We start from the raw sequence: 44,295 nt of genomic DNA, 5'->3' as shown, positions 1-44,295 counted from the left end.
GGCGCCGATCTCACGGAGGAGGATGTTGATCGTGAAGCTCACCAGCACCGTGAACGGGATGGCCACCAGCACGGTGGGCACCATCGAGACCCGGGCGACGAACCACGCCTGGTCGACGAACTCGCGACGCTGGAAGGGCCTCGAAAAGACTGCCCTCAACGTTTCGCCCGACATCGAGAAGAACCCGCCGACCGCACGCAACGGCACCTCGAGGAGGTCTACCATCCGTCCTCCTCGTCCATGATCTCGCCCAGCACCGACTGTCAGTTCGAGCCCAGCCCCCCGGACGGTCTGTGACTCAGGTCATATTAACTAGAACGTGTTCACCTGTCAAAGGTGGTCCCTCATCAGCATGAATCGTCCCACATTCAGCACGCCCCGAGGGCCGAATTCAACCGAAAAGCCGGGCGTGTCTCCGTCCGATCGGACTCGGCAATTTGCGCCGAGCGGGAATCCGAGTGGCGGACCTAAGATGTTATAGCACAAGCACTTTGAGCGACATCTACGGAGTGCCGACGAACGCCGGAATCGTTGCCGGCCCCAGTTCTCCACGACCGTGCACGGAGGTCGGCACCGGGAGCTTCCGGGCCGGATAGGCAGGCTCGATCGAACTGCTCGACGGCAGCAGAACTAGAACACGATCTAGTCAAATCCGGCACACCTCTCGAACACCCCACCACGGGCACCCGGCCCCCGTTCCGCCGCTCTTCAGTTGCCTTCAGTATCGCCCATCGCGGGCGCATTACCTGCGGAAACGATACGGAAACAACCTTCGTGTCGGTTCTTCGGCCCCAGAGACGCAGATCAGCCCAGTTCGCGTAGCGCCGCGGAGGCCGAGAACATGGCGGCAGGATCCCGATCCCCGAAGTAGTTCCCGAGTTCCGCCGCGAGCGCACCGGGTGTCCACCGACCGTCCACGGCGTCGAAGCGCCGCTCCACGACCGGTGCCGCCATCAATGCCACCATCGGGCCGTAGACGACGAAGACCTGGCCGTTCACGGAGTCGGCGGCGGGCGATGCGAGGTAGGCGACCAGCGCGGCCACGTGCTCGGGCGACAACGGGTCGGAACCCTCGGCCGGTGCTTCTCCGAAGACGTTCTCCGTCATCGACGTGCGGGCGCGAGGGCAGATCGCGTTGGCTCGGACGCCGTACCGGGACAGCCCACGGGCCGCCGACAGCGTGAGCGCCGTGATTCCTGCTTTGGCCGCGCCGTAGTTCGCCTGCCCCTCGGGGCCGAGCAGTCCTGCCTCGGACGAGGTGTTGACGATGCGCCCGTACACCGGCGCACCAGCCTCCTTCGATTTGCCCCGCCAGTACGCCGCGGCTGCGCGGCACAGCAGGAAGTGGCCGCGCAGATGAACCTTCAGCACCAGGTCCCAGTCCTCGTCGGACATGTTGAACAGCATGCGATCCCGCGTGATGCCCGCATTGTTCACCAGGATGTCGAGGCTGCCGAGCCGGCCCTGCGCCGCCTCCATGATCGCGTCGGCGGTGGACCGTTCCCCGATGTCGCCTGCCACGAACTCGACCTTCGCGCCCAGGCCCCGGATCTCCTCGAGCGTCGCCTCCACGGCGTCGTTCCCGACCAGGTCGTTGACGACGACGGACGCACCCGCGCGGGCCAGCGCGATCGCCTCGTACTTCCCGAGGCCGGATCCGGCGCCGGTCACGACGGCGACCTTGCCGTCCACGTTCACATCGCGGTCAGCCACAGCATTCATGAACACGCTCTCCTGGTTCTGTGCACTCGCCGCAGGTCGCGAACCACGACACGGCGGTAGGTCGACGTCACTGTAGAACGTGTTCTCATTCCGGGCAACAATCCTCAGGGATGCTCGGAGAGCGCGGCCCTCGGACACTGGGCGATCGCCGTACGCACGTCCTCCTCCCGGTCAGCGGGAGGAACTGCACTCGAAATGTGCAGCTGATCGTCGTCGTCGAGCTCGAAGATGTCGGGTGCGATCCCCACGCACACACCATTGGCCTCGCAACGGTCGAAATCGACTCTGACCTCCATGGCAACCCTCACTTCTCCTCGTCTCGTCACTCGCGGATCCGGGTGCCGCCGGGCTGCGGCGCACTCCGTTCCTGCGATAACACTAGAACCTGTTCCAGTCGTGTGCAATGATTCGTTCCACGACTGCGAGCACGCCTACCGGGCACGCTCCGGGGTCGGCCGGGGCCGACTCCGCGAATGCACCGCAGAGACTGGAACCTGTGCCAGATTTCAGCTGATTCCGCTCTCGGACTGGAGAGGTACTTCGATGCACATCACCTACACACCGCAGCAGCAACAGCTGCGGGAAGAGCTGCGCGCGTACTTCGCGAAGCTGATGACGCCGGAGCGTCGAGAGGCACTGGCCGCCACCACCGGCGAATACGGCGAGGGCAACGTCTACCGTGACGTCGTCGCCCAGATGGGCAAGGACGGCTGGCTGACACTCGGGTGGCCCAAGGAGTACGGCGGCCAGGAACGGTCGGCCATGGAGCAGCTGATCTTCACGGACGAGGCCGCCATCGCCGGCGCCCCGGTCCCCTTCCTCACCATCAACTCGGTGGCGCCGACGATCATGCACTTCGGCACCCCCGAGCAGAAGGCGTTCTTCCTGCCCAAGATCTCGGCCGGCGAACTCCACTTCTCCATCGGCTACTCCGAGCCCGAAGCGGGCACCGACCTCGCCAGCCTCCGGACCACCGCCGTCAAGGACGGCGACGACTACGTCATCAACGGCCAGAAGATGTGGACGAGCCTGATCGCGTACGCCGATTACGTGTGGCTGGCGTGCCGCACCGATCCCGAAGCCAAGAAGCACAAGGGCATCAGCATGCTGATCGTCCCGACCACCGCCGAAGGCTTCTCGTACACCCCCGTCCACACGATGGCGGGTCCGGACACGAGCGCCACCTACTACCAGGACGTGCGGGTTCCGTCGTCCGCGCTGGTCGGCCCCGAACACGGCGGCTGGGCACTGATCACCAATCAGCTCAACCACGAGCGCGTCGCCCTGACATCCGCCGGGCCGGTCCTCACCGCCCAGCGTGAAGTGCGCGAATGGGCGCAGAACACCAAGTTGCCGGACGGCCGCCGCGTCATCGACCAGGAATGGGTGCAGATCAATCTGGCCCGGGTCCACGCCAAAGCCGAGTACCTCAAGTTGATGAACTGGGAGATCGCCTCGTCCACCGACCACGCGCCGGGCCCGGAGGCGGCGTCCGCCAACAAGGTCTACGGCACGGAGTTCGCCACGGAGGCGTACCGGCTGCTGATGGAGATCCTCGGACCTTCCGCCACCCTGCGGCAGAACTCCCCCGGGGTCCTGCTGCGCGGGCGACTCGAACGGATGCACCGGTCGTCGCTGATCCTCACGTTCGGCGGCGGAACCAACGAGGTGCAGCGCGACATCATCGCCATGACCGCCCTCGGCCTGCCCCCAGCGAAGCGTTAGGACTACGACAATGGACTTCACCCCCACCGAGGCCCAGCAGGACCTGGCCGGGCTCACCCGAGGAATCGTCTCGGACCTCGTCACCAACGACCGGCTGCGCGAACTCGACAACGCGGAGGACCGCCTCGATCGCCGGCTGTGGTCCGCACTCGCGTCGTCCGGCGTCCTGAGCGCCGCGCTGCCGGAGTCGGTGGGCGGCGACGGATTCGGCGTCCTCGAGCAGTGCAGCATCCTCATCGAACTGGGCCGCGCCGTCGCGCCGGTGCCCTATCTGTCGTCGATCGTGATTGCGGCGGGGGCGATCGCGAAGTTCGGAACCGAACGGCAGCGTTCCGACTGGGGCACTCCCGCAGCGAGTGGAGAGAAGATCCTCACCGCCGCCCTCGACGAGGAACTCAACGACACTGCGGGTGCGCCCGTCACGCGTGCCGAACGCGGCGCGGGCGGCTGGACCCTCGACGGCACCAAGATCGTGGTCGACGCGGCGCCGTCCGCCGACCTCTTCCTGGTCCCGGCAACTACCCCGGACGGTGTGGCCGTCTTCCTCGTCCGCCCCGACGACGCCGGAGTGACCGTCACCCGCCAGCAGACCGTCGACCTGGCCAGCACCGGAGAGGTGACCCTCCACGGAGTGTCGCTGACCGAGGACCGCGTGCTCGGTGCCCTCGACCAGGGCGGCGAAATCGTGGACTGGCTCGTCGAGCGCGGCTCGCTCGGCGCCTGCGCGTACCAGTACGGCGTCCTCGACGAAGCCCTGAAACTCACTGCGGCCTACGCCCGCGAGCGGGTGCAGTTCGGTCGGCCCATCGGCAGTTTCCAGGCCGTGGCCCAGCGACTCGCCGACGGCTACATCGACGTGAAGGGCGTCCGGCTCACGCTGTGGCAGGCGGCGTGGCGGCTCAGCGAAGGCCTGCCCAGCGAGGGCGACATCCAGACCGCCAACTTCTGGGCGTCCGACGCCGGACACCGGGTGGCCCATACCCTCGTCCACGTCCACGGTGGCGTCGGACTCGACGAGGACCACCCCGTGCATCGGTACTTCCTCGCCGCCAAGGCACTCGAGTTCCGGCTCGGCTCGGCCACCCAGCAGCTGCGGATCCTCGGCGCCGAACTGGCCACCGTCCCGGCATGACCGCCACGCTCGCGCGCACGGTATCGGACCTGCTCCTGGGCGTCTCGACGTCGGGCGCCCAGGGCCTGTACTTCGAGGACCGGTTCCTGTCGTGGTCCGAACACGTGCGGGCGAGCCTGCGGCGCGCCGCGATCCTCGAAGATCTGCTCGATGCACAGCGTCCCCGGCACTTCGGTGTCCTGATAGACAACGTCCCCGAGTTCTCGCTCATCGCCGGGGCGGCCGCGCTGTCCGGCGCCGTGCTCGTGGGGCTCAACACCACTCGACGCGGGGCGGCGCTGGCCCGCGACATCGCGCTGGCCGACTGCCAGGTGGTCTTCACCGACTCCGGGCAGTCCGCGCTGCTGGACGGTCTCGACCCTCGCGTTCCCGTCGTCGACGTGGATTCACCGGCATGGTCCGCGCTGCTCGCCGAGGAGCGCCCCGAATTCACACCCAGGCCGGCCGCAGCCGACGACCTGTTCATGCTCATCTTCACGTCGGGCACGAGCGGCGATCCGAAGGCGGTGCGCTGCACCCACGCGAAGATCACCGGACCCGGAATCATGCTCGCCGAACGCTTCGGGCTGACGCCGGACGACGTCGTCTACATGTCGATGCCCATGTTCCATTCCAACGCCATGATGGCGGCATGGTCCGTGGCGCTCGCGGGACACAGCTCGATTGCGCTGCGGCGCAAGTTCTCCGCGTCGAATTTCCTGTCCGATGTGCGGAAGTTCGGCGTCACGTACGCCAACTACGTCGGAAAGCCGCTGTCGTATGTGCTGGCTACCCCCGAGATGCCCGACGACGCCGACAACACGTTGAGGGTGATGTACGGCAACGAGGGGTCCGCGCCCGCGGTCGCAGCCTTCGCGCGCCGCTTCGGCACCGCGGTGGTCGACGGATTCGGCTCCACCGAGGGCGGTGTCGCCATCTCCACCAGCCCCGGGACGCCGGCAGGCTCCCTGGGCAAGCTCCCCGAGGGCATCGCGATCCTCGACCCCGAGACCGGCGATCTTTGTCCCCCGGCCGAATTCGATTACGCCGGCCGGGTGCTCAATGCCGAGGCCGCGACCGGTGAACTCGTCAACGTCGCGGGGTCGGGTGCGTTCGCGGGCTACTACAACAATCCCGAGGCCGACGCCGAGCGGATCCGCGACGGCAAGTACTGGAGCGGCGACCTCGCATACCGGGACGCCGACGGGTTCGTGTACTTCGCGGGGCGCAGTTCCGGATGGTTGCGCGTCGACGGCGAGAACATCGGTTCGGCGCCCATCGAACGCATCCTGATGCGGTACGACGGCTTCGCCCAGGTGTCGGTGTACGCGGCGCCCGATCCCGAAGTCGGGGATCGGGTGATGGCGGCCGTCGTCCCGACGCGCGACTTCGATCCCGCGGCCTTCACGAGCTTCCTCGACGCGCAGTCCGATCTGGGTCCGAAGCAGCGCCCGAGCCTGATCCGGGTGTGTGCCGAGTTCCCGCGGACCGCCACGTTCAAGGTCCTCACCCGTGTGTTGAGCGCCGAGGCCGCCGAGTGCACCGACCCGGTGTGGGTCCGCGAAGGTTCCGGCTACTCCCCCAGGTGAGTGGCAAAGTGTGCTGACGCATACTTTGCCACTCACATCGGCTAGCGGAAGCTGTCGAGGCGGGACACCGCCGAATCGAAGCCCTTGACGAGTTCGTCCATCACCTCGGCCACCGGACGGATCTCGTTCATCCGGCCGACGATCTGTCCCACCGGCATCGCGACGACATCCGGGTTCTCCGACGCGGCGATCCGCTGATGCGCCTCGCTGACCAGCAGATTCTGCAGCGGCATCGGTAGCGGCGCCGGCGCGTCCGGCTTCGACCAGGCGTCGGTCCACTTGGTCTTGAGCAGGCGCGCGGGCTTGCCCGAGTAGATCCGGGACCGCACGGTGTCGGCGGACGTTGCACCGAGCAGGGCGCGCTGGATCGCGGACGGTCCCTCGGACGACGCGCTGCCGAGTTTGTACTCGGAGGTGGTGAGCCAGTACGACCCCATCCACACCCCCGCCGCCCCCAGCGACAGCGCAGCGGCGACCTGACGTCCGCTGCCGATACCACCGGCCGCGAGGACTGCGGCGGAATCACCGATGGCATCGACGATCTCGGGAACCAGCACCATCGACGCGATCTCACCGGTGTGCCCACCGGCCTCGTACCCCTGCGCGATGACGATGTCGACACCGTTCGCGACGTGTCTGCGCGCGTGCTCGACGGCGCCGGCCAGCGCGGCCACCGGAACGCCCTTCTCGTGGGCCTGGTCGATGACATCCTTCGGCGGTGAACCGAGGGCGTTGGCGATCAACGCAATTCGATGATTCAGGGCCACGTCCACATGCGAGCGCGCCACCGAGTGCAGCCAGCCGAGCACGCCGGTCGCGTGTTCGGCGCCCGAATCCAATGGCGGCACCCCCAGCTCGGCCAGGGTCCGGTCGACGAACGCGCGGTGTTCCGCGGGGATCAGCGACTCGAGGTCCACCGACGTGCCCTCGGTGGGAATCTTGGCGGGCATCACGATGTCGACGCCGTACGGCTTGCCGTCGGTGTTCTCGTCCATCCACGACAGGACGGCCTCGAGTTCCTCGGGGTCGTTGAACCGGACGCAGCCGAGCACACCCAGACCGCCGGCCCGGGAGATCGCCGCGGCCACGTGTTCGGAGGGAGTGAACCCGAAGACCGGGTACTCGATGCCGAACTTCTCGCTCAAACTCGTGTGCATTTACGCGCCTTTGCTTTCGGGCGAACCGTTGCCGTTGTGGTCGTCGGCCGGACGGGTCTCGGTCTGTTCCTTGGCCCAGCGGTAGTCGGGCTTTCCTGCCGGCGAGCGCTTGATCTCGTCGACGAACCAGAGGCTGCGCGGAACCTTGTATCCCGCAATCTCCTTGCGTGCCGCGTCGGCGATCTCGTGCAGACCCGGACGCGCCCCACCCCGGGTCTGGATGACGGCGGCGACGCGCTGGCCGAAGCGTTCGTCGGGAATTCCGACCACGAGGGCGTCGAAGACGTCGGGATGCGACTTGAGTGCGCCCTCGACCTCCTCGGGGAAGATCTTCTCGCCGCCGCTGTTGATGGACACCGAGCCGCGGCCGAGCATCGTCACCGTGCCGTCCGCCTCGACCTGCGCGAAATCGCCGGGGATGGAGTAGCGGATGCCGTTGATCTCCTTGAACGTGGCCTTGGTCTTCTCTTCGTCCTTGTAGTAGCCGATCGGGATGTGCCCCTTGCGCGCCAGGATGCCGACCACGCCGGAGCCGGGCTCCACCGGGTTGCCGTCCTCGCCGAGGACGGAGGTGGACGCGTCGATCTTCACCGTCGGGCCGCCGCCGTGCGAGTCGCCCTTCGCGACCACGCTCAGGCCGCCGAAACCGGTCTCGGACGAACCGATCGAATCGGTGATCATCCGGTTGGGCAGCAGTTCGAGGTACTTCTCCTTGATGCTGGGCGAGAACAGCGCCGCCGAACTCGCCATCAGGAACAGCGACGACAGGTCGTAGGGTTCGCCGCTCGCCTTGTCGCCCTCCACCAGCGCGTCGAGCATCGGTCGCGCCATCGCGTCACCGGTGATGAAGATGAGGTTGACCTTGTGCTGATCGACGATCCGCCACACGTCGTGGCCGTCGAATTCGGGGTGCATCACGCACTTTCCGCCGCCGAACAGACTCTGGAACACCGCCCACTGGCTGCCGCCGTGGATCATCGGCGGGATCGGGAAGCGGGTCATGCCGGGGCTCTCGGCGCCCAGCTTCGCGAGGTCCCACTCGTCCTCGACGTATTCACCGGTCATGAAATTGATGCCACCGCCGAGAACCCGCCAGACGTCCTCGTGACGCCACATGACGCCCTTGGGTTTGCCGGTGGTGCCACCGGTGTAGAGCATGTACAGGTCGTCGCCAGTGCGCTCGCCGAAGTCGCGGTCGGGGGAACCCTGCGCCAGTGCGGCCTCGTATTCGGTGCCCTCGTAGTCGAGATCGGTGCCGTCCTCGACCACGACGGTGGTCTTCAGGAGCGGCGTCTCGGGGAGCACGTTCGCCACCTTGTCGGAGTAGCGGCGCTCGTGAACGAGCGCGACCATGTCCGAATTGTCGAAGATGTATTGCAACTCGTTCTCGATGTACCGGTAGTTGACGTTCACCATCACGGCACGGATCTTGAAGACCGCCACCATGGCCTCGATGGCCTCGATGGTGTTCCGGCAGTAGATGCCCACTTTGTCGCCGGGCTGGACACCCTGTTCGCGCAGGTAGTGGCCGAGGCGATTGGCCCTCTCCTCCATCTGCGCGTACGTCACTTCCCGGTCGTCGGACACCAACGCGACGCGGTCCGGAACGAGGTCGATTGCGTGCTCTACGAGGTCTGCGATATTAAGGGCCACGTCAACAAAGTAGAACGTGTTACCGTTTCTGGCAAGACCCAATTTGAGAGCCAGCTCACACACCCTTCGGGAGACTTCAGTGTCCTCTACAACGACCGAGAAATCCGACATTTCGGCACAGTCGCCGCACTGCCTCGTGGAGAAGCGCGGACACGTCCTGATCGTGACGATGAACCGCCCCGAGGCGAAGAACGCGCTGTCCGGCGAAATGATGGCGATCATGCGGGACGCGTGGGATCAGGTCGACTCCGACCCGGACATCCGGGTCGCCATCCTCACCGGCGCAGGCGGCGCATTCTGCGCGGGCGCCGACCTCAAGGCCATGACGTCACAGCACCCCGGCGACTCGTTCTCCGGTGGCGGCTGGGACCTGTCCAAGATCGAGGCACTCCTGAAGGGACGGCGCCTCACCAAGCCCCTCATCGCCGCAGTCGAGGGTCCCGCCATCGCCGGCGGCACCGAGATCCTCCAGGGCACCGACATCCGCGTCGCCGGAGAGAGTGCCAAATTCGGTGTCTCCGAAGCCAAATGGGGACTCTTCCCCCTCGGCGGCTCCGCCGTGCGCCTCGTCCGGCAGATTCCGTACACCGTCGCCGCCGACATCCTGCTGACCGGACGTCATATCAAGGCCCCCGAGGCCAAGGAGATCGGTCTCATCGGGCACATCGTCCCCGACGGTCAGGCACTCGACAAGGCCCTCGAACTCGCGGACCTCATCTCCGCCAACGGCCCCCTCGCCGTCCAGGCGATCCTGAAGACCATCCGCGACACCGAAGGCATGCACGAGGAAGAGGCATTCCAGATCGACGCCGCCCTCGGCACCGAGGTCTTCAAGAGCGCCGACGCGAAGGAAGGCCCCCGCGCCTTCTCCGAAAAGCGCGCGCCGAAATTCGAGGGCCGCTGACCCCGGGTGCACTAATCCCGGGCGAATGTACCTTTCGGCGCATCTGAGGCGGCGAGAGGTACATTCGCCCAGGATGTGAGGGTTATCCACAGCCCCAAGTTATCCACAGACCTCACCAAATCGCCTGGCGACCACACCTGCCGCCGACAGCGAGTGCGTCATCATCGACTCCATGCGACGGGGAGAGTGGGGCATCGCCTCGAAGACCTGTACGGAGTGAGCCGATCCGGAATCATCCGCACCGCCGAGTTGAGGCAGTGGGGGGTATCGAATTCGGCGATCGACGCTCGATGCCGTCCGGGCGGGCCGTGGCAACGCATCCTTCCGGGTGTCGTGATGCTCGGCAACGGCCACCCGACCGCGCGTCAGCGTGCCGTGGCCGCGATCGTGCTCAGCGGCGAGAACGCAGTCCTCACCGGGCGAGCAGCGCTGCACGAATACGGCTACGGAACGTCGTACTCCGGCGACGCCCACGTTCTGATCGCCACGCACCGGCGCGTGCAGTCCACGGGCTTCGTCCTCGTCGAACGTACGACGCGGTTGCCCGTGCCGGTGACACGCAACGGGCTTCCCTGCGCCCCGCTTCCACGCGCGTTGCTCGACGCGGCACGACGGTGCCGCACCCTGGACAGCACTCGATCCCTCGTCGCCGAGGTGATCCAGCGAGGCGAGGTGAGCGTTGCCGAGCTGATCGCGGAGTTGGACTCGGGTAGCGGCCGGGGTGCAGCACTCCCTCGGACAGTGCTGCGCGAAGTGAGTGCCGACGTCCACTCGGTGTCCGAGGCCGAAGCGCGCAGACTATGGCTGCGCAGCGGACTGCCCCGAATGGTTTTCAACCGCAAGATCGTCGACGCCGACGGACAGTTCATCGCCATGCCGGACGGATGGATCGACGACGTCGCATTCGCCTGGGACATCGACTCCCTCGACTGGCATCTGGCACCGAAGGCGTACAAATCGACAGTCGAGCGCCGCACCCGGATGCAGAACCACGGCATCATCGTGCTGCCGACGCTGCCGAGCGCCGTCCGCGACGACCCCGACCGCGTGATCGCCGACCTCCGGTCGCACTACCAGCTGGCGTCGTCCCGCCCCCCGGCCGGAGGTCCGGATGCTCAGAGCGCCCGGGTAAATGCGCCGTTCAACGCCTCAGGTGCGCCGAAAGGTACATTCGCCCGGCCGGGAGGTCAGCCGAGGACCGCCGCGGACAGTTCGCGGACGTGGTCGGCGTCGCGGCAGGAGACGAGGAGCATGGTGACGCCGGCGTCGGCCCAGCGTTTGACGTCGGCGCGGACTTCGTCGACGTTGCCGATGATCATGGTCTCGGTGACCATCTCGTCGGGGACGACGGCGGCGGCTTCGTCCTTGCGGCCTGCGCGGAAGAGGCGCCCGATTTCCTCGACCTGTTCGCCGTAGCCCATGCGGGTGTAAACCTGGGCGTGGAAGTTGAGTTCGGGTGCGCCCATGCCGCCGACGTACAGGGCGGTGATCGGTTTGAGGCCGGCGATGGCGGCGGCGCGGTCGTCGGTGACGATCACCTGACAGGTGGCCGCGACCTCGAAGTCTTCGCGGCTGCGATGGGCGCCGGGGCGGGCGAAGCCCTCGTCGAGCCATTCGTTGTACATGGGTGCGAGGCGGGGCGAGTAGTAGATGGCGAGCCAGCCGTCGGCGATCTCGGCGGTGAGCGCGACGTTCTTCGGACCTTCCGCGCCGAGCCAGATGGGGATGTCGGCACGCAACGGGTGGGTGATGGGCTTGAGCGGTTTCCCGAGACCGGTGCTGCCGGGCCCGGTGTAGGGCAGCGGGAAGTGCGGGCCGTCGCTCGTGACGTGTTCCTCCCGCGACAGGACTTTCCGGATGATGGAGACGTATTCGCGGGTGCGGGCGAGCGGCTTCGTGAACGGCTGCCCGTACCACCCCTCGACGACCTGCGGCCCGGACACGCCGAGCCCGAGGATCGCCCGGCCGCCGCTGAGGTGGTCGAGGGTGAGTGCGTGCATGGCGGTGCTGGTGGGTGTGCGCGCGGAGATCTGTACGACGGACGTGCCCAGGCGGACGCGTTCGGTGCTCGAACCCCACCAGGCGAGGGGGGTGAAGGCGTCGGAACCCCACGATTCGGCGGCGAAGACGGCGTCGAATCCCTCGGCTTCGGCCGCGGCGATCAACTCCGGGACATTCGCCGGCGGCTGTGCGCCCCAGTATCCCAGTTGCAACCCGAGCTTCATCGTGTGCCTCCGCATCGACCGTCGTCAGAAGTGACCCTTGCCACAAACACTAGAACCTGTTCTACTCGAAGTTGTGAGCATGGGAAAGAGCGCGGTGGCCGAAAAATTCTCGAACGAACCGTTGAGCGCCCCGCTGAAACTTCAATTCGACTACACCCGATCGGTGGGTCCGACCATCGGAGCCTTCGTGACCGCACTGCGCGACCGCAAGGTCATCGGCGCCCGCGGCTCGGACGGACGCGTCTACGTGCCACCGCCCGAATTCGATCCGAACACCGCCGAACCTCTCACCGACTTCGTCGGAGTCTCGGACGCCGGGACCGTGGTGAGCTGGACGTGGATGCCGGAACCGATTGCCGGACAGCCACTCACCACCCCCTTCGCGTGGGCGCTGATCAAGCTGGACGGCGCCGACACGTCACTGGTGCACGCCGTGGACGTCGGCTCCCCCGCCGGAATGAGCACCGGTATGCGGGTCCGGGCACGGTGGGCGCAGGAGCGGGTCGGGCGCATCCAGGACATCGTGTGCTTCGAGCCCGGGGAGTCGACCGGCGAACCCGGCCCGTCCGCGGAGTCCGAACCGGTCACGATGGTCACGACGCCGATCGATCTCGACTACATGCACTCCGCCTCCGCCGAGGAGAGCTACTACCTCCGAGGGTTGAAGGCGGGCAAGCTGATCGGTGGTCGCACCGGACCGGACGGCAAGGTGTACATCCCGCCGCGCAGCGCCAACCCCACCGACGGCATCCCGACGAAGGAGCAGGTGGAACTGCCGGACAGGGGCATCGTCACCACCTTCTGCATCGTGAACGTCCCCTTCCTCGGACAGCGGATCAAGCCTCCGTACGTCGCCGCCTACGTGCTGCTCGACGGCGCGGACATCGCGTTCCTGCACCTGATCCTCGACTGCGACGCCGCCGACGTGCGGATGGGCATGCGCGTGGAGGCCAAATGGAAGCCGCGCGAGGAGTGGGGCTACACCCTCGAGAACATCGAGTACTTCAGGCCGACGGGTGAGCCCGACGCCGAGTACGACACCTACAAACACCACCTGTAAGGGCGCGGCACAATGACAGATATCGCAGTCGTCGGGTTCGCGCACGCACCTCACGTGCGCGAGACCACCGGCACCACCAACGGCGTCGAGATGCTCGTTCCCTGCTTCCAGCAGCTGTACGAGGAACTCGGAATCACCAAGTCCGACATCGGTTTCTGGTGTTCGGGGTCGTCTGACTACCTGGCCGGCCGTTCGTTCTCCTTCATCTCCGCGGTCGACTCGATCGGCGCGGTGCCGCCGATCAACGAGTCGCACGTCGAGATGGATGCGGCGTGGGCGTTCTACGAGGCCTGGATCAAGATCATGACCGGCGAGGTCGACACCGCCCTCGTCTACGGCTTCGGGAAGTCGTCGGCGGGCAACCTCCGCAAGATCCTGTCGATGCAACTAGACCCTTACCTCGTCACCCCGCTCGCGCTCGACTCCGTGTCGCTCGCCGGACTGCAGGCCCGCCTCGGACTCGACGCCGGCAAGTGGACGGCCGAGGAGATGGCGGCCGTGGCCGCGCGCAGCCGGGCCGCCGCCGAGAGCAATCCGAACACCCAGCTGTCGGGGCACGTCGACATCAACACGCTGCTCGCCAGCCCGTTCGTCGCGGACCCGTTGCGCGCCCACGACTGCGCACCGATCACGGACGGCGCGGCCGCTGTCGTGCTCGCCGCCGGCGATCGTGCCCGTGAGCTGTGCGAGCGGCCTGCGTGGATCACCGGAATCGAGCATCGGATCGATTCCCCGAACTTCGGCGCCCGCGACCTGACGGTCTCGCCGTCGACGACGGCTTCCGCCCGCGCCGCCACCGGAGGGGACCTCGGCGGAATCGACGTGGCCGAACTGCACGGACCGTTCACCCATCAGGAACTGATCCTCCGCGAGGCCATCGGACTGTCCGATGCGACGGCGATCAACCCGTCGGGCGGCCCGCTGAGCGGGAACCCGATGTTCGCGGCGGGTCTGGAACGGATAGGTTACGCAGCCAAGGCCATCATGGACGGCAACGCCGGGCGCACGCTGGCGCACGCCACGAGTGGCGCTGTGCTGCAACAGAATCTGGTCGCAGTCTTGGAGGGACGCAACTGATGGCGAATCAATTGGCCGCGGTGCTCGGCACCGGTCAGACGCATTACGTCGCGAAGCGGCACGACGTGTCCATGGCGGGGCTGGTTCGCGAGGCGATCGACCGCGCGATGGACGACGCCCGGGTGGGCTGGGACGACATCGACGCGGTCGTGATCGGGAAGGCCCCCGACCTCTTCGAGGGGTCGATGATGCCGGAGCTCGCGATGTCGGACGCGCTGGGCGCCAACGGCAAACCACTCCTGCGTGTGCACACCGCAGGCTCGGTCGGCGGTTCGACCGCGGTGGTGGCGTCGAGCCTCGTGAAGTCGGGGGTGCACAAGCGGGTGCTGACGGTGGCGTGGGAGAAGCAGTCCGAGTCGAACGCCATGTGGGCGCTGTCCACCCCCATTCCGTTCCACATGCCGGTCGGCGCGGGCGCGGGCGGCTACTTCGCCCCGCACGTCCGCTCGTACATCCGGCGGTCGGGCGCACCCGATCACATCGGCGCGATGGTGGCGGTGAAGGACCGGCTGAACGGCAGCCTCAACCCGTACGCCCACCTCAAGCAACCCGACATCACGCTCGAATCCGTGCAGGCCTCGCAGATGCTGTGGGATCCCATCCGCTACGACGAGACGTGTCCGTCCTCGGACGGCGCCTGCGCGATGGTGATCGGCAACGAGGAGGCGGCCGAGCAGGTCACGGCGGACGGTCGTGAGGTGGCCTGGATCCACGCCACCGCGATGCGCACCGAGCCCACCACGTTCGCGGGACGCGACCAGGTGAATCCGCAGGCCGGCCGGGACGCCGCGGCGGCACTGTGGAAGGCCGCGGGCATCAAGGATCCGCTCGACGAGATCGACGTGGCGGAAATCTACGTCCCCTTCTCCTGGTTCGAACCGATGTGGCTCGAGAATCTGGGGTTCGTCTCCGAGGGCGAGGGCTGGAAGCTGACCGAGGCCGGCGAGACGGCCATCGGCGGCCGGCTTCCGCTCAACGCGTCCGGCGGCGTCCTGTCGTCCAATCCCATCGGCGCCTCGGGCATGATCCGGTTCGCCGAGTCGGCGATGCAGGTGATGCACCGCGCCGGCGACCATCAGGTGAAGGACGCACGCAAGGCACTCGGCCACGCCTACGGCGGCGGTTCGCAGTACTTCTCGATGTGGGTGGTCGGTTCCGACCGGCCGAACAATTAGGAGCGGGCATCACCATGAAGTTCACCGTCGGCATCGCCATGAATCCCCTCGACCAACTGCCTGCTCTCGCGAAAACAGCCGAGGAGTGTGGGTTCGCGTCCATCGCACTTCCCGACTCACTGTTCTTCATGGAGAAGCAGAGCGCCGACTACCCGTACACCCCGGACGGCTCGCGGATGTGGAACGAGGAAACCCCGTGGGTGGATCCGCTGATCGCGGCGGCCGCCATGGGCGCGGTGACGTCGAAGATCGAGTTCTACACCCAGGTCCTCAAGCTGGGCTCCCGCAACCCGGTACTCCTCGCCCGCCAGGTGGGTTCGGTCGCCAACCTCATCGGCAACCGTTTCGGGTTCGGCGTCGGGATCGGCTGGGCACCCGAGGAATTCGAATGGTGCGGCGTGCCGTACAAGAAGCGCGGTGCGCGCGTCGACGAGATGATCGATGTCATCAAGCTGATCCTCGGCGGCGGCATGGTCGAGTACCACGGCGAGTTCTTCGACTTCGACCGCCTGCAGATGAGCCCGGCGCCGACGAAGCCGGTGCCGTTCTACGTCGGCGGACACACCGACGTCGCGCTACGACGCGCCGCCCGGGTGGGCGACGGCTGGACGTCCGCGATGATCAAGTTCGACGATCTCGTCCAGGTCATCGCGCGATTGCGGGAACTCCGGGAGGAGTACGGCCGATCCGATCTGCCCTATGAGATCCAGACCGTGTGCATCGACCGTTTCGGCAAGGACGGCTACGCCGAATTGGCGGATGCCGGAGTGACCGACACGATCGTCGTCCCGTGGGTTTTCGACGGCATCGGTTTCGACGGACCACTCGAGGCCAAGCAGGAATCGTTGCGCAAGTTCGCCGACCAGTACATCGGATAGGGGTGTGGACATGACGACGACCGACCATCCCGCCCGCCTCGCCGGGCAGGCTTCCCGCGAGGCGGCCAGCGGTAGGCGCAAGGACGAGTGGCTGGCCCTGTTCGCCGAGGACGCGTGTGTCGAAGACCCGGTCGGCCCTTCGGGTTTCGACCCCGAAGGCAAGGGTCACCGCGGCCTCGACGCGATCTCGCGGTTCTACGACATGACGATCGCGACCACCGAATCGCTCGAGTTCCTCATCACCGATTCACTGGTGTGCGGGAACGAGAACGTGAACATCGGGACCATCCGGTCCACGGTGGCGGGATCTCGGATCGACGCCGAGGGCGTGTTCATCTACCGCGTGAACGAGGACGGCAAGATCACGTCCCTGCGGGCCTTCTGGGAGGTAGAGCGGGCGATGAAGACACTGCGGAAGGCCTGAAGGCCCCAATTACGTGTCGGCGTCGTCGAGGTGCCGGACGAAGAGGATCGCGTCGAGTTCGCCGAGGCCGGCGGGGTCCAGCGGGAAGTACGTGGAGTTGCCCGACGGATCGGCACGCTTCTCCACGTCTCCGATCCTGCGGACCACCGGCGCGGCAGGTACGAGACAGCTTTCCCCCACGGCGAAGAGCCGGCCCTCGACGGTGTCGGGTGGCGGCGTCCCGATGCCGTGGCCGGGCGCCTCCCCGACGGCCCCACCGATGACCGTGTACGCATCGCCGAGCCGCAGGCCCAGGTGGGCACCGGCGCACCACCAGTGCAGATGCAGTCCGGCGAGATCCCAGTGGGTTTCGCCTTTCGACAGATGGCCGTTGTGAGCGAAGACGAACGTCGGGCCTCGATCGGCTTCCCTCTGCACGAGCGCGGACAGGTTGTCCGCCATGAGGGTGTCGCGGATTCCCAGCAGCCTCGTGATGCGGCGTGGAGAGTTCTCTGCCATTCCTGCGTGATAGCTGAGCAGGCGGGCGGCGACGCGACCGTGAAGCTCGGCCTCCCACAATTCGTCTCGCGTGCCTTCGGCCACGAGGCGAGGCGCCTGTGACGCCAGCAGCGTCATCAGGTCGTCGGCGATGAGACGCAACTCGACGGCCCCGGGCGTGGCACCGACGGCCTGGGTCGGGTCCATGGCGACGGCCGGATTGCTCCAGCGGTCGTCGTCGCCGATCAGTGCGGAGACCCTGTCCGGAGTGCACGGCAGATCCTGATCGTCGAGGTGGGTCCGCAGGTAGGTGTCGAGGAAGGTCAGGGCCTGCCTCGGGCTGTCCGCGGACGTCATCTCGATGGGGCCGTCGAATCCGAAGAATCGGAGTTGCTCGTCCGGTTCGCGTCGACGGTTGTATTCGGCCATCCACAGGATCAGATCGCGGTTCGCCCGGGACTCACCGAAGCCGTGGCTGAAGCCGTGCTCCATGACGTCGTCGAGCGGCAGGCGGACCCCACCCCTCACGAACGAGTCGACGAGTATCCCCTTCAGGCAACTGCTTTCGATCGCAATGGATCGATAGCCCTCGTGTTCGACGAGGAACCGGAACATCTGGTTGCGGAGCCGCAGAAAACTCTCCTCCCCGTGCATGGGCTCGCCGAACCCGAGGAGGCGAGGCGCGGAGTCCAGGCGACGGAGGAATGCGCCGAGGGCAGCGGTGACGGTCGGGTCTCCCGGCGCCGAGAAGACGGCACCCAGGTCGTGGATGGTGGACTGCACAGTCATGGCCTGCTCCCACCCTTCCTCGGACCGAAAGAGAACAGCGGCGTCGGAGAGGATGAGGGTGCCCTCCGACGCCGCTGAATCAGGGGGGTCAGTGTCTGACCGGGCAACCGCCTGACGCAGTCTTGTAATCGACCTGAAACTCCTTGATACCGTTGAGCCAGCCCGAGCGCAACCGCCGCGGATCTCCCAGCTTGGTGATATCGGGCAGGTGATCCGCAATCGCGTTGAAGATCAGGTCGATCTCGAGTCGCGCCAGGTTGGCGCCGAGGCAGAAGTGGGCGCCCGTTCCACCGAATCCGACGTGCGGGTTGTTCTCCCGCATGATGTCGAACTTCTCCGGGTTCTCGAACGCGTCCTCGTCGAAATTCGCAGAGCCGTAGAGCATTACGACTCGCTGCCCCTTCTTGATCTGCACTCCGCCGAGTTCGGTGTCTTCCAGTGCGGTGCGCTGGAACGAGTTGACCGGGGTCGCCCACCGGACGATCTCGTCCGCCGCCGTCTTGGGGCGCTCCTTCTTGTAGAGTTCCCACTGATCGGGATGGTCCAGGAACGCCATCATGCCGTGTGTGATGGCATTGCGCGTGGTCTCGTTGCCGGCAACCGCCAGCAGGATCACGAAGAAACCGAATTCCTCGGGAGAAAGCTCATTTCCATCGATGTCCGCTTCGATCAGCGTCGTGACGATGTCGTCGGCGGGGCACTTCTTGCGCTCGTCCGCCATCTGGTACGCGTAGCCGAGGATCTCCATCGACGCGGCCTGCGGGTCGATGTCCAGTTCGGGGTCGTCGTAGCCCGTCATCTGGTTCGACCAGTCGAACACCTTCAGGCGATCCTCCTGCGGCACGCCGAGCAGTTCGGCGATCGCCTGCAGCGGAAGCTCACACGCCACCTGGGTGACGAAGTCGCCGGCCCCCGATTCGGCGGCCTCCTTCACGATCTTCTCGGCGCGCTCGGTGAGTTCTTCGCGCAGGCTGTTGATCGCGCGGGGCGTGAATCCGCGGGAGACGAGTTTGCGGAGCTTGGTGTGCTCGGGAGCATCCTTGTTGATGAGGATGAAACGCTGCATCTCGATGTTCTCGCGCGGAATGTCGTCGGCGAACCGCACGATCGCGGTGTTCTCGTGTGTGGAGAAGACGTCGCTGCGCCGCGACACCTCCTTGACGTCCTCGAGCTTGCTGACGACCCAGTAGCCGTCGTCGTGGAAGCCACCGATCTCCGGCGGCTGCGGGTTCCACCAGATCGGGGCAGTCTTCCGCAGTTCGGCGAACTCCTGGTACGGGATGCGCTCTGCGTAGATGTCCGGGTCGGTGAAGTCGAAACCCTCTGGAAGATTGGGCTGCGCCACTGCTGTCTCCTGCCCTAAGCCATACACCACTCCGTGATGTGGAACACGTTCTACTAGCATTGAAGCACAAGCCGGGCGACTAGCAAAGGAAAGCTCATTCAGACCTTGCCCGGACAGCAGAACCTGTTCTATTTTCTGAGGACAAGGAAAGGAGCCCACCGTGGGCACACCAGTAATCGTCGAGGCAGTACGCACCCCGATCGGAAAGCGCGGTGGCTGGCTGTCCGGATTGCATGCCGCCGAGATCCTCGGCGCCGCTCAGCGGGGCATCCTCGACCGCTCCGGCATCGACCCCGAACTGGTGGAGCAGGTGATCGGTGGTTGCGTCACCCAGGCCGGGGCGCAGTCGAACAACATCACCCGGACCGCGTGGCTGCATGCCGGACTGCCCTGGCAGGTCGGCGCCACCACGATCGACTGCCAGTGCGGCTCCGCGCAACAGGCCAACCACCTGATCGCAGGCCTGATCGCCACCGACGCGATCGACGTCGGAATCGCCTGCGGCATCGAAGCAATGAGCCAGGTGCCGCTCGGGGCGAACGTCGGCGAGAACGCCGGGCCGCGCAGGCCCGCCGACTGGGACATCGACATGCCCAACCAGTTCGAGGCCGCCGAGCGCATCGCCCGTCGCCGCGGAATCACCCGCGCGGACGTCGAGGCCCTCGGAGTCCGTTCGCAGGCACGCGCCAAGCAGGCGTGGGACGAAGGGCGATTCGACCGGGAAGTGTTGCACGTGACCGCACCCGTGGTGGACAAGGAAGGCAACCTCACCGGGGAAACCCGGGTCGTGACGCGCGATCAGGGTCTGCGCGATACCACCGCGGAGTCGCTCGCCAAGCTGAAGCCCGTTCTCGAGGGCGGCATCCACACGGCGGGCACGTCCTCGCAGATCTCCGACGGCGCCGCCGCCGTCATGCTGATGGACGAATCCAGGGCGCGCGCCCTCGGTCTGAAGCCCCGGGCCCGCATCATCTCCCAGGCGCTCGTCGGCTCCGAACCCGAATTCCACCTCGACGGACCCGTCCAGGCCACGGCGCGCGTCCTCGAACGCAGCGGCATGAAGATCGGCGACCTCGACCTGTTCGAGGTGAACGAGGCCTTCGCGTCGGTACTGCTGTCGTGGGCGTCGGTGCACGAGCCCGACATGGATCGGGTCAACGTCAACGGCGGTGCGCTCGCACTCGGCCATCCCGTGGGCAGCACCGGGTCTCGTCTCATCACCACCGCGCTGCACGAACTCGAACGCGCCGACGGGTCGACGGCACTGATCACGATGTGTGCCGGCGGCGCGCTCGCCACCGGCACCATCATCGAGCGGATCTAGGATCTGCCGATGAATGCACCCGCCCCCGCCCGACCGCCCGGCCTCGACTCGAAGTGGACGGTCTCCTTCATCAAGTGGATGTCGAAGATCAACGTGGTGCTGTACCGGCGGACGGGCGGGCGCTTGGGCAGCAAGTGGCGGGTGGGCAGCGCCTTTCCCCGCGGGTTGCCCGTCTGCCTGCTCACCACCACCGGACGGAAGAGCGGCGAGCCGAGAATCAGCCCGCTGCTGTTCCTCCAGGACGGCGACCGCATCATCCTCGTCGCCTCGCAGGGTGGCCTCCCGAAGCACCCGATGTGGTACCTCAACCTGCGCGCCAACCCGGGGGTGACCGTCCAGGTGAAGTCGCGGGTGCGGCCGATGACCGCCCACGTGGCGGATCCCGAGGAACGCGCGCGCCTGTGGCCGCGGCTCGTCGACATGTATCCGGATTTCGACAATTACCAGGCCTGGACGGACCGCACGATCCCCGTCGTGGTCTGCAACCCCCGATAGCACGTGTATGTACCGCCGGGTAACGGGTGCCATGTCGGAGGACTTCTTGCAGTATTGACGCGTACGGACTTGTACGACGGCCGAGGGCGAGGAATTGCAGACATGAGTACACAGGTTCAAGATCGGATACACGACCGTCGAGAGCTCACCGCGGTCCTGCTGCGCGCACTCGAGCAGCGCCACGAGGTTCTCGACGCCATCGTCGACAGCGAGGATCACGCCGAGGCCCTCACCACCGTCGCCGGACTCCTCGACACGTCCGAGGCGTACGCGGAAGCCGTCCTCAACCTGACATTCCGCCGCCTCACCAAGGTCGAACGGCTCCGCATCCAGACGGAACTGAAGGACCTCGACGCCACTCTCGAGTGGACGTCTACGGACCGGCCGGCGAGCACCGGGCGGAACTTCCGCCTCCGGCCGTTCACCGAAACCGAGGAAGACGCCGAACTGTTCCGGCGCCGCTGCGGCGAGCAGGTCGACGACGCGGGCACGCAGTGGTCCGAGGAGCGGGTCGAGAAGGAACGCACGGAAGGCCTGAGCCGTGTCGACGACGAGTCCGCAGCGTGGTTCGTGTGTGAGGACACCGCGGAGAACACGGCCGTCGGCATGGTGTTCGGCGAACTGTCGGGACGCGAGGTCGACGTCGCCATCTGGATCGCCCCCGACGCCCGGAAGAAGGGCTACGGCACCGCGGCCGTGAAGCACAGCCGTCAGGAACTCGCCGCGGAGTTCCCGGGAACGGTCCTGGTCGTCCGCGCTCCCGCCTGACCCGTACGTGAGTGGCGAAGCGTGCGGGAGCACGCTTCGCCACTCACGTGCGGTGGTCGGGGTCGCGCTGTTTGGTGACGCCCTGGGCCCAGCGGTAGTCGGGCTTGCCGCTCGGGGTGCGCTGGACGGTGTCTTCCACCCACACCAGGCGCGGAATCTTGTAGCCGGCCAGGCTCTGCCGCACGTGTTCCTCGAGTCCGGCGAAGTCGACGCCCCGCCCGTCGCGCGCCTGCACGACCGCGGAGACCCGGTGCCCCCACCGTTCGTCGGGGACGCCGACGACGATGGCGTCGTAGACGTCGCGGTACGCCTTCACCGCGCTCTCGACCTCTTCGGCGAACACCTTCTCGCCGCCGGTGTTGATCACCATGTTGCCGCGGCCGAGCAGGGTGATCGATCCGTCGGCCTCGATCCGCGCGCGGTCGCCGGTGACGACGACGGGTCGCCCGTCGACCTCCCGGAAGATCTCCCGTGTCTTGTCCGGGTCGTTGTAGTAACCCACCGGGACGTACCCGCCCTTCGCGAACCAGCCGTCCTTCCCCGACCCCGGTTCGACGGGAACGTCGTCCTCGTCGATCACCAGGGCGTACCGTCCGGCAGGCACCCGGGGCCCACCCACCTGCTTCTCCCCCTTGGTCGCGAAACCGATTCCGCCGAAACCTGTCTCCGACGCGCCGATGGAATCGGAGACCAGCAGTCCCGGGAACGCGTCGAGGAAGGCGTCCTTGATCACCGGCGAGAACAGCGCGGCCCCGGATGCCACCACACCCACGCTCGACGTGTCGGTGCGCGAGGACTGATGCGCCTCGATCAGCGGCCGTCCCATCGCGTCGCCGGTGATGATCAGGATCTGCACCCTGTGCCGTTCGACCAACTCCCACGTCCGGTCGGCGTCGAACTTCGATTCCAGCAGCACGGTGTTCCCGCTGAACAGCGCGGTGAACGTCGGCATCATCGCGGCCGCGTGGATCAACGGCGGCAACGCGAACCACAGGGTCGGCTCCCCCTGCGACCCGAACCGTGACTGCTGGTACTCGTTCTCGATCGCGTCACCGGTGTAGAAGTCGAGACCGCCCGCGAGGACACGCCAGATCGCCTCGTGCGTCCACACCACACCCTTGGGACGTCCGGTGGTGCCGCCGGTGTACATGATGAACAGGTCCTCGGAGCTGCGCTCGCCGAAGTCCCGGTCGCCACTACCGGACAGTGCCTCCTCGTACGGCACCGAGTCGCTGGGCACACCGGCGCCGCCGAGATCGTCCTCGACGACGACGGTATGCCGGATCCGCGGCAGCGAGGGCAGGACTTCCGCGATGCGCGGCGAGTAGATCCGATGGTGGACCACGGCGTCGAGTTCCGCGTTGCCGTACACATAGGCGAGTTCGTCGCTGGTGTAGCGGTAGTTGATGTTGACCGGAACCGCACGAATCTTGTACGCCGCCAGCAACGTCTCCATGGTCTCGATGGAGTTGTGCAGGTGCACGCCGATGTGCGAATCGACGGTCAGCCCGACGTCCAGGAAGTGGTGGGCCAGCCTGTTGGCGCGGTCCTCCAGTTCGCGGTAGGTGACGCGACGGGCGCCGCAGATCAACGCCACCCGTTCCGGCATCGCGTCGACGGAATGCTCGAAGAGGTCCGCAAGGTTGTAGGCCACGGGGGCGTCCTCTCTCAGACGACTGTGAGTGGTAGGGGTATTCCTCGATCGGTGAACGCGAAGTCGGCTCCCGTGCTGAACCGGGTGAGCGCCACCTCGGGTGCCTCCTTCGCGGGCGGCTCACCGATCACGATTTCCACGGTCAGCGCCGCATCCGTCTCCTCGACCACCTGCACTGCGAAGCGCGGCGACACCCCGCGCACGAGCGCGTTCAACGGCCCGAGGTGCTCGGCGTCGATCATGGACGGCCACGCCCCGTCCGCCCCGGCTCCGCAGTCCCTGCCGAGGGTCAGCAGCATGCGGTCGCCGAGGGTGATGGTGACGTCCACGTACTGACGGGGATTGAACGCCGGATGCACAGCGAGGACGACGGCGAGGCCCTCGAGGTCCGCGGGCAGTCCGAGCGCGTTCCGGATCCGCTCCGACGTGAGGCCGGCGATGCCGGTGAGTTGCTTGCGGGCGATGTCGAGCGCGGATTCGGCATCGGTGCGGGCCCGCACCGCGAGCAGGAAACCGAGCGTCAGCAGGTGCTGCTGTACGCACACCTCCTCCGCCATCCGAGTCAGAGCCGAATGGGAGAAGTCCGGGAACCGCAGGTCGCCGAGGAGCGCGCCCGCGTAGTCGTGCTGCCCCGGCCCGCCGGTGTCGATCGGCGACAACTCGACCGTCGCCGCCCGCGACTTCCCCACCGTCACCAGTCCTTCCGGAATCGGGGGTGGCACGTGGGCCTCGTCGATGGTGACCGCCCAGAGGCAGTGCGGTGTCCGGTCCGCCGGTCTGCGGGGCGGACGGTGCACGGGACGCACCTGCGCATGCGGGTTGGTCGCCAATGCGGTGGCGTCGAACGTCGGGTCCTCGATGTCGTGGCACATCGCGGTGACGTACTCGTCGCCCATCGGTTCGACGTCCATCAACGCGCCGCAGTGATCCAGCCAGAACTCACCGTGGTCGTGATCGGTGACGCGGTACCGGAAGTCCATGAACTGGGGCGGCGCACCGATGTCGAGTTGCAGACCCTTGAAGATCGTGACGACGCCGTCGCCCTCGAATCCCAGCGCGCGTTGCATCCGCCGCGTGTAGAGGGGGCTCGACGCCATCCACTCCTCGATCGCGACCTGCGTCATGCCCTCGCGACCGAACGCCCCGATGAGGTGCGGCATACCGGAGCGGTCGATGAGATGACCGCACAGGAGCAGTTCCGGAACGAGAATCGCGAGATCCTCGCGGGACAGATCGGCGAACGACGCCGGAACCTTCACCGTACTCACCACAGCGGGACCGGGGCCGTGCCGACCGGATACCACCCCGGCAGCCGACCGGACGTCGCGCGCTGGATCCGCGCGTTCATGCCGTCGGACATCGCGTTGTTCGTGATCATCTCGAGGAACAGACTCGAGACGTTGCCGAAGTCGAAGAAGTCACGCTGCCAGGACCATTGGAAGTTGCCGCCGTAGCGGAACCAGCTGCCGCCGATTCCGGTGACCTGATAGTGCGTGCCGTCGTCGCGGGTGCGTTCGGACACCTGCTTCCAGAATCCGATGACGTCGCCGCTGCGATCGTCGATGACGAACTGCTGGTAGGGGTACTGCCAGCCCTCGAGCCCGTCCATTTCCTGCCCGAGCGCCAGGTCGCGGATCTCGTCCCGGCCGACGGCCATGAAGTCATCCTTCGGCCCGTAGTTCCATCCGTACGTGGCGTCCTCGGTGTACATCTCGGCGAGCGGCTTCCAGTCGCCGAGCGACTCGCACCGCTTGTTCTCGTCCACCCAGCGCTGCACCATCTCGTCGAGCTCCGCACGATCGAACTGCACCGCCGGGCCGATCCTTCGATCGAACTGTGCCATCAGCTATCTCCTTCAGAGTCGTCGTCCGCGAGGATCCGCAGGGCCTGGGTCGGGCAGAAACGCACGGCGCTCTCGACTTCGGCGCGCAGGTTCTCGGGTGGGTCGGTGTCGAGGATCTCGACCTTGCCGTGCTTCGGGACGACGAAGACGTCGGGTGCCTCCATCTCGCACACGGCATGACCCTGACACAGGTCGAGATCGGCTTCGACTTTCATCACGCGCTTCGCTTCCGGTACCTCACCGTGCACGGCTGCTGCAGCTGCACCACCATCTTGCTGTGATCGTTGCGGTACGTCTCGGAGGGTTGTGCCATCTCGAACTCCCAGTCCTGCAGGAGAATCGAGAAGATCGCCTTCAACTGCATCAGCGCGAACGCGGCCCCGACGCAGCGGTGCCTGCCTGCGCCGAACGGAATCCACGTCCAGCGGTTGACGATGTCTTCCTGGTTGGGGTCGATGTAGCGCTCGGGATCGAACGTGTCCGGGTTCGGGAAGTCCTCCGCGATCCGGTTGGAGATCGCGGGCGTGGCCGCCACCAGGTCGTTCTCGGCGATCCGGTAGCCGCCGACCTCGAATTCGCCCCGCGCGACGCGCAGCAGGATGATCAGCGGCGGGTGCAACCGCAGCGTCTCCTTCAGCACCGCTTCGAGTTTCGGGATCTGCCTGAGTGCCCCGAAACTGATGTCGGAGCCGTCCGAATAGAGGTCGTCGAGTTCGGCGACCACCTGCTTGGCGTAGTCCGGGTGCCGCAGCAGCTCGATCAGGGTCCAGGCCGCGGTGCCGGACGTGGTGTGGTGCCCGGCGAACATCATCGAGATGAACATGCCGGTGATCTCGTCCGCCGTGAAGCGCTCGTTGCCGCCCTCGTCCTTGATCGAGACGAGCACGTCGAGCATGTCCCGATCCTCCTTGCCCTGAGGAGGGTTCTCGATGCGCCCGTTCATGATCTCCTGGACGAGGGCCACCAACTGCACCCTCGCCTCGTCCCGCCGGCGGAAGCTCTCGATCGGGGCGTAGGCGTCGACGTAGGCGATGGGGTCGGTGCCCTGCTCGAGCTCGTGGTACAGGTGCGCGAACCGGCCGTCGAGCTGTTCCCGGAACTTCTTGCCGATCAGGCAGGCCGAGGACGTGTAGATGGTCAGCTCCGCGAAGAATTCGAGGAGATCGATCTCCCCCTCGTCGCCCCACTGCGCCACCATGCGGTCGACCTCGTGCGCGATCGTCGCGGCGTGGCCCTTCATCTGCTCGCCGCGCAACGCCTGGTTGTGCAGCATCTCCTTGCGGCGCTCGGGGCTCGCGTCGAACACGACTCCCTCGCCGAAGATCGGCTTCATGAACGGGTAAGCGGCCTGCTGGTCGAGATCCTCGTCGGTGGAGCGGAAGAAGAATTCGTTGGCCTCGGCGCCGGACAGCAGCACCACCTTCTTGTCGGCGAGCTGGAAGACACCGACGTTGCCGCACTCCTCCCGGACGCGGCGCATCAGCGCGATCGGGTCGGTGCGCAATTCTTCGAGATGTCCGTGCTCGTGCTCACCGCCGGACACCCGTTGCGGGGTAGCCAGGTTCATTCTCCATCCTTTCCCAGGGGCGCCTCGGGCTGCACCTCGATCAGCACCATGTGTGCGCCGCGCGGCGCACTGACGGCGGCGACGACGGCGTCGGCGATCGCGGAGGCGCGCAGGAAGTACGAGTGCCGGGCGAATCCCCATTTCGTCCAGTCTTCGAGGACGGGTCCGATGACCTCCTCGGTGGTGTTCATCCCCATGGATGTCTGGGTGGGGCCCGGACGGACGACCGACGCCCGGACGCCGGTGCCTTCCAGCTCCATTCGCATCTGCCGGCCCATCATCTCGACGCCGGCCTTCGCGGCGTTGTAGGCGCCCATCCGGGGCCGGGGGGTGTCGGCGCAATCGGATCCGATCAGGACGAAATCTCCGCGCCTGCGTTCGATCATGCCGGGAAGGAGGCGGTGCGCGAGACGCTGCGCACCGACCAGATGGACGTTGACCTGGCCCAGGAACTGGTCGGGGTCCATCTCGTGCGCGACGGAGAACTCCAGGTCGCCTGCCCCCGACAACGCGATCTCGGTGGGGCCGAGGGCTTTCTCCGCCGCGGTGACGAATTCGTCGACGGATGCGGTGTCGGTGACGTCGAGGTAGTGCGCGAACGCTTCTCCGCCGTTGCTGCGGATCTTCTCCGCGATCTCCTCGCATTCGGCCACCCGGCGGGCACCGAGCGCGACGGGGTGACCGGCCTCGGCCAGCGCATAGGCCGTCGCCGTGCCGATTCCCGAAGAGGCCCCGGCGACGATCGACGGGCGCCGCTGCGGGTTGGGCTCGAACCTAGGCATCGCGGACCTGCACTTTCATGGGGAGGGTGGCGAAACCGCGCACGTTGGTCGAGTGGACGCGCACACTGTTCGCCTCGTCGATGTCATAGTCGTCGATGCGGGAGACGAGTTCGGTGAGCGCGATCCGCGCTTCGAGCCTGGCCATGTGGGCGCCGAGGCAGAAGTGGGTGCCGCCGCCGAAGCTCGCGAGCTTGTTGGACGTGTCCCTGCCGATCCGGTATTCGTCGGCGTCCTCGAACACCGCCGAGTCACGGTTCGCGGAGCCGATGAGGATCAGCACCTTGCCGCCGGCGGGAACCGTCCGGTCGTGGAAGTCCAGGTCGACGGACGCCGTCCGGGCGACCATCTGGCTGGACGTGTCGAAACGCAGGGTCTCCTCCACCCACTCCGGCACCCGGCTCGCATCCTCGAACACGTGCCTGGCCTCGCCCGGATAGCGGAAACCCCAGTACAGCGCGTTGCCGAGCAGTTTGGTGGTGGTCTCGTTGCCCGCCACCACCATCAGGAACATGAACGCGATGATCTCGTCGTCGGTGAGCCGGTCGCCGTCGATCTCCGCCTCGAGCAGGGCGGACGTGAGGTCCTCGGTCGGTTTCCTGCGCCGCTCGGCCAGCATGTCGGCGTAGTAGCCGACGAGGTAGAGCGACGCCTCCATCGCGGCGTGGGGCACGTCGAGGACGCCCTCCTCGCGGTGCACCACCAGGTCGGCGAGCCGGCGGAGTTCCACGCGGTCGGCCTCCGGCACCCCCATCAGTTCCGAGATCACGTCCATCGGGAGCTTGCCGGCGAACTCGCCGATCCAGTCGAACTCACCCGCCGCGAGCGCCGGGTCGAGGTACTGCCGGGTCAGATCCAGGATCCGCCCCTCGAGTTCGTTCACCCGCCTCGGAGTGAAGCCGCGGGACACCAACTGCCGCATCCGCATGTGCCGCGGATCGTCCAGCGCGAGAAAGGACATCGTCTTGTGAGCGTGCGGACCGTAGGCCGCCGGGTCGAGCGACACCCCGTTCGCGCTCGACAGGCGCTGGTTGTCGCGGAACGCCGCGACGACGTCCTCGTGCCGGGACAACGCCCAGAAGTCGAGATCCTCGTTGTAGTAGAGGGGCGCTTCTTCCCGCAGTCTTCGATACGTGACGTACGGATCTTCGTGGAAGCCATAGTCGTACGGATTGAACGTCACCGGATTGTGTGACACCCCGGGCATCGAGGCTGCGGTCATGGCATCTACTCCAGAATCAGCTTGGCGGAAGTTTCGAGTCGATCGGCGAATTGTGCGTAGGACCCGTAGCCCATTCCCGCGCGGACCAGGCCGCCGGCGTACAGCAGCTCCAGCGCCTCGAGGACGTCGGGATCGTGGCCGTCGCCCAGTGCGGTGGCGAGACGGTCGCGGATCTCCAGCCCGATGCGGGCGCGGAGGTGCTCCACGTCGGGGTCGCGGCCGAGCAGCGCGTTGGTGACGGCGCCGGCGAGTTCGGGTTCGTCCGCCACCAGGAGAGCGATGTGACGGAGCACGGCGACCACGCGTCCAGTGCGATCGAGTCCGTCGTCCACCGGCTGCGGTGAGGCGGCGAGGCGCCGCCAGAAGACCTCGGCGACGAGGTGCTCCTTGGACGAGAAGTATGTGTAGGCCGTCGCGGGCGCGACCCCGGCGATGCCGGCCACCGAGCGGACGGTGAGTCCCGCGAATCCCTCTTCACGCAGCACTTCGACTGCCGCCTTGGTGAGGCGGTCGACGGTGTCGGCCTGCTTCTCGGTCAGACGGCGGCGGGTGGACTCGAAATTCATACTACTGGACACGTGTCTGGACGCTACTACAGTTACCAGCGGCTGGCAACGAGAATCGGACTCTCACACCGGACTGCGCGGGTGGATTCGCACGGGCATCGTCTTGATGCCGCTGATGAAATTCGACCGCAGCCGGACGACCGGGCCGGTGGGTTCCACGCGGTCGATCCGCGCGGCGAGAGTCTCGAACAGGATCTTCAGCTCGAGACGCGCCAGGTGGGCGCCGAGACAGAAGTGCACCCCGCTACCGCCGAACGCGATCTGCGGGTTGGGACTCCGGCCGATGTCGAACCGGTACGGCTCGTCGAAGACGTCCTCGTCCCGGTTGGCGCTCGGGTAGTAGATCACCACCTTGTCGCCGGCCCTGACCAACTGATCTCCGATGTAGGCGTCCCGGGTGGCGGTGCGCCGGAAGTCCATCACCGGGGTCACCCACCGCAGGATCTCCTCCACCGCGCTCGCAGCCAGTTCCGGCTCGAACTGAAGTCGTCGCCACTGATCGGGATGATCGATGAAGGCCTGCATCCCACCGGCGGTCGCGTTGCGCGTCGTTTCGTTCCCCGCCACCACGAGCAGGACGAAGAACATGTTGAATTCCATCTCGGTGAGCGTGTCGCCGTTCCCGTCCGGCTGCACGAGCTTGGTGACGATGTCGTCGCGCGGTTCGATGCGACGTTGCGCCGCAAGCTCGTTGGCGTACAGGAAGATCTCCGCCGCAGCCATCTCGCCGTCGGCCTGGGTGGTGCCGTACTCGGGGTCGTCGAAGCCGATCATCCGGTTGGACCAGTCGTACAGCTTGTCGACGTCCCCGGCAGGCGCACCCAGCAGCGCCGCGATGACCTCGAGCGGCAACGGCGCTGCCGCCTCGGGAACGAAGTCGACGTCGCGTGCGTCCAGCAGCCGATCGACGATCCGCGCACAGATGTCGCGGATGTGCCCCTCGAGCACTTTGACTGTGCGCGGGGTGAATCCGCGGCTGACGAGCTGCCGGAGCCGGGTGTGGTCGGGAGGGTCGAGGTTGACGAGCATGGCGGCCTGCTTCGCGCGGGTCTGCTCGTCGAAATCGTCGATCTGGGTGGTGCCCACCGCCGATGAGAACGTCGCGCTGTCGCGGGACACGGCGACGACGTCGGCATGCTTGGTCACCGCCCAGAACCCGGTGCCGTTCTCCTCGGGCTGCCAATAGACGGGTTCGCTCGCCCGCAGATGGTCGAAGAACGCGTAGGGGACCCCTTCCGCGTAGACGTCGGGGGATTTGAGATCAATCCGAGACGCGGTCATACACTGCTCCTCGATCGATAAACGAATGGGATGCGTCTTAAACTACATACTTTCATTTGTAATGGAAGCCCTTATGCTGGGCCCATGGCGAAAGGGCAGAACGGACCGATCCGACGGCGCACACTCACGCGAGACAAGGTCGTGGATGCCGCGATCGAGATCATCGACGAACTCGGCTGGGAGCCACTGTCGATGACGAGTCTCTCCGCCCGGCTGAACGTCGTCACCGCGTCGCTCTACAACCACGTCCGCAACCTCGACGACATCCGCGGTGCCGTCCAGGTGCGCACCATGGCGGAACTCGGTGCCCACCTGCGCGAGATCGCCATGGGCCGAAGCGGTCCGGACGGCCTTCGTGCGCTCGTCGACGCGCACCGCGTCTGGGCGACCGAGCATCCGCATCGGTATCAGACGCTGACCACCAGCCCGGTGGACCGGGACGCGTTCATCTCCGCGGCATTGGACGCGAACACGGCGCTGCGCACGATGCTGGCGTCGTGCGGACTGCCGCCCGAGGACACCCTCGACGCGGCCGTCAGCATCTTCGCCGCGATGCACGGCTTCGTGATGCTGGTGAACACCGACTTCCTCGGCGACGAGCTGGACCTGGACTCGATCTACGAATCGGTGCTGCGCGGAGCACTGTCCAGCGTCGGGTGGCCGGAGCGAGCGCACACCCCGTCCTGAAAGGCCACCCCCCTACTGGTTCCGTTCTCAGGCCCAGGCGTCAGAAGGGTTCGGCCGCCACGTCGAGATCGCCCAGATCACCACCACGTCGAGCGCGATGACGATCACCGACCACCACGGGTAGTGCGGCAGCCATAGGAAATTGGCCACGATCGAGATCGCGGCGATCACGATCGCCGACACCCGGGCCCACGCGGCGCCGGTGAACAACGCGAGGCCGGTCACCGCGACCAACGCACCCAGCACGAGATGGATCCAGCCCCAGACCGTGAAGTCGAACTTGTAGAGGTACTCCACCCCCACCACGAACTCCTCGTTCTCATAGACCGCCGCGAGCCCTTGGAAGAACTGCAGGAGTCCGACGGTGACCATGATGACCGCTGCACCCATCGCGGTCCCCGCCGCGACGCCCTGCTTGACCGACGAACCTTCGGACATGACGCCCCTTCCTCGCCGCAACCCACTGCCGGGTGCATTCATTGTCCGCCGATTCGATGTGCGTTCGCGTCGAAACCGCGGGGTTTCCCACCCACCTGGAATCCAAATGTTCCGGTCGAGAAGGCCACCGGACACAGCCGGCGAGACCGTTCGGTTGCCGCGAATCCCTCGCGCGCCCCGGCCGCTCCGCTCGGTCCACAACTGCGCACCGAAAGTAAACGAACCGAATCGAGGCGATGTTCGCCGATCCCGGCTCGGACGGCACCGACTCGGAGTCGTCGCCCACCTGAACTCGCCACGCATGCTCACCCTCGGTACCGCGACGGAGAATGGATGCGATACCGGGCGAGCGCATCACTCGAAGTCGGGGGCCCGCCCACCGCCCCACAACTGCTCGGTGAGGTCCTGGAAGCACACGAACGTGACGGGGTCATCCTTCCTGCACAACACCGACCTGCTCACCGCTGCACGCACAACGAAGCCTTCGCGATGGGCGAGTTCGATTACCTTTCCCGCAAAGTCCCGCAGCAGCGCCACCGATGCGGGGCCGCCCGACGACGACGCCGGAACGACCACGTCCGCGACCGAGCACCCGGCGAACCAGTGCTCGGGGTACCCCAGCATCCGCCCGAGTGCCGGGTTGGCATGCACAATCAACCCCTCTTCATCGACAGCAAGGGCGGGAACCGGAAGCCGCTCGAGCAACCTCAGTGCCGGAAGCTGCTCCAAATAGCCCAGCGCGGTGTTCGGGTCCGACCGCCGCCTGTCCCTACCCTGCCCTGCCGACGCCCACCTCCGTCTCCCCCAGCGGACCAACACATCGAACCGTGCAAGACCGAACGGTGAAGGCAACGTCGATCGTCGGCCAGATCGTCGAATTATCGTTGCCCGCGATCGTCCGTCACCAGCACATTCACCGGGAGGACACTGTCGAACAATCTTGGTGCAAAACAACATACATTCTCTCCGTGCGTAATGCCGATACATAGTGCTCGGCTATCCGCGGGCCTCTGCGTCAACTTCATTGGGCCGCTTTCACCCAGGCACAAGTCGATTACACGAGCCGTAATCCGCCGCCAGAGCGACGTGATTACCGAAGTCTTTGCGCTCGTCTTATTTTCGACCTTGATTCGTACGCGGCGTCGCCCGCCGCGTGCGCCGGGACGATTTCACTCGCCCGTGCGGGCCGCGGGTTCTGCCGATGTAGGCGTCGAGTTCCCGCGGCGTGATGCATTCCATAGTAGCGGCACGGAATCCGAAAGACTTATCCCTACGGGACGTAGGGCTGATCTTTCCGGGACACGTCGCCGGCCGCCTACGACGAAGTCGTGGCCCATGCGATGCCGGACAATTCACATCACCGCTCACCGTGAGCGGAACCCACCAACTTCGCCAGCTCGTCGAGCGACCACGGCGGCTCGGTCTCGTGGTCGCGGTAGGCCAGCACAGTCGGAGCCGGCCGGTCGAATCTGCCGACGAAGCACCCTGATCCGGCGAAGATCCCGCCGGTGATTCCGGCAGCGAGGTCGCTGGCCAGGAACGCGTACAGCCGGGCGACGTAGTCGGCGGGTGCCGGATGCAGCGAGCCGTAGCGTGTTGCATCGTCCAGCATCCCCCGCCTGTGCAGTTCCTCGACGCGCTGCTCGTACTCCGCTCCCACGGACAGGCGGGTCTTCGCACCGGGGCACACGACGTTGGCGCGGACGCCGGACTCGGCGAGTTCGGCCGCGATGGCGAGGGTCAGGCTGTTGACCGCCCCCTTGCCGGCGGGATATCCGGTTCCGCCGTAGTCGCCGAGGAAAGCGAACGAACTCGTGTTCACAATCGCTCCGCGCCCCCGTTCCGCCATCAGGGGCGCCGCGGCCCGGCACGTGCGGAACGTCGCCGTCAGGTGCGCATCGATGAGTTCGCGCCATTGCTCGTCGGTGACGGTGAGGATGGACGACCCGGCAGGCTCCGCGACACCGGCGCAGTTGATCAGCACGTCCACCTGGCCGAACGCACATTCCGCGGCGTCGACCAGCGCCTCCGCGACGCCGTCCGCGGCCGCCGAACCAGCCACCGCGATCGCCCGGCCACCGCCGAGCACGATCGCGTCGGCCACCTTCTCCGCCGCGGCCGGATCACGGCCGTTGACCACCACGCCGGCCCCCTCCGCCGCGAGCGCGTGCGCGACGGCCCGGCCGATCCCCCGGCTCGAGCCGGTCACGACGGCGCCTCGCCCGTCCAGCCGTCTCTCGTCGCGTGAATTCATCACACCTCCGCCGAACTCGTCATTGCGGCATCCAGTTGTTCAAACTATAGTCCAGACACATGTCCAGTTTTCGGAGATCGCTGTGACACTCACCCGATTCGGAAGCGAATACCCATGACTCTGCGCCCCACCGACAGCTCTGCTCTCCTGATCGACGGCAAACTGATTCCCGGTTCCGGCGGCACGTTCGAGGTGATCAACCCGGCCACCGAGGAGGTACTCGGGAGAGCCGCCGACGCCACCGCGTCCGACATGGACGCCGCGGTCGCCGCCGCACGGCGGGCCTTCGACGACACCACGTGGTCCCGCGACCACGCCTTCCGCGCCGGCTGCCTGCGGCAGCTGCGCGACGTGCTGCAGTCCCACATCGAGGAACTGCGCGACATCACCATCGCCGAAGTCGGCGCCCCCGCCTTCCTCACCAGCGGACCGCAACTCGAAGGCCCGGTCGCCGACCTCGGGTATTTCGCGGACCTCGCCGAAAGCTATTCCTGGGAACAGGATCTGGGCATCGCCGAGCCGATGGGCATCAAGACCCGCCGACGCGTCCTCAAGGAGGCCGTCGGCGTCGTCGGGGCCATCACGCCGTGGAACTTCCCGCACCAGATCAACTTCGCCAAGATCGGCCCCGCACTCGCGGCCGGCAACACGGTGGTCCTCAAGCCCGCGCCCGACACTCCGTGGTGCGCCGCCCTCGTCGGGCACCTGATCGCCGAGGAGACCGACCTCCCGGCCGGTGTCGTCAACATCGTCACGTCGAGCGACCACTCCCTCGGCGCTCAGCTCTCCACCGACCCCCGCGTGGACCTCGTGTCGTTCACCGGTTCGACCGCCACGGGCAAGGCCGTCATGGCGGCGGCGTCCGAGTCGCTGAAGAAGGTCTTCCTCGAACTCGGCGGCAAATCGGCGTTCATCGTGCTCGACGACGCCGACCTCGCGGGCGCGTGTGGGGTCGCCGCATTCACCGTGTCCACCCACGCGGGGCAGGGCTGCGCCATCACCACCCGGCTGCTCGTTCCCCGGGAGAAGTACGACGAGGCGGTCGAGGCCACGGCCCGGACCCTCGGCGGATTGCACGCGGGCGATCCTGCGAAACCCGGCACCATCTGCGGTCCCCTCATCTCCGCGCGGCAACGCGCCCGCGTCGAGGACTACCTGCGGATCGCGCGGGAGGAAGGCGGCACGATCGTGGTCGGTGGCGGCCGCCCGGCCGATCGGGACCGTGGATTCTTCGTCGAACCCACCCTGATCACCGGCCTCGACAACACCGCCCGGGTGGCTCGGGAAGAGATCTTCGGACCCGTGCTGGTGATCATTCCCCACGACGGCGACGAGGACGCGATCAGCATCGCCAACGACTCGCCGTACGGGCTGTCCGGGTCGGTGTGGGGCACCGATCCCGCCCGCATCGAGCGGGTCGTCGACGGAGTGCGCACCGGCACGCTCAGCGTCAACGGCGGCGTCTGGTACTCGGCCGACGCCCCGTTCGGCGGATACAAGCAGTCCGGAATCGGCCGCGAGATGGGTGTGGCCGGTTTCGAGGAATACCTGGAGACCAAGCTGGTCGCGGAACCGGCCCAATAGTACGCCGGCGAGCCGGCCCGACAACACAGGAGTCAATCGATATGGGACGTTTCGACGGTAAGACCGCCATCGTCACCGGCGCAGGGCATCGGCGAGGGCTACGCGCGCGCCCTCGCCCGCGAGGGTGCGAACGTGGTGGTGGCCGATCTCAATGCAGAGCTCGGTGAGACCGTGGCCAAGCAGATCAGCGCGGACGGCGGGACTGCGGTGTTCAAGGATGTCGACGTCGCCGACGAGGATTCGGCGAAGCAACTCGCCGAGTTCACGGTCGAGAAGTTCGGCGGCATCGACCATCTCGTGAACAACGCCGCGATCTACGGCGGCATGAAGCTCGATCTCCTCATCACCGTGCCGTGGGACTACTACAAGAAGTTCATGGCCGTGAACTTCGACGGCGCCCTCAACGTGACCCGGGCCGTGTGGCCGCACATGAACAGCGGCGGTGGCGGCTCCATCGTCAACCAGTCGTCCACGGCCGCCTGGCTGTACTCCGGCTTCTACGGCCTCGCGAAGGTCGGGATCAACGGCCTCACCCAGCAACTCGCCCACGAGGTGGGCGGCATGAACATCCGGGTCAACGCCATCGCGCCCGGGCCGATCGACACCGAAGCCACCCGCACCGTCACGCCGGGAAATATGGTGGCAGACATGGTCAAGACGTTGCCACTGAAGCGGATGGGCACCCCGGACGACCTCGTCGGCGCCTGCCTCTTCCTGCTCTCCGACGAGGCGAGCTGGATCACCGGGCAGATCTTCAACGTCGACGGCGGACAGATCTTCCGCGCATGACCACGACCGAACAGGTATCCGTCGGCTATATCGGCCTCGGAAACATGGGTGCGCCCATGGCGAAGCGGCTGCTGGACCGGCCCGGCGGGCTCATCGTGTGCGATACCCGGCCGGAGGCGCTGGAACCGTTCGGCAAGGCGGGCGCGAAGGTGACGTCGAGTCCGCGGGAGGTGGCGGAGAACGCGGACGTCATCTCGGTGACCGTGCTGAACGACGAGCAGGTGCGCGCGGTCGTCACACAGATCCTCGACACCGCGCGGCCGGGCACCGTCGTGGCGGTGCATTCCACCATCAGCGACGTCACCGCCGTCGAACTCGCCGACCGCTGCCGTGTGCACGGCGTCGACCTGATCGACGCGCCCGTCAGCGGCGGCGCACCCGGCGCGCACAAGGGAAAGTTGGCGGTGATGGTCGGGGCGAGCGACGACGCGTTCGAGAAGGTCCGGGAGCCGTTCGGGCACTGGGCCGAACTCGTCGTGCACGCCGGAGACGTGGGCGCCGGTACGCGGATGAAGCTGGCCCGCAACCTGCTGCACTTCGTCTCGTTCACGGCTGCCGCCGAGGCGCAGCGGCTCGCCGAGGCCGCCGGTCTCGACATCACCGAACTCGGAAAGGTCGTCCGTCACACCGACGCGATCACCGGTGGCGCCGGAGCGATCATGCTCCGCGACACCACCGACGCTCTCGACGAGACCGACAACTGGTACCCGATCATGACCCACGTCCGCGACCTCGGGGAGAAGGATCTCTCGCTGGCGATCGGGCTCGGCGAACGACTCGACGTCGCACTGCCGCTCGCCCGGCTCGCGCTCACGGGCCTGGGTCCTGGACTCGGCGTCGACAGCACCGTCGACAAGAAGGAGCAACCATGACCGACGACACCCGCACCCGTGGCCTGGCCATGATGGAGAAGGTCTACGGATTCGAGATGCAGGACGGGCCCGGCGCGCATTTCGCCGTCACCGCCGACCACCTGTTCGCCGACATCTGGTCGCGGCCCGGGCTGAGCATCCGCGACCGCCGGCTTCTCCTCCTCGGTGCGCTCACCGCACAGGGGCTCGTCGACGTCGCCGAGATCCAGGTGGGGGCTGCCCTGCACAACGAGGAACTGGACGAGGACCAACTCCGGGAGATCGCGCTGTTCCTGTGCCACTACGTGGGCTGGCCGTTGGGGACGAAACTCGACTCGATGATCGGCGGGGTGCTACACAAGCGGAAGAAAGCGGCCAGAGCGGCCGCCCCGGACGCAGAGGCCACATGAGCACCGAACACCTGACACCAGAGCTTCTCCGACTCGCCGACTCCACCCCCGGCTTCATGCCGGAGGACGAGGGGACGGCCCTGCACGAGGCCGCGATGCAGTACCTGACCCCCGGCGGGGTGGGCGTCGAGATCGGCACGTACTGCGGTCGTTCGACGATCTACCTCGGGGCGGCGGCGAAGGCGCGGGGCGCCCGCATCGTCACCATCGATCACCATCACGGTTCCGAGGAGCATCAGCCCGGCTGGGAGTATCACGAACCGGCGTTCGTCGACCCGCACACCGGTCTGCTCGACACGGTCGGCCGGTTCCGGCACACGATGGCCGACTCCGGGCTCGAGGAGTACGTCGTGGGTGTGCTGGGCCGGTCGTCGACGGTGGCGACGTTCTGGCGTACTCCCGTGAACTTCGTCTTCATCGACGGCGGCCACACGTCGGAGGCGGCGTCGGCGGATCTCGAGGGGTGGGCGCCGTGGGTGAACGTCGGCGGCGCCCTGGTGATCCACGACGTGTTCCCGGACCCGGCGGACGGCGGGCGACCGCCGTTCGAGATCTACGAACGGGCTTTGGGGACGGGGCAATTCAAGGAGACGTCCGTCACCGGGTCGCTGCGAGTTCTCGAGCGGGTGGGCGGTCAGACGGGCGAACCGCTGGCGTGACAGTAGTCGCCGCAGCGGTCGAGGCCGATCGGTAGTCCCACGGGCAGCGCCGCGTCCCGGAAGATTCCGTGTCCGGGCGTGGTGCGGGACAGCGCGTCGGCCGCGAGGATCATCGCCCCGCCCGTCCACGTGGTCTGTTCGACCGGCCACCGCTTGCCGTCGCTGTAGACGAGCCCCGTCCAGTACGAGCCGTCCGGATCCCGCAGGTGCTGCATGGCGGCGAACTGTGCGAGCGCGCGGCTGTGTTCTCCCATCGCGTCGAGAGCCAGCACCAGTTCACACGTTTCGGCGCCGGTCACCCACGGCCGGTGGTCCACGCAGCGGATGCCGAGTCCCTCGACCACGAAGTCGTCCCACCGCGACGCGATGCGGTCCGACGCGGTCTCACCGCGGACGGCGCCCCCGAGGATCGGGTAGTACCAGTCCATGGAGTACTCGTCCTTGATCGCGAACGCCTCCGGGTGCTGCCTGATCGCGTGGCCCAGCGTGTATTTCGCGAACTCCCATTCCGGTTGCGGGTCGTCGACCAGCCGGGCGAGGAGCAGACCGCAGTGCAGGCTGTGATGGATGCTGGAGTTCCCGGTCAGCAGCGCCTCGGGGCAGTCCTGACCGTTCTCGCCGCGGGCCCACCAGATTTCGCCGCTCGACGACTGCATGTCGACGACGAAATCGAGACCGCCCTGCACCGACGGCCACAGGGCGTCGACGAAATTCCGGTCACCGGTGATCAGGTAGTGGTGCCACACCCCCACCGCGAGGTAGGCGCAGAAGTTGCTGTCGGAATCGTGATTCTCCACGGCCCCGTCGCGGAACTTCATCGGCCACGAACCGTCTGGGCGTTGCGTCCGCCGCGACCACTCGTACGCGCCCTCCGCCTCGTCGATCAGGCCGGCGGCGGTGAGGGCCATGGCGGATTCGACGTGATCCCACGGGTCGGTGTGCCCACCGGGAAACCACGGCAGCGCCCCCGACGACTCCTGCGCTGCCGCGATCGACCGTGCTGTCTGCCTGACCTGGCTCTCCGACAACACGTTCGGTACCGACGGGACGCCGGCGGCTCTCACCGCGGCGCCTTCACCACGCTCGGTTCCCTCGGCTTCTCGAGGTAGAACACGACGCTCTTGCCGACCACAGGGTTGAGGACCTTCTCGGCGGTGCGTGTGAGCCAGGGGGCTTTCATCATGTCCCACACCAGAACTTGGTGGTAGGCCTTCGCGAGGGGGTTGTCGTTGTTCTCCACCCCGACCGCGCACTTGAGCCACCAGTACGGCGAATGCAGGGCGTGGGCGTGGTCCCGGCCCCGGACCTGCAGGCCGGCGGTCGTCAGCTTCTCCGCCAGTTCGTCGGCGCGGTAGATGCGGACGTGGCCACCCTCGACCTCGTGGTACGCGTCGGACAGCGCCCAGCAGATCTTCTCCGGCAGCCACCTTGGAACCGTCACCGCCGCAACACCACCCGGCTTGAGGATGCGGGTCAGCTCGGCGATGGCGCGGCCGTCGCGGGGCACGTGTTCGAGGACCTCGGAGATGAGGACGACGTCGAACGTCGCATCCTCGTACGGCAGGTTCAGCGCGTCGCCGACCTCCACCCGAGCCGAGGCTCCCGCGGGGACCTCACCGACCTCGGCCATCGCCACGAACATCTTCTCGACGTCCGCGAGTTCGTCGGCGTTCTGGTCGAAGGCGATGACGTCGGCGCCGCGTCGATACAGCTCGAACGAGTGCCGTCCGGCGCCCGCCCCGATGTCGATCACCTTGTCGCCGGGCTTCACACCCAGCCGGTCGAAGTCCACGGTCAGCACGGTCGGCCTCCTTCACGGGTCTGCGCTATCGCTTCGGCATACGTCTGCGCGGTTCTCGCGGCCACGGCGGCCCAGCTGTAGCGCTCGAGCACACGTCGACGGCCACCGTCGCCGAGCCGGGCCCGGCGCTGCGGATCGTCCCGGGCGTCACCAGCACACACGCCTCCTCGTCCGTTCCCACCACCTCGGGAATGGCGCCGGCGCGGCTCGCCACCAGCGGGGTGCCACACGCCATCGCCTCGACGGCGGGCAGCGAGAAGCCCTCGTACAGCGACGGGACGCATGCGACGTCGGCCGATGCCAGCAGCGACGCCAGTTCGGCGTCGTCGATACCCGACACCGTCCGGACGACGTCGCCGATGGCCAGCGCCTCGATGAGCTTCTCCGTCACTCCCCCGGGTGCGAGTTTGGTGACCAGCACCAGTTCGACGGCGCGCTCGGTGTGCACCTTCGCGACCGCCTCGAGAAGCGTCGACACCCCCTTGAGGGGCATGTCGGCGCTGGCGACGCACACGATTCGGCCCGGAACCCGGGCGGCGGCCGGGGGTCGGAAGACCTCGGTGTCCACGCCCAGTGGGATGGTCTGCAGGTTGTCGGCGGGAACGTCGAAGGCCACGCTGATGTCGTCGGCGGAGGACTGCGACACCGTCAGCAGCGCGGGGATGGCACGCGCCACCCGCTTCTGCATGCGCAGAAAGCCGTACCAGCGCCGGACCGTCACCTTGCGCCACCACTTCGCCGACGCCAGGTCCAGTTCGCGGTCGCGGGTGATCGGATGGTGGATGGTCGCGACGACCGGAAGTCCGGCCTTCTGGAGCTGCAGCAGCCCGTATCCGAGGCACTGGTTGTCGTGCACCACGTCGAACTCGTCGGCGCGCTGCTTCAGCAGTCGCGCCGCGCGGAGGCTGAACGTGAGCGGCTCCGGGAAACCGGCCGTCCACATGGTCGCGACCTCGAGCACGTCGACGGCGTCGCGGAACTCGCGTGGGTGCGGCGTTCTGAACGGATCCGGCTCGCGATACAGGTCGAGGCTGGGGACCTTCGTCAACGTCACCCGCGGGTCGACGTCCGGGTACGGCTGCCCCGAGAACACCTCGACCTGATGGCCGAGTTCGACCAGCTCACGGCTGAGATGGCGTACGTACACACCCTGCCCACCACAGTGGGGCTTGCTTCGATACGACAAGAGTGCGATGCGCACGGACTTCGGCCTCTCCTCGAGCAGTTGGCAAGCAATACTAGAACACGTTCTTACTCGAGTGTGCCCTCATCCCATCCAACCGCACTCCCTCACCCCACCGCGGTCGACTCGCGCAATCCCTCGAGTTTTCCGGACAGACGGCCCAGGTACGCGAGGACCTCTTCCTCACTGCGGTCGGGCAGCCCGTACACCACCTCGGTGACGCCGAGGTCCTTCCACCGCCGCAACTTGTCCACGTCCGGCTTGCCGTCGAGCACGACGATCCGCGGTTCGCCGTCCCGGCCGGCCTCGCGCCACATCCGTCGCAGCGTGGCGACGCGGTCGTCGATGTCCTGCTCGATCGGAGTGGTCATCCACCCGTCGGCCGATTTCACGATCCACCGGAAATTCTTGTCGTTGCCGGCGGCGCCGACGATCACCGGAGGCACCCGGGCCGGCTTGGGCCACGCCCAGCTCGGACCGAAGTTCACGAACTCGCCGGCGTAGGACGCCTCGTCCTGCGTCCACAGCGCACGCATCGCCTCGAGGTACTCGCGCAGCATCGTCCGGCGCCGTCCCGGCGGAACGTTGTGATCGGTGAGCTCGTCCAGATTCCACCCGTACCCCACGCCGAGGATGACCCGTCCGCCGCTGAGGTGGTCGAGGGAGGCGATCGTCTTGGCCAGCGTGATCGGGTCGTGCTCGACCGGTAGCGCGACCGACGTCCCGAGTTCGATTCGCTCCGTGACCGCCGACGCCGAGGCCAGCGCCACCCACGGGTCGAGGGTGCGCATGTAGCGGTCGTCGGGCAGCGACGCGTCACCCGTCTGAGGATGCGCCGCATCACGTTTCACCGGAATGTGCGTGTGCTCGGGCACGTAGAACGAGTCGAATCCGTTGGCCTCTGCACCCCTCGCGGCCGAGGCCGGCCCGATCCCGCGGTCACTCGTAAACAACGTAATGCCGAATTTCACGAATTCTCCTTGGCCGAGAGCCTTTTCCTTCTTGCACACTAACTTCTGGACACCTGTTTATCAATGTGTCCAAACACCCTTCCACGTGAGTGGCGAAGCGTGCCCCGGCACACTTCGCCACTCACGTACTCAGGCGCCGTAGACCGGGACCGGGGTTTCCGCCTTGGCGAGAAGGTCGGCGACGACGGGTCCGATCTCCTTCGGCTCCCAGCGCGCACCCTTATCCTGGGTGGGACCGTGCCGCCAGCCCTCGGCGACGGTGATCTTGCCTCCCTCCACCTCGAACACGCGCCCGGTGACGTCCTTCGACTCCGTGCTGCCCAGCCACACGACGAGCGGGGAGATGTTCTCCGGCGCCATCGCGTCGAACCCATCCTCGGGCGCGGCCATCGCCTCCGCCATCGCGCCACCCGCGCCGACCGTCATCCGGGTGCGTGCGGCCGGGGCGATCGCGTTGACGGTGACGCCGTAGTTCTTCAGTTCCGCGGCCGCCTGAATGGTCATCTCCGCGATCCCCGCCTTCGCGGCGGCGTAATTGCCCTGCCCGATCGAACCCTGCAGTCCGGCACCGGAACTGGTGTTGACGATCCGGGCGTCGACCGGGTTGCCCGCCTTCGCCTCGGCGCGCCAGTACGCGGCGGCGTGGCGCAGCGTCGCGAAATGCCCCTTCAGATGCACACGCACGACGGCGTCCCACTCCTGCTCGCTCATCCCGACGAGCATGCGGTCTCGCAGGAACCCGGCATTGTTCACCAGCACGTCGAGGCGTCCGTACGTGTCGATGGCGGTGTTGATCAGATTCTCGGCACCTGCCCAGTCCGCGACGTCGTCGCCGTTCACGACGGCCTCGCCGCCCGCGGCGACGATCTCCGCGACCACCTGTTCCGCGGGACTCTCCCCGGTGGCGGAACCGTCGATGCCGGCTCCGATGTCGTTGACCACGACCTTGGCGCCCTCGGCGGCGAACGCCAGCGCGTGGGCGCGTCCGATTCCGCGTCCGGCGCCCGTCACGATGACGACGCGACCGTCGACCACTCCACTCATGCCTTCTCCTCTGTAGATGCTGTAGCTGCCGCCAGGAAGGCGGGGCGTTCGCCGCCGCCGTGGACGGTCAGTGTCGAACCGCTGACGTAGGACGCGAGCGGGGACGCGAGAAAGAGTGCACAGTTCCCGACGTCCTCGGGGACCGCCATCCGGCCCAGCGGGACGGTCTCCCCGACCGCGGCGATCCCGGCGTCGTCGCCGTAGTGCAGGTGCGCGAGTTCCGTCTGCACGAGACCTACGACGACCGCGTTGACCCGGACCTTCGGCGCCCACTCGACCGCGAGGCTGGTGGTGAGGCTGTCGACCCCGGCCTTCGCCGCGCCGTACGCCGCGGTGCCGGGCGACGGTCGCGAGCCGCTGACGCTGGAGATGTTCACGATCGCACCGCCCGAGTCCTGCTTCTGCATCACCGCATTCGCGACCTGCGACACCAGCAGCGGGGCGAGCAGATTCAGCTCGACGATCTTGGAGTGGAACTTCGGACTCGCATCCGCGGCGAGCGCGAACGGTGCGCCGCCGGCATTGTTGACCAGGACATCGAGCCGGCCGTGCCGCTCGACGATCCGGTGGACGAGACCCTGCACCTGCTCCGGATCCCGGATGTCGCACGGCAGGAATTCGACGGCCCGGCCGTCCACCTCCACCGGCGCCTCCCCCGGCCGGCGGGCGCAGGCCACCACCGTCGCGCCCGCCCGCAGGAAGGTGCGGCTGATGCCCGCGCCCACCCCGCGAACACCACCGGTCACCAGCACGACACTTCCGGTCATGTTAGAACCTGTTTCCATCGTGCTACCCTACCAAGCAATTGCTTGGT

The 44,295-nt window shown here is 67.0% G+C and carries 41 protein-coding genes and 4 pseudogenes; 19 read left to right on the top strand and 26 right to left on the bottom strand.

Going from position 1 to position 44,295, the window contains the following annotated elements; genetic code table 11:
* The 3 genes and pseudogenes from AZG88_RS09190 to AZG88_RS09180 form a co-directional block, all read right to left on the bottom strand.
* Window positions 1-225 (bottom strand): annotated as a pseudogene (locus AZG88_RS09190) (ABC transporter permease); the annotation flags it as partial.
* Between the two features lie 579 nt (window positions 226-804).
* Window positions 805-1,722: a 3-oxoacyl-ACP reductase gene (locus AZG88_RS09185; protein ID WP_061697517.1), complete on the bottom strand. Its 918-nt coding sequence runs from the start codon at window positions 1,720-1,722 to the stop codon at window positions 805-807.
* A gap of 104 nt (window positions 1,723-1,826) precedes the next feature.
* Window positions 1,827-2,018 (bottom strand): ferredoxin, encoded by a 192-nt coding sequence (locus AZG88_RS09180; RefSeq protein WP_005244549.1) that lies wholly within the window; start codon window positions 2,016-2,018, stop codon window positions 1,827-1,829.
* Between the two features lie 247 nt (window positions 2,019-2,265).
* Here AZG88_RS09180 and AZG88_RS09175 point away from each other — a divergent pair, with 247 nt between their 5' ends.
* Genes AZG88_RS09175 through AZG88_RS09165 form a run of 3 tightly spaced genes read left to right on the top strand, consistent with a single transcriptional unit; the run spans window position 2,266 to window position 6,147 of the window.
* Entirely contained in the window at window positions 2,266-3,447 is a 1,182-nt protein-coding gene (locus tag AZG88_RS09175; protein WP_005244551.1) for an acyl-CoA dehydrogenase family protein, read from the top strand.
* Between the two features lie 10 nt (window positions 3,448-3,457).
* On the top strand, window positions 3,458-4,579 hold the full coding sequence (locus tag AZG88_RS09170) for an acyl-CoA dehydrogenase family protein (protein WP_061697516.1): 1,122 nt from the start codon (window positions 3,458-3,460) through the stop codon (window positions 4,577-4,579).
* Window positions 4,576-6,147, top strand: coding sequence for a long-chain-fatty-acid--CoA ligase (locus AZG88_RS09165; RefSeq protein WP_061697515.1), 1,572 nt, complete (start codon window positions 4,576-4,578; stop codon window positions 6,145-6,147). Before AZG88_RS09170 ends, AZG88_RS09165 begins: the two co-directional genes overlap by 4 nt.
* A gap of 41 nt (window positions 6,148-6,188) precedes the next feature.
* On the opposite strand, the gene AZG88_RS09160 is transcribed toward AZG88_RS09165, so the two are convergent.
* Complete coding sequence (locus AZG88_RS09160) at window positions 6,189-7,304, bottom strand: NAD(P)H-dependent flavin oxidoreductase (protein ID WP_061697514.1); 1,116 nt, start codon at window positions 7,302-7,304, stop codon at window positions 6,189-6,191.
* On the bottom strand, window positions 7,305-8,957 hold the full coding sequence (locus AZG88_RS09155; RefSeq protein WP_005244557.1) for an acyl-CoA synthetase: 1,653 nt from the start codon (window positions 8,955-8,957) through the stop codon (window positions 7,305-7,307).
* Window positions 8,958-9,036: 79 nt separating this feature from the next.
* Between AZG88_RS09155 and AZG88_RS09150 the strand changes: the two genes are divergently transcribed.
* Window positions 9,037-9,861 (top strand): crotonase/enoyl-CoA hydratase family protein, encoded by an 825-nt coding sequence (locus AZG88_RS09150; RefSeq protein ID WP_061697513.1) that lies wholly within the window; start codon window positions 9,037-9,039, stop codon window positions 9,859-9,861.
* 172 nt (window positions 9,862-10,033) lie between these two features.
* Window positions 10,034-10,993: pseudogene (locus AZG88_RS55500) on the top strand (hypothetical protein).
* 55 nt (window positions 10,994-11,048) lie between these two features.
* Here AZG88_RS55500 and AZG88_RS09135 read toward each other — a convergent pair.
* Window positions 11,049-12,086 carry an LLM class F420-dependent oxidoreductase gene (locus AZG88_RS09135; RefSeq protein ID WP_061697510.1) on the bottom strand — a complete coding sequence of 346 codons (1,038 nt, stop codon included), beginning with the start codon at window positions 12,084-12,086 and terminating at the stop codon, window positions 11,049-11,051.
* A 79-nt stretch (window positions 12,087-12,165) separates the two neighbouring features.
* Between AZG88_RS09135 and AZG88_RS09130 the strand changes: the two genes are divergently transcribed.
* Genes AZG88_RS09130 through AZG88_RS09110 form a run of 5 tightly spaced genes read left to right on the top strand, consistent with a single transcriptional unit; the run spans window position 12,166 to window position 16,700 of the window.
* A complete protein-coding gene (locus tag AZG88_RS09130; protein WP_061697509.1) occupies window positions 12,166-13,146 on the top strand; it encodes a Zn-ribbon domain-containing OB-fold protein in 981 nt (326 codons plus the stop codon).
* Between the two features lie 12 nt (window positions 13,147-13,158).
* A complete protein-coding gene (locus tag AZG88_RS09125) occupies window positions 13,159-14,223 on the top strand; it encodes a thiolase domain-containing protein (RefSeq protein WP_061697508.1) in 1,065 nt (354 codons plus the stop codon).
* Complete coding sequence (locus AZG88_RS09120; protein WP_005244563.1) at window positions 14,223-15,398, top strand: thiolase domain-containing protein; 1,176 nt, start codon at window positions 14,223-14,225, stop codon at window positions 15,396-15,398. Before AZG88_RS09125 ends, AZG88_RS09120 begins: the two co-directional genes overlap by 1 nt.
* A gap of 14 nt (window positions 15,399-15,412) precedes the next feature.
* Complete coding sequence (locus AZG88_RS09115) at window positions 15,413-16,276, top strand: TIGR03619 family F420-dependent LLM class oxidoreductase (RefSeq protein ID WP_061042264.1); 864 nt, start codon at window positions 15,413-15,415, stop codon at window positions 16,274-16,276.
* 10 nt (window positions 16,277-16,286) lie between these two features.
* On the top strand, window positions 16,287-16,700 hold the full coding sequence (locus AZG88_RS09110) for a nuclear transport factor 2 family protein (RefSeq protein WP_061697518.1): 414 nt from the start codon (window positions 16,287-16,289) through the stop codon (window positions 16,698-16,700).
* Window positions 16,701-16,709: 9 nt separating this feature from the next.
* On the opposite strand, the gene AZG88_RS09105 is transcribed toward AZG88_RS09110, so the two are convergent.
* Both AZG88_RS09105 and AZG88_RS09100 read right to left on the bottom strand, forming a co-directional pair.
* The gene (locus AZG88_RS09105) at window positions 16,710-17,966 is read right to left on the bottom strand and encodes an erythromycin esterase family protein (protein ID WP_061697507.1); all 1,257 of its coding nucleotides are present in this window, start codon (window positions 17,964-17,966) and stop codon (window positions 16,710-16,712) included.
* A gap of 88 nt (window positions 17,967-18,054) precedes the next feature.
* Window positions 18,055-19,311 carry a cytochrome P450 gene (locus AZG88_RS09100; protein ID WP_025431826.1) on the bottom strand — a complete coding sequence of 419 codons (1,257 nt, stop codon included), beginning with the start codon at window positions 19,309-19,311 and terminating at the stop codon, window positions 18,055-18,057.
* A 160-nt stretch (window positions 19,312-19,471) separates the two neighbouring features.
* Between AZG88_RS09100 and AZG88_RS09095 the strand changes: the two genes are divergently transcribed.
* From AZG88_RS09095 to AZG88_RS09085, 3 genes are all read left to right on the top strand, one after another.
* Entirely contained in the window at window positions 19,472-20,635 is a 1,164-nt protein-coding gene (locus tag AZG88_RS09095; RefSeq protein WP_061042266.1) for a steroid 3-ketoacyl-CoA thiolase, read from the top strand.
* A gap of 9 nt (window positions 20,636-20,644) precedes the next feature.
* Entirely contained in the window at window positions 20,645-21,130 is a 486-nt protein-coding gene (locus tag AZG88_RS09090; protein WP_005244569.1) for a nitroreductase family deazaflavin-dependent oxidoreductase, read from the top strand.
* A 102-nt stretch (window positions 21,131-21,232) separates the two neighbouring features.
* A complete protein-coding gene (locus AZG88_RS09085; RefSeq protein ID WP_025431825.1) occupies window positions 21,233-21,898 on the top strand; it encodes a GNAT family N-acetyltransferase in 666 nt (221 codons plus the stop codon).
* Between the two features lie 43 nt (window positions 21,899-21,941).
* Here the strand turns inward: AZG88_RS09085 and AZG88_RS09080 are convergent, their stop codons facing one another.
* The 9 genes from AZG88_RS09080 to AZG88_RS09040 form a co-directional block, all read right to left on the bottom strand.
* Complete coding sequence (locus tag AZG88_RS09080) at window positions 21,942-23,552, bottom strand: acyl-CoA synthetase (RefSeq protein WP_061697506.1); 1,611 nt, start codon at window positions 23,550-23,552, stop codon at window positions 21,942-21,944.
* A 14-nt stretch (window positions 23,553-23,566) separates the two neighbouring features.
* Window positions 23,567-24,823, bottom strand: coding sequence for a hypothetical protein (locus AZG88_RS09075; protein WP_025431823.1), 1,257 nt, complete (start codon window positions 24,821-24,823; stop codon window positions 23,567-23,569).
* Window positions 24,817-25,395: a hypothetical protein gene (locus AZG88_RS09070; protein WP_005244573.1), complete on the bottom strand. Its 579-nt coding sequence runs from the start codon at window positions 25,393-25,395 to the stop codon at window positions 24,817-24,819. Before AZG88_RS09070 ends, AZG88_RS09075 begins: the two co-directional genes overlap by 7 nt.
* A complete protein-coding gene (locus AZG88_RS09065; protein WP_005244574.1) occupies window positions 25,395-25,610 on the bottom strand; it encodes a ferredoxin in 216 nt (71 codons plus the stop codon). The genes AZG88_RS09070 and AZG88_RS09065 overlap by 1 nt, the downstream gene beginning before the upstream one ends.
* Window positions 25,610-26,962, bottom strand: coding sequence for a cytochrome P450 (locus AZG88_RS09060; RefSeq protein ID WP_061697505.1), 1,353 nt, complete (start codon window positions 26,960-26,962; stop codon window positions 25,610-25,612). The genes AZG88_RS09065 and AZG88_RS09060 overlap by 1 nt, the downstream gene beginning before the upstream one ends.
* On the bottom strand, window positions 26,959-27,744 hold the full coding sequence (locus AZG88_RS09055; protein ID WP_061697504.1) for an SDR family oxidoreductase: 786 nt from the start codon (window positions 27,742-27,744) through the stop codon (window positions 26,959-26,961). The genes AZG88_RS09060 and AZG88_RS09055 overlap by 4 nt, the downstream gene beginning before the upstream one ends.
* On the bottom strand, window positions 27,737-28,963 hold the full coding sequence (locus AZG88_RS09050; protein WP_061697503.1) for a cytochrome P450: 1,227 nt from the start codon (window positions 28,961-28,963) through the stop codon (window positions 27,737-27,739). Before AZG88_RS09050 ends, AZG88_RS09055 begins: the two co-directional genes overlap by 8 nt.
* A gap of 5 nt (window positions 28,964-28,968) precedes the next feature.
* Window positions 28,969-29,529, bottom strand: a complete 561-nt coding sequence (locus AZG88_RS09045) for a TetR/AcrR family transcriptional regulator (RefSeq protein ID WP_061697502.1) — start codon at window positions 29,527-29,529, stop codon at window positions 28,969-28,971.
* 63 nt (window positions 29,530-29,592) lie between these two features.
* Window positions 29,593-30,810, bottom strand: coding sequence for a cytochrome P450 (locus AZG88_RS09040; RefSeq protein WP_061697501.1), 1,218 nt, complete (start codon window positions 30,808-30,810; stop codon window positions 29,593-29,595).
* Window positions 30,811-30,894: 84 nt separating this feature from the next.
* Between AZG88_RS09040 and AZG88_RS09035 the strand changes: the two genes are divergently transcribed.
* Entirely contained in the window at window positions 30,895-31,497 is a 603-nt protein-coding gene (locus AZG88_RS09035; RefSeq protein ID WP_061697500.1) for a TetR/AcrR family transcriptional regulator, read from the top strand.
* A 27-nt stretch (window positions 31,498-31,524) separates the two neighbouring features.
* Here the strand turns inward: AZG88_RS09035 and AZG88_RS09030 are convergent, their stop codons facing one another.
* The 3 genes from AZG88_RS09030 to AZG88_RS09020 all read right to left on the bottom strand — a co-directional run bounded on the left by AZG88_RS09030 (window position 31,525) and on the right by AZG88_RS09020 (window position 34,189).
* The gene (locus AZG88_RS09030) at window positions 31,525-31,935 is read right to left on the bottom strand and encodes a DUF7144 family membrane protein (protein ID WP_025431822.1); all 411 of its coding nucleotides are present in this window, start codon (window positions 31,933-31,935) and stop codon (window positions 31,525-31,527) included.
* Window positions 31,936-32,289: 354 nt separating this feature from the next.
* On the bottom strand, window positions 32,290-32,754 hold the full coding sequence (locus AZG88_RS54950) for a PAS domain-containing protein (protein WP_404818760.1): 465 nt from the start codon (window positions 32,752-32,754) through the stop codon (window positions 32,290-32,292).
* 538 nt (window positions 32,755-33,292) lie between these two features.
* Entirely contained in the window at window positions 33,293-34,189 is an 897-nt protein-coding gene (locus tag AZG88_RS09020) for an SDR family NAD(P)-dependent oxidoreductase (RefSeq protein WP_061042276.1), read from the bottom strand.
* A gap of 114 nt (window positions 34,190-34,303) precedes the next feature.
* Between AZG88_RS09020 and AZG88_RS09015 the strand changes: the two genes are divergently transcribed.
* The 5 genes and pseudogenes from AZG88_RS09015 to AZG88_RS08995 all read left to right on the top strand — a co-directional run bounded on the left by AZG88_RS09015 (window position 34,304) and on the right by AZG88_RS08995 (window position 38,482).
* Window positions 34,304-35,773: an aldehyde dehydrogenase gene (locus AZG88_RS09015; RefSeq protein WP_005244585.1), complete on the top strand. Its 1,470-nt coding sequence runs from the start codon at window positions 34,304-34,306 to the stop codon at window positions 35,771-35,773.
* Between the two features lie 41 nt (window positions 35,774-35,814).
* Window positions 35,815-36,562 (top strand): annotated as a pseudogene (locus tag AZG88_RS09010) (SDR family oxidoreductase).
* Window positions 36,559-37,434 (top strand): NAD(P)-dependent oxidoreductase, encoded by an 876-nt coding sequence (locus tag AZG88_RS09005; protein WP_061697499.1) that lies wholly within the window; start codon window positions 36,559-36,561, stop codon window positions 37,432-37,434. Before AZG88_RS09010 ends, AZG88_RS09005 begins: the two are co-directional and overlap by 4 nt.
* The gene (locus AZG88_RS09000) at window positions 37,431-37,823 is read left to right on the top strand and encodes a carboxymuconolactone decarboxylase family protein (RefSeq protein WP_005244588.1); all 393 of its coding nucleotides are present in this window, start codon (window positions 37,431-37,433) and stop codon (window positions 37,821-37,823) included. Before AZG88_RS09005 ends, AZG88_RS09000 begins: the two co-directional genes overlap by 4 nt.
* Window positions 37,820-38,482 carry a class I SAM-dependent methyltransferase gene (locus AZG88_RS08995; protein ID WP_005244589.1) on the top strand — a complete coding sequence of 221 codons (663 nt, stop codon included), beginning with the start codon at window positions 37,820-37,822 and terminating at the stop codon, window positions 38,480-38,482. The genes AZG88_RS09000 and AZG88_RS08995 overlap by 4 nt, the downstream gene beginning before the upstream one ends.
* Here AZG88_RS08995 and AZG88_RS08990 read toward each other — a convergent pair.
* From AZG88_RS08990 to AZG88_RS08965, 6 genes and pseudogenes are all read right to left on the bottom strand, one after another.
* Window positions 38,458-39,546 (bottom strand): prenyltransferase, encoded by a 1,089-nt coding sequence (locus tag AZG88_RS08990; protein ID WP_061042281.1) that lies wholly within the window; start codon window positions 39,544-39,546, stop codon window positions 38,458-38,460. The two genes, AZG88_RS08995 and AZG88_RS08990, sit on opposite strands and share 25 nt — an antisense overlap.
* Window positions 39,543-40,283 carry a class I SAM-dependent methyltransferase gene (locus tag AZG88_RS08985; protein WP_061697498.1) on the bottom strand — a complete coding sequence of 247 codons (741 nt, stop codon included), beginning with the start codon at window positions 40,281-40,283 and terminating at the stop codon, window positions 39,543-39,545. Before AZG88_RS08985 ends, AZG88_RS08990 begins: the two co-directional genes overlap by 4 nt.
* A pseudogene (locus tag AZG88_RS08980) lies at window positions 40,277-41,484 on the bottom strand (glycosyltransferase family 4 protein). The gene AZG88_RS08985 and the pseudogene AZG88_RS08980 overlap by 7 nt, the downstream one beginning before the upstream one ends.
* An 89-nt stretch (window positions 41,485-41,573) precedes the next feature.
* Window positions 41,574-42,437, bottom strand: a complete 864-nt coding sequence (locus tag AZG88_RS08975) for an LLM class F420-dependent oxidoreductase (RefSeq protein WP_061697497.1) — start codon at window positions 42,435-42,437, stop codon at window positions 41,574-41,576.
* A 129-nt stretch (window positions 42,438-42,566) separates the two neighbouring features.
* Complete coding sequence (locus tag AZG88_RS08970; protein ID WP_061697496.1) at window positions 42,567-43,481, bottom strand: SDR family oxidoreductase; 915 nt, start codon at window positions 43,479-43,481, stop codon at window positions 42,567-42,569.
* Window positions 43,478-44,248 (bottom strand): SDR family oxidoreductase, encoded by a 771-nt coding sequence (locus tag AZG88_RS08965; protein ID WP_442971708.1) that lies wholly within the window; start codon window positions 44,246-44,248, stop codon window positions 43,478-43,480. Before AZG88_RS08965 ends, AZG88_RS08970 begins: the two co-directional genes overlap by 4 nt.
* Window positions 44,249-44,295: the final 47 nt, after the last annotated feature.

Source organism: Rhodococcus sp. LB1, assembly GCF_001583455.1.
GTDB lineage: Bacteria > Actinomycetota > Actinomycetes > Mycobacteriales > Mycobacteriaceae > Rhodococcus_F > Rhodococcus_F opacus.
This window is presented reverse-complemented; position numbering and strand designations above follow the sequence as displayed.

Bases quoted from the DNA above. Each gene is read 5' to 3' on its own strand.
- AZG88_RS09135 (WP_061697510.1), bottom strand. From the start codon at position 12,086: ATGAAGCTCGGGTTGCAACTGGGATACTGGGGCGCACAGCCGCCGGCG.
- AZG88_RS08970 (WP_061697496.1), bottom strand. From the start codon at position 43,481: ATGAGTGGAGTGGTCGACGGTCGCGTCGTCATCGTGACGGGCGCCGGA.
- AZG88_RS09085 (WP_025431825.1), top strand. From the start codon at position 21,233: ATGAGTACACAGGTTCAAGATCGGATACACGACCGTCGAGAGCTCACC.
- AZG88_RS09045 (WP_061697502.1), bottom strand. From the start codon at position 29,529: ATGAATTTCGAGTCCACCCGCCGCCGTCTGACCGAGAAGCAGGCCGAC.
- AZG88_RS09105 (WP_061697507.1), bottom strand. From the start codon at position 17,966: ATGACTGTGCAGTCCACCATCCACGACCTGGGTGCCGTCTTCTCGGCG.
- AZG88_RS09160 (WP_061697514.1), bottom strand. From the start codon at position 7,304: ATGCACACGAGTTTGAGCGAGAAGTTCGGCATCGAGTACCCGGTCTTC.
- AZG88_RS09175 (WP_005244551.1), top strand. From the start codon at position 2,266: ATGCACATCACCTACACACCGCAGCAGCAACAGCTGCGGGAAGAGCTG.
- AZG88_RS09065 (WP_005244574.1), bottom strand. From the start codon at position 25,610: ATGAAAGTCGAAGCCGATCTCGACCTGTGTCAGGGTCATGCCGTGTGC.
- AZG88_RS09110 (WP_061697518.1), top strand. From the start codon at position 16,287: ATGACGACGACCGACCATCCCGCCCGCCTCGCCGGGCAGGCTTCCCGC.
- AZG88_RS09005 (WP_061697499.1), top strand. From the start codon at position 36,559: ATGACCACGACCGAACAGGTATCCGTCGGCTATATCGGCCTCGGAAAC.
- AZG88_RS09130 (WP_061697509.1), top strand. From the start codon at position 12,166: ATGGGAAAGAGCGCGGTGGCCGAAAAATTCTCGAACGAACCGTTGAGC.
- AZG88_RS09000 (WP_005244588.1), top strand. From the start codon at position 37,431: ATGACCGACGACACCCGCACCCGTGGCCTGGCCATGATGGAGAAGGTC.
- AZG88_RS09115 (WP_061042264.1), top strand. From the start codon at position 15,413: ATGAAGTTCACCGTCGGCATCGCCATGAATCCCCTCGACCAACTGCCT.
- AZG88_RS09170 (WP_061697516.1), top strand. From the start codon at position 3,458: ATGGACTTCACCCCCACCGAGGCCCAGCAGGACCTGGCCGGGCTCACC.
- AZG88_RS09125 (WP_061697508.1), top strand. From the start codon at position 13,159: ATGACAGATATCGCAGTCGTCGGGTTCGCGCACGCACCTCACGTGCGC.
- AZG88_RS09185 (WP_061697517.1), bottom strand. From the start codon at position 1,722: ATGAATGCTGTGGCTGACCGCGATGTGAACGTGGACGGCAAGGTCGCC.
- AZG88_RS09035 (WP_061697500.1), top strand. From the start codon at position 30,895: ATGGCGAAAGGGCAGAACGGACCGATCCGACGGCGCACACTCACGCGA.
- AZG88_RS09120 (WP_005244563.1), top strand. From the start codon at position 14,223: ATGGCGAATCAATTGGCCGCGGTGCTCGGCACCGGTCAGACGCATTAC.
- AZG88_RS09040 (WP_061697501.1), bottom strand. From the start codon at position 30,810: ATGACCGCGTCTCGGATTGATCTCAAATCCCCCGACGTCTACGCGGAA.
- AZG88_RS09060 (WP_061697505.1), bottom strand. From the start codon at position 26,962: ATGAACCTGGCTACCCCGCAACGGGTGTCCGGCGGTGAGCACGAGCAC.
- AZG88_RS09030 (WP_025431822.1), bottom strand. From the start codon at position 31,935: ATGTCCGAAGGTTCGTCGGTCAAGCAGGGCGTCGCGGCGGGGACCGCG.
- AZG88_RS09050 (WP_061697503.1), bottom strand. From the start codon at position 28,963: ATGACCGCAGCCTCGATGCCCGGGGTGTCACACAATCCGGTGACGTTC.
- AZG88_RS09070 (WP_005244573.1), bottom strand. From the start codon at position 25,395: ATGGCACAGTTCGATCGAAGGATCGGCCCGGCGGTGCAGTTCGATCGT.
- AZG88_RS09180 (WP_005244549.1), bottom strand. From the start codon at position 2,018: ATGGAGGTCAGAGTCGATTTCGACCGTTGCGAGGCCAATGGTGTGTGC.
- AZG88_RS09055 (WP_061697504.1), bottom strand. From the start codon at position 27,744: ATGCCTAGGTTCGAGCCCAACCCGCAGCGGCGCCCGTCGATCGTCGCC.
- AZG88_RS08965 (WP_442971708.1), bottom strand. From the start codon at position 44,248: ATGACCGGAAGTGTCGTGCTGGTGACCGGTGGTGTTCGCGGGGTGGGC.
- AZG88_RS09165 (WP_061697515.1), top strand. From the start codon at position 4,576: ATGACCGCCACGCTCGCGCGCACGGTATCGGACCTGCTCCTGGGCGTC.
- AZG88_RS08995 (WP_005244589.1), top strand. From the start codon at position 37,820: ATGAGCACCGAACACCTGACACCAGAGCTTCTCCGACTCGCCGACTCC.
- AZG88_RS09090 (WP_005244569.1), top strand. From the start codon at position 20,645: ATGAATGCACCCGCCCCCGCCCGACCGCCCGGCCTCGACTCGAAGTGG.
- AZG88_RS09015 (WP_005244585.1), top strand. From the start codon at position 34,304: ATGACTCTGCGCCCCACCGACAGCTCTGCTCTCCTGATCGACGGCAAA.
- AZG88_RS09020 (WP_061042276.1), bottom strand. From the start codon at position 34,189: ATGAATTCACGCGACGAGAGACGGCTGGACGGGCGAGGCGCCGTCGTG.